This window comes from Chitinophaga polysaccharea (assembly GCF_902150045.1).
GTDB lineage: Bacteria > Bacteroidota > Bacteroidia > Chitinophagales > Chitinophagaceae > Chitinophaga > Chitinophaga polysaccharea_A.
The window spans coordinates 2,076,177-2,133,847 of sequence record NZ_CABFVU010000001.1 but is presented as its reverse complement, the minus strand read 5'-3'; the positions used below and the strand labels follow the sequence as shown (position 1 = coordinate 2,133,847).

The window sequence follows — 57,671 nt, the reverse complement described above, 5'->3', positions numbered from 1 at the left end:
GCTGGGGTTGAGCTATGATGCCAATACCTCCAATATGCGCAGACTGGTGAACGGCAGCCAGAGCTTTGAAATATCACTTTCTTTTATAAGCCGGAAAAGAAGGGTGCTTAATGAAGAATACTTTATTTGTCCCAGGTTATAATTTATCAAAAACCAAATCAGAATGGAGGCAAAAATTTATACAGAAAAAAGAAATGAAACCCTCATGAAAAAAATTACACTCTGTTGGCTGGTGGTTTTTACAGGAATAATGAGCACCCTTCAAGCGCAGTATGTTTACGATTTTAAACATACTGCAGACGTTTTTTATAATTCAAGGGATTATTATTCTGCAGCACAGTACTATAATAAAGCACTGGGAACTTTTAAGATCAAGCCGGAACAGGTATTGCCGTATACTGCTTCAGGCGCTGCCGCCCCAACTGGTAAATTGAAAGATTATCAGCAGGTGGTAGCCCGGTTGGCCGAGTCTTACAGGCTCTTTTATGATTATGGAAATGCGGAAACATGGTATGCACAACTGGTCGGCTTTAATAACCCCGCCTTTCCCCAGGCACGTTATTGGTACGCTGTCTGCCTTCGGTACAATGGAAAATACCAACAGGCGCTGGAGGAGTTTAAAAAATTTAAACAAAGCTATACTGTCGCCGATGAACTGTCTGTAAGAACCCCGCTTGAAATCGCCTGTTGTGAATTTGCTCTCTCCGAAGCCAATAAAGAACCGAGATTTACAATAGAAAAAACTGCCGGCAATGTAAATGAGGGCGGAGCAAATTATGCACCTGTGATCCTGGATCAAGGTACCCTATTGTTTACTTCTTCCCGTGCCGAAAATCCACCGTTGCCTACTACCACTAAGCAGCCCACTACCAAAAAACAAACAAAAAAAGGAACCCCCTATGTAAATGACCTCTACACTGCTACCGGAAGTGGTAATACCTTCGATAACAGCCAGAAACTAAAGATCCCTGCCGCTAAAGGATATGACCAGGGGGTATCTGCAATTACCCCGGATGGTAACTCACTTTATATCACCCGCTGGTCTATGAAAGACGGGGTGAAACAATCTGCTATCTATTTCAGTAGCCGCCAGAACGGAGCCTGGTCCGAGCCCAAAATACTCGGTGAAAATGTGAACGTGTCCGGGTACAATTCTATGCAGCCTTATATTACCGCCGACGGGAAATATCTGCTGTTTGCCTCCAACAGACCAGGGGGTATGGGTAAAAATGATCTTTGGTACTGCATTATGACCAATGGAACTCCCGGTGGCGCTCGTAACATGGGTACAACCATTAATACAAAAGATGAAGAACAGGCGCCGTTTTATGATGCGGAGAAAAACCTGCTCGTGTTCAGCACTGATGGCCGGGTAGGTCTGGGTGGTCTTGATTTTTTCCAGAGTGAAGGCGATTTCGGTACGTGGTCTGCCCCTGTTAACATGGGCAAACCATTGAATTCACCAAAGGATGATATCTATTACACTGCTTTGGATAATACACATCCCTTTGCAGCAGGATTCATTAGCTCCGACAGGGAATCCATCTGCTGCCTGGAGGTATTCAGCGTTCAACGTATCCGCAAGTTAGCAAGCGGTCTTATCATCGACTGTGATACACACCTTCCGCTGCAAGGCGCCACTGTTAGCCTGTTGGATACTGTGAGGAGAAAAACCATTCGTAAAGTTACACTGGATGCCACCGGAAGATATACCTTCGAAGTGGATCCACAGCGCTACTATAAGATAATCGCTGAAAAAGAGAACTACTTCACCAAAGCACTCTATTTTAATACTGATTCACTGGTAAGGATCGATTCTATGGATAATCCTACCCTTTGTCTCAAGCACTACGAAATAGAAAAACCAATTGTACTCAATAATATCTACTACGATTTTGGTAAAGCCACCTTGCGTGAAGAATCTAAAATTGTATTGGATACAGTGGTGGAAATGCTGAATGACAATCCTAAATTAACCATTGAAATGAGTGCGCACACAGATAGCGTGGGCTCTGTCAAGTTCAATGATAAGTTGTCGCAAGCACGTGCACAATCCTGCGTCGATTACCTGATCAGCAAAGGCATTTCTCCGGAAAGGCTGATTGCTAAAGGATATGGTAAATCAAGACCAATTGCACCGAACTCATTGCCTAATCATAAAGACAATCCTGAAGGACGTCAGCTTAACAGAAGGACTGAATTCAAAGTATTGAAAAGACAGGTTCAGGTGAAAGCGGAAGATGACAGCAATAGTAGTCAGTAAGTTTTTCCCTTAACCGGCTTATCAGCCGGAATACTTCCATATCCTGTAATAACCATTTAGAGCCGGCCGTTTGGCCGGCTTTTTTATTGAATGTCCGGGCAGATATATAATTAGTAGTCCTATCTAAATAAAGAACACGAAAAAGAGGCTGTATCATAACTAACTTAATGGGTGTGAGAATCGCAAATACGAAAATTTTCTCCACCCGGTACCCGAGTAAAATCGGGTAAAAGTTATTTATGATACAGCCTCTCCTGTTAGTTCTAATGTAAATTTCCGGTTGTTGATTAGTTGCTTTTGCCAAAGCTGCCTATAGCAATAGTGTCGGCTGCTTTCATTACTTTCAGGTAAGAACTCAGTTCCAAGGCATTGTTATACTTGAAGGCAGTGTCTCTCTGAACGCCACCTGGCTTGGAAACCTTAATGGTTTTTACTTTAGTCAAAAGATCTATTTTCAATGCAGCGCCAGTGCCTTTAAATGTTCCCTTGATCAATGTGTCTGTTTTGGGAGCTGCAGCAGTACCAGCGATCAGGTAAACGCCATGATCCGCATCCTTAATGTTTTTGGTGAGATTCAGTACAACGTTTACGCTGCTGTCTGTATTCTCAGAAATAGTAATGTCACCTACTTTTTTATCTTTATCAGCGCCGGTTCCCTTCAGTTCAAACGACTTGGAACGTGGTGTTGAAGGAGGTGGTGTTGGATTGTCGTCATCTTTACAGGAGCTTACAGTAATACCCAATACAGTAGCGATCACTACTCCGCTCAGGAGTGTGTTTTTGTTGAACATAAGCATGATTTCAGTTTTATAAAGGTTTTACGATTGTGGTTTTTTGATTGTAAATTTTTGTGATTATGATCTTTGTTTTAATATAGGTTTTTCAGCGCTTACTAGAGATGTTAAACGACAGTGGAAATAAAAAGTTACAGATACAGGTAAAGTTTTTTTTAAATATTTTTTTCCATTGCCTGTAACCTTTACCTATATTGAATCGTAGCAGGCTTGTTTTCTTGTCATGCAGAAATACCTATTGTAACTAACATTAACGCACATCTTCGAAAAGATGATTTTTTGTTGATTGAAAAAATAAATTAAATTTGTTCAGCATCATTTGATGCATGAACTGATAGCATATGAAAATTTTTTAAGACCACGGTACTTCCGCTTGTCGCTCTCCCACTTCTCCTGTTTTAGTTTGCGGTACATATAATGTACTGTTCCTCGTTTATTGTTTTCAAAATAAGTTTATGCCTGTTTTAACGAAAACGTCCAGACGTGTAAGTCGTTTTTTGCAATTATTTAAGATAGCCGTTACCGGTAGTGAAAAAGAGTTTACCAAAGGGAGCATCAACCGGGCTATATTCCTGCTCTCTATCCCTATGATTCTTGAAATGGCGATGGAATCCCTGTTTGCGGTAGTTGATATTTATTTTGTAAGTCACTTAGGTGTTAATGCTATTACCACGGTAGGGCTTACAGAATCAGTACTTACCCTGGTGTATACCGGGGCTATGGGATTGAGTATGGCTGCAACAGCCATGATTGCCCGCAGAACGGGAGAAAAAGATCCGGATGCTGCCGCCCATGCTGCAATGCAGTCTATCTACCCCGGTTTGTTTATTTCCGTGCTGATAAGTGTAGCAGGAATATTTTTTGCGAAAGATATATTACTACTGATGGGAGCGGCCAGTGAAGTGGCAAATTACGGTTATGTATATACACAGATACTACTCGGCGGAAATATAGTGATCGTTTTATTATTCCTGATCAACGGTATTTTCCGGGGTGCCGGCGATGCCGCACTTGCGATGCGTTCATTATGGATTGCCAATGGGCTTAACATTGTACTATGCCCGCTGTTGATTTCGGGCTGGGGGCCAATTCCGGCATTGGGGTTGAAAGGCGCTGCCATTGCCACTTTTATAGGAAGGGGCACCGGGGTTGTATACCAGTTATATCACCTGGCAAAAGGAAAGGACCTGATCCGCATTACGAAGAAGCACCTGGCGCCGGTATTTTCGCTGATCGGGGCCATTCTTAAAATTGCGGCGGGCGCTACAGCGCAAATGCTGATAGCTTCTGCCAGCTGGATCTTCCTGGTACGTATCATTTCTCATTTTGGGAAAGATGCAGTGGCGGGGTATACGGTTGCCATCAGGGTGGTGATCTTTACTATATTGCCTGCCTGGGGAATGGCGAATGCCGCTGCTGCACTGGTCGGACAAAATCTGGGTGCTCAACAACCAGAACGTGCCGAGCAATCGGCCTGGAGGGCGGCTTTCTTTAATATGATCTTCCTGGCCATTGTAGCGGTGATATTTATGATATGGGCGCCGGCCATCATTGGTTTCTTTACAGAAGATACGGTGGTGATCAATTATGGTGTGCAGTGTATACGGTTAATGAGCGCCGGGTATGTCTTTTTTGCCTATGGTATGGTGCTTACCCAGTCTTTCAATGGTGCCGGCGATACGCGGACACCTATGCTGATCAACATGTTTATTATGTGGCTGTTCCAGATGCCCCTGGCCTATGTATTGGCTATTACATTCAAAATGGGGCCGGTAGGGGTTTTCTGGGCAATGGCTATATCTGAATCTACTTCGGCCCTGGTGGCTATATGGCTGTTCCGGAGGGGTACCTGGAAGCAGGTAAAGATTTAGCTTTCTGCTTTCTGTTTAAGTAATTACCTTTGCGAGGTTTGCATTAAATTTTTACATAATAAAATAACTTAATAAGCATGTCACTCACTGTCGTAGGTACTATGGCGTTCGATGAAATCGAAACCCCCTTTGGAAAGTCAGGCAAAATCATTGGTGGTTCCGCCACCTACATCGCATGGGCAGCGTCTAACTTTGTTAAGCCTATTAACCAGGTATCTGTAATTGGTGAGGACTTCCCTGATTCAGAACTGAAAGCCCTGACTGCTAAAGGAGTGGCGCTGGATGGCGTGCAGATGAAGAAAGGAGAAAAATCTTTCTACTGGTCCGGCAGATACCATATGGATATGAATACCCGCGATTCACTGGCAACAGAACTGAATGTGCTGGCCGATTTCCAGCCGGTTATCCCGGAAAGTTACCAGGGAAGTGAGTTCCTCATCCTGGGTAACCTCACTCCACAGGTTCAGATGAGTGTGATAGACCAGATGAAAGTGCGTCCCAAACTGATCGTGATGGATACCATGAACTTCTGGATGGAAGTAGCACTGGATGATCTGCTGAAAGTGTTGAAAAAAGTAGACGTATTGATGGTGAATGATGGGGAAGCCCGCCAGTTAAGCGGTGAATACTCCCTGGTGAAGGCAGCCCGTAAAATTATGTCGATGGGCCCCCGTTACCTGATCATCAAGAAAGGAGAGCATGGTGCATTGCTGTTCTTTGAAAATCATGTGTTCTTCGCTCCTGCTATGCCGCTGGATGATGTATATGACCCAACCGGCGCAGGCGATACCTTCGCTGGAGGCTTCATTGGTCACCTGGCTAAAACAAAGGATATTTCTTTCGAGAATATGAAAACCGCCATCATTGTAGGCTCTGCTATGGCCTCTTTCTGTGTGGAGAAATTCGGAACAGAACGTATCCGCGAAATTACTCACGAAGATATTGCCGCCCGCCTGGAACAATTTGTTCAGCTGGTAAATTTTGATATCGACCTGGTGTAGAGCAGATTTTGTCTGACTCAGGATTAAACTGATTAAACTGATTAGGCTGATTATGCTGATTTGATTTTGTAATGATTTTATAAAAGGCTAGGGGAGAAATAAGCGAAAGTATGCGCTTAAATCTCCCCTAATCATTTTAAATCCAAAGTAATCCAATCAGCCTAATCAGTTTAATCCTGAGTCAGACAAAATCCGCTGCAGTCGCCGGAGGCGACCCCATTATTTATATATCGCATTAAGGATGGCTGCCAGCCTCAACCCACCCCTCAACAGCTGTTGATTCAGGTTATCCACAAAAACATAATTATAACGGTAACTGAGCTTGGAATCAGGCTGGGTATAGGCATAGATCTGATCGGAAAGCTGGTGGGAATCAAACATCCAGTCGGCGATAGAGCCCTGTTGTATGGCTTTAACTTCCGCCGCAGAGGCGATATCCAGCGCCTTGGTGTATTCGGTATAGCTCAGCTGCTGGAAATCGATCAGTTGCTCATCCCATACTTTATGCAGGTTGGAAGGTTTATCAAACCAGGTCACGGCAATTTTATTGCCACCCATATCTTCATCGCGCCCTACATGCAGTGGCTGATGCATGTCGCCTATCATGTGAACCAGGAAAGTGAGGGCGAACCGTTGTTTATCTTTTGGAAGTTTACGGTTTTTCAGCTCTTTTATCATGGCCTGCGTTTGGGTATACAGGTTTTCGCCGGTAGCAGCCTTCAGCAGCTGGTCAAATTGCGCACGGTCGATATGGCCGGGGAAATCGAGGTAATGCCACTTACTTGTATGATCATATTGATGTGTGGTGTCTGATTTGATAAAATCAGGCCAGTTGGCGATCATTGCCAGGCTTTGTTTACCCAGAATGTTGGTAATAGCTTTACGCGCCTGCGGGGTGAGGTGAAGCCAGGCTATTTCGGCGGTAATACGGTGGCCGTTCGGGCCCCAGGCAAAAGAGGCAAGGGGTAACAGGAAGGCCAGTATCAGCCCCGTTAAAATTTTTTTTCTCATAAGTCCGTTCTTGATTGTGGCAGCAAAATTAAAGCATCTTTTTTAACACTTTCACTTCCATATTCTTTAGTATTTTTACAGATACTGCTCAAATACAATTTCAATATGTCTTTTAATATACATGCGCCATACGCTCCCGCTGGTGACCAGCCGGAAGCGATCAAACAATTAACGAAAGGAATAAATGAAGGAGAACCCTTCCAGACATTGCTGGGAGTAACCGGTTCAGGTAAAACATTTACAGTTGCCAATGTTATCCAGCAGGTACAGCGCCCCACCCTGGTGCTTACCCATAACAAAACGCTGGTAGCCCAGCTTTATGGCGAACTGAGACAGTTTTTCCCGGATAATGCGGTGGAATATTATGTTTCCTATTATGATTATTACCAGCCGGAAGCTTATATGCCGGTAAGTGATACCTATATAGAAAAAGATTTGGCCATTAATGAAGAACTGGATAAACTCCGGCTAAAAGCTACCTCCAACCTGCTTTCCGGTAGAAGGGACATTATAGTGGTGGCCAGTGTATCCTGCATTTATGGTATTGGTAACCCTACCGACTATGAAAACGGTATCATCCGCATACAGAAAGGACAAACGGTGAGTCGCAACACGTTGCTCCACAGCCTGGTAAATTCCCTGTACAGCCGCACTACCGGCGATTTTAACCGGGGAAACTTCCGGGTAAAGGGAGATACCCTTGATATTAACCTGCCTTATGTGGATTATGGTTACCGGATTACTTTTTTTGGAGATGAGATAGAAGAGATAGAAACCATTGATGTGCAGAACAGTAAGCGGATCACAGTAGTGGATAACGCTGCTATCTTTCCTGCAAACATGTACCTGGCGCCTAAAGATATGATGCAGCAGATCATATATGAAATACAGGATGAGCTGAAGGCACAGGTAGAATATTTTAAAGCCAACGGTAAGCTGATAGAAGCACAGCGTTTATCCGACAGGGTGAACTATGATGTGGAAATGATCCGTGAGCTGGGATATTGCAGTGGTATTGAAAACTACTCCAGGTTCCTGGACCGTCGTAAGCCGGGCGCGCGGCCATTCTGCCTGCTGGATTATTTCCCGAAAGATTTCCTGCTGGTGGTAGATGAAAGCCACGTAACCATTCCGCAGATTGGCGCCATGTACGGAGGCGACAGGTCCCGCAAACTGAACCTGGTGGAATTTGGATTCCGACTGCCTTCTGCACTGGACAACCGGCCGCTGAACTTTTATGAATTTGAGAATATGTTGAACCAGGTCATATTTGTAAGCGCCACTCCGGGCGACTATGAGCTGAAGAAAACAGAAGGTGTGGTAGTGGAGCAGGTAGTTCGGCCTACAGGCTTGCTGGAGCCACCTATAGAAGTAAGGCCCAGCGTGAACCAGGTAGACGACCTGCTGGATGAAATAGACAAGCGCGTGCAGAAGGGGGACCGTGTGCTGGTGACCACGCTTACAAAGCGCATGGCCGAAGAAATGGACAAATATCTGGGACGTATTAATATTAAGTCGCGCTACATCCACTCCGAAGTGGATACCCTGGAACGTATTGAGATTTTGCGTGATCTGCGGTTAGGTAATATAGATGTATTGGTAGGGGTAAACCTGCTGAGGGAGGGGCTGGATTTGCCGGAGGTATCGCTGGTGGCCATCCTGGACGCTGATAAGGAAGGATTTTTGAGAGATGAGCGCTCGCTGACGCAAACCGCCGGGCGTGCGGCTCGTAATGTGGATGGGTTGGTGATCTTTTATGCAGACAAGATCACGGAAAGTATGCAGCGTACTATTGATGAAACAGACCGCCGCCGGGAAAAACAGATCGCATTTAACCTTGAGCATAATATTACACCGCGTACTGTCCGTAAAAGTAAGGAGCAGATCCTTGGGCAAACTTCTGTATTAGAGATCAAGCACTTTGATGAAAATTCACCAATGGCTATTCACGATGAAGTACAGCTGGTGGCGGAAGACGCAATGGCATATGCAAAATCATCCGCGGCCGGTGTGAAAACTATCCCGCAGATGGAGAAATCGATCGCTAAAGTAAAGAAGGATATGGAAAAGGCAGCCCGCGATCTTGATTTCATGGAAGCGGCCCGTTTGAGGGATCAGATGTTTGCCATGGAGCGTGAATTACTTGAAATGAAGCAATAATTGACTTCGTAATTTCAGAACATTATATGTAATTATTTATAATATAAATTAGTTGTTCCAGCAATTAAAGTAGTAAAAATATAATTTATATACTATTATTTACCAGGTGCTTATGAGCTTATCTTCCTTGTTACAGTAGCAAGTGCACCTGGTAAATTTGAAAAATGTTAACCTTTCCTTAATATTCTTCTAACTGCATTGATAACCAGCATTTTAAAGCATAAAATTGACCCGTTAATAGCCCTTATATCTTAAAAAAATATAATTAATATTATTATTAATTGTAATATCATTGATTTAATCCTAATTATCGTATCCCTTATTCAAATATTTCTATTTTTAGTCCCTTCTATTTGATGTTTTAAATTTCAGATCTACTTTTATTTAAGAAATTTAAAAATCAAACGCTATGAAGAAAGTATCTTTTCAGGACTATCTCCCCTTCATTTTCCTTGCGCTTATCGCAATAGTTGGGATTTTTATGCCCTCCCTCCCAAGTTTTGCTGACGCCAGCAAATATAATTCCGCTGATATCGCCTGGATTCTTGTAGCATCATCCCTGGTATTTTTGATGACTCCCGGTTTATCCTTCTTTTACGGAGGCATGGTAAATAAGAAGAATGTTATTTCTACCATGATGCAAAGTTTTATTGCTACGGGTTTAATCAGCATTGTTTGGTTGGTAGTTGGGTTCAGCCTGGCGTTTGGTAAATCTCATAATGGTCTTATTGGAGATCCCGGTACATTTTTTATGTTTCAAAATGTAGGGTCAGGAGCCCCCTGGAGCCTGGCCCCCACTATTCCGCTGTTACTGTTTGCACTCTTCCAGATGAAGTTTGCGATCATTACCCCTGCACTGGTGGTAGGAGCAGTGGCCGGAAGGATCCGTTTCACTTCATATGTATTGTTCATGGTGTTGTTCAGCATACTGGTGTATGCACCTATTGCACACTGGACCTGGCATCCCGATGGCATCCTGTTTAAATTAGGCGTACTTGATTTTGCCGGTGGTACTGTGGTACATATTTCTGCGGGTTGCGCTGCACTGGCCGGAGCCCTGGTACTGAAAAGAAGAAAAGATCATATCGAGAAGAAAGAATTACAGCCTGCAAACATTCCATTTGTATTACTGGGCACCGGTTTACTGTGGTTTGGCTGGTTCGGTTTCAACGCAGGTTCTGCTTTGAGCGCCAACGCTCTTGCTGCTTCAGCCTTTGCTACTACTAACACAGCTACTGCTGCTGCCGGTTTATCATGGGTGTTTTTTGATGTGATCCGCGGAAGGAAACCATCTGCACTCGGTTTCTGCATCGGTGCGGTAGTTGGCCTGGTAGCCATTACACCTGCAGCTGGTTTTGTTGCTATCCCACAAAGTATATTCATTGGTTTCATTGCCGCTATCATTTCCAATATCGCTGTACACTGGAAATCCAAAACCAGCATTGATGATACACTCGATGTATTCCCTTGCCACGGTTTAGGTGGTATGGTAGGTATGCTGCTCACAGGTATCTTTGCTACCAAAGCAGTAAATTCAGCAGGTACAGATGGTTGGTTCTATGGCAACTTCGACCTGTTCAAGAACCAGGTACTGGGCCTGTTACTGGTAGTAGGTTACAGCTTCATCGTATCTTTTGGCATCTTCAAGCTCATCAACCTGATCCACCCGCTGCGTGTATCTGAAGAAGAAGAAGAGCTGGGTCTGGATGTTACACAACACAACGAAAACTATCATCCTTCTATGATCAGCATATCCGATAACGGTTCACTGAAAGAAGAAGACGAACTGGTTCACTCCTGAAACATTACACCCTTTGCTGGTGTAGAACAAGAGTTACAGTTCTTTGAGTACGATATTTATCAACTTTATTAAACGCATATACTTTACGTTGTAAGAACCTGGAATGGATAATTGGTAGTTAGAACTTGCTGTAAATAAGTGAAACTCGCACCAATCATTAATTACTGATTATCCATTCCTTCTATTTCTGTAGTAGCATCAGAAACAGTAGCACGCACCCCCCGAAAGAATCCGTGAGAAAAGGCCGCATTACTTACCATTTTATCAACCAAATTTATAAGTATGAAAAGAATGTTAACGACCTTGCTTGCCATGGGCAGCACTCTGGTTGCCATGTCACAAACCACGACAGATAGTACATCTGCACCCGCTTTTAAATTATCAGGATCTGCAGATGTGTATTATAAATACAATCTCAACGGAAATTATACTGATAATAAAACCAGCTTTACCAATTCTCATAATTCATTTGAACTGGGAATGGTATCACTGAAAGTAGAACACGGATTTAAGAATGGTAGCATCGTAGCCGACCTGGGTTTTGGAAAGAGGGCCGGTGAATTTTCCTACAACGATGTACCCGGTTCCGCCAACGGCCTTTCTATGGCGATCAAACAATTGTATGTTTCTTACCAGGTAGTTGAAAAAGTAAAGGTGAGTCTTGGTAGCTTTGCCACACATGTGGGCTATGAACTGGTAGACGCTTATGCCAATAAAAACTATAGCATGAGCTATATGTTTAGTTATGGTCCTTTCTTCAATACCGGTGTAAAGGCAGATATTGCGCTCACTTCCTCTTTAAGCGCTATGGTAGGCGTTTTTAACCCAACTGATCTGAAGTCAGTAACCCTTAACAGCCACAAATATATTGGCGCTCAGCTGGGTTTCGCACCGGCAGAAACGCCCATTAAATTATACCTGAACTATCTCGAGGGAAAAGATACATTCGGCATCCAGAACCACCAGGTAGACCTGGTAGCTACTTACCAGTTCAATACTGTATTCGGCCTGGGCTATAATGCTACCTACAGCACCTATTCTGATACGCGTGCTCCCAAAAGTACCCGCGAAAATATGAAATGGTGGGGTAATGCCCTGTATGTGAACCTTGATTTCACAGAGAAGCTGGGCTTAACCCTTCGTGGTGAATATTTCAGTGATAAAGACGGACTTAAAGTTTTTGGAGCCGTTCCCGATGGCGGTAATGTAGTAGCTGGTACACTTACCTTTAATTATAAGGTAGGAAACCTAACTATAATGCCGGAGTTCAGGGTAGATAAGGCTTCTGCAGATATTTTCAGCAAGTCGGATGGAAAACCTGCTGATATAACATCCAATGTTTTATTAGCCGCCACCTACCACTTCTAAAAGTTGCATTCACTCAGGTGCAGGAATTTGCTATGGAAAGAAACCCTCTTCCGGCAAGTATCCTGCACCTGTTTTTTATGACCAGGGAAAATGACCCTTCAAAATTCCCCAAACCATAAATGATTTGTATTATCTTGCTGGCAAAAAGAAGTAATGCTGCAGCCGTCCACGTTAAAATTCCTAAAGTCGCTCAGGCTGAATAATGACAAAGTCTGGTTCGACGAACACAAAACCGAATACCTGTCCGCCAAGGCCGATTTTGAAAGCATAGTACAACAGCTTATAGATGGGTTGGCAAGACAGGATGCCACCATGCAGGGGCTACAGGTAAAAGACTGCGTTTTTCGCATTTATAAGGATATCAGATTCTCAAAAGATAAAACGCCTTATAAAACCAATCTCGGCGCTTCCTTTCAGGCAGGTGGCAAGAAATCCACACTCGCAGGGTATTATTTTCACCTGGAACCCGGAGGTAACAGTTTTGCGGGCGGCGGCATCTGGATGCCGGCAGCGCCCGAACTGAAAAAACTCCGCCAGGAAATCGACTATAATTTCCGTGAATTTGAACAAATTATTTCCAATAAAGAATTTATTAAACATTTCGGGAAGGTAGAGGGCGATGCATTGAAAACAGCGCCACAGGGATATTTGCCAGATAACCCGGCTATTGCGTATCTGAAGCTGAAAAGCGTGATCGTGTCGCATCCCCTAACGGATGAAGCATGTACACAGCCTGCCATGGTAAAGGAAATACTGAAAACATTTGCGCTGATGCAACCACTGTTGCAATTCATTAACCGCGCCATGGATTGATACCACCGGTAGTTTATTAGTTTATCAGATAATTAACCTGCTTTAATAGTCGCCTGTTACTAACATATAGATAGCGCTTGCAAACAATAGTAAGAAAAAGATACCGCAGATAATACCCAGTATCCAAACCAATATATAGGCAAATGGTTCTTTATTTTCTCCCGGGAACTTCATTTCGCTTAACTATCTGATAAACTAATAAATACTTATCCGGTTTACCCGGGTCAATTCTTGTGAATCAGGAATTCAAACGGCCGTGCTTTGCGGTTCTTTAATAGATTTTCCTTGTCAGTGCGCGCCTGAGCAAAACGTTGATTGTAAACATTGGCCACCTCAATAATAGGTATAATTCCGTCAAGCGTATCCTGCTGATCAACGATGTTCATGATCCTGGATACCTGTGAAGAGAAATTAGTGCTCCACTCTTCGGTGAACTTGTGCATTAACAAAAGCTCTCGATTGGTGTTGGTTTTCATAGGACTTAAGGGTGTTTTCTGATTAGAAAATAACGAAAAATACCGGCATCTCTAAAATTGGACTCCTCTTCTCTTTCAAAGAGATTAGTTGGCATAGGATTATTATTACCAAAATTGAATTTTATCCCGCACAAATCAATACTACTTCCGTGTAATTTTTAGGCTTTGCGTGTTATGATTTTGTAAAACACGTAAAAAAGAGCAAGCGGTAAATTGCTTGCTCTTAACGAGTTATAGATATGTCTTCGTATAGTCATATACGGGAGGCGCCATTAAATGTGATATAGCACCTTAATTACATAGCACAACAGTATGATTACAGCCAGTTTTTGCCGCTGAGGTATTCTGCTATCTGTACTGCATTAGTAGCTGCTCCTTTGCGAAGATTATCTGCCACTATCCACATATTCACTGTTTTAGGCTGTGTTTCATCCCTGCGGATACGGCCTACAAACACTTCGTCTTTATCATGCGCATCCTTCGGCATAGGGTATAAAGCTTTCGATGGGTCGTCTACAACTATTACCCCCGGCGTTCTTTCAAGTAAAGCCCTCAGTTCCGCCACATCGTATTCATTTTCAAACTCTATATTCACCGATTCACTATGCCCTCCCATTACCGGAATACGTACAGTCGTAGCCGTTACCAGGATGCTGTCGTCTCTCATGATCTTTTTTGTTTCATTCACCATCTTCATTTCTTCTTTCGTATAGCCGTTATCGAGAAACACGTCTATCTGCGGAATAACATTCAGATCTATCGGATAAGCATATGCCATTTCGCCGGTTACTCCCTTTCTTTCATTCATCAGTTGAGTTACCGCCTTTACACCGGTACCGGTTACCGATTGATAGGTAGACACCACTACCCTTTTGATTTTATATTTTTCATGCAGAGGCTTCAGGACCAGTACCATCTGGATGGTAGAACAGTTAGGATTGGCAATAATTTTATCTTCCTGTGTAATAGCATCGCCATTTACTTCAGGAACTACCAGTTTCTTGGTAGGATCCATTCTCCATGCACTGGAGTTATCAATAACTGTAATACCCGCTGCTGCAAACTTGGGGGCCCACTCCAGGGAAGTGCCGCCGCCGGCAGAAAAGATAGCTACATTTGGTTGCATGGAAATTGCTGTATCGGCACTCACCACCTTCCAGGTCTTACCCTTAAATGTTACTTCCTTACCAACAGACTTCTCAGAAGCCACGGGAATCAATTCTGTAACGGGAAAGTTTCTTTCCGTTAACACCTGTAACATTTTTGAGCCTACCAGTCCGGTCGCTCCAACTACGGCAACTTTCATTTTGTTTTACATTTTTAATTTTGGAAGCCCAAAATTAACATATAGCCCCCGCTTTTCATAACATTAAGAATTTTTTTTGCCGTTTACATGGCATTAACATCCGGTAACCGGTTGGGCGTTAAGTTTGAAAACGATAAATTATTGTTTATGCGGTTAACCCTTGTTTGTTCCTTCCTGTTGCTGCTGTTTACCGCCGGTTTTGCACAAAAACCGGCTATTTATGATGTAGTGATTCACGAAATAATGCCCAAACCTTCTCCCGTACTGGGATTGCCGCCATATGAATACATAGAGCTGCGGAATATCAGCAGTGAGCCGGTACAGTTGAGCAGCTGGCGGCTTGCCGTGAATAAGAGGGAAGTATTGCTGCCCGCAGTTTTGCTGCAGCCGGACAGTTTGCTGCTGCTCTGCGCCACTGCAGCAGTGAACAGCTATAACATTTCCAATATCATGGGAATAGACCGTTTCCCCGCAGTGGCAGACGACAGCGCGCTGATTGTTTTATATGATGCCTCCCGGAGAGTTATACATACCGTAGATTATCACCAGGGATGGTATGCAGGTGGAAAGGCCGGCAAAGGCGGAACCAGCCTGGAAATGATCAACACGGCTTTCCCATGCAGCGGTAAGGCGAACTGGATGGCCAGCACAGCCCCTGCAGGCGGTACGCCTGGTATTGCCAACGCCGCTGCGGCCAATACCATTGATCCCGGTAAGCCAGATCTCCTGTTTGCCGCGCTGGCAGACAGTATACATATATTGCTGCAATTCAGCCGTACGCTGGATAGCATAGCTGCGGCAGATCCTGCGCATTACCAGCTGAATGGCGGCATACAGGTTATTACATGCCGGGTGCTGCCTCCGCTGTTTAACAGCGTGGAACTAAAGCTGGGAGCCGCTATACAGCCGCAGGAAATATATACTGTCAGTGCCACGGGGTTGCCAGACTGTAATGGCGCCATCAGTAATATGTATAACAGCGTTACGCTTGGCGTACCTCAACTCCCTGTGGTAAACGATGTGTTGATTAATGAGGTACTGTTTTACCCACCAACAGGCATTCCTGAATTTATTGAACTGTACAATGCCAGCCACAAAGCGGTGAACCTGGATGAGCTGCGGCTTTGCGCCCGTAATGCTGTTGGCAGATTGGGTGTTTTTAAAAAGATGGGCACCGGTGGCCGTCTGCTGATGCCAGGACAGCTGCTGGCACTTACCACAGATAAGGAACTGCTTTGCGGATACTACAATTGCCGGTCACCGGAAAATATCCAGGAAATAAGCAGTCTGCCTTCTATGTCGCTGGGAGGAGGAGACGTGGTGCTGCTACGTGCAGATAGCATGGTGATTGATGAACTGCCATATAGCAGCGGTCAACATTTCCCACTGGCCAGTGAACTGCAGGGTATTTCGCTGGAGCGGTTGCAGTACGGGCTGCCCGCATCTGATGGCGCCAACTGGCACTCCGCTGCCGCTACTGCCGGATATGCCACTCCCGGATCGCTGAACTCACAGCGCGGGGAGGATGCCGGCGATTCGCTGAATATTGCAGTATTACCAGAGGTCTTCTCCCCTGATCATGATGGAACAGACGATATAACGAAACTCTCCTGGCGCCTGCCCGGCCCGGGTTTCATTGGGAACGTCACTGTATACGACCTGCAGGGGAAACAGGTGAAGTACCTTGCGCGTAATATGTTGATGGGAAATACCGGATCTTTGTCCTGGGACGGAATTGGAGAAAATGCAGTAGTTTTACCGCCAGGGATTTATATATTTTTTATAGAGATATTTAATCTTCAGGGATTCGTGAAACGCCTGAAACGCACGGTGGTCATGGCACGAAAGTTGAACTGACGCATGCCCCCGTTGCCGGCTTTTTACAAGCTAAAAATAGCCGTGGGCAATCTATTATAATTACTTTATATTTGCGCTTCCTAAAAATTTGAACATGCAGTACAGAGAAATTGTTGCAGTAACCGGATTGGGCGGTTTGTTTCAGTTAGTAGCCAGTAAACAAGATGGCGCCATCGTAAGGTCACTGGAAGATAAAAGTACAAGGTTTGTATCTTCCCGCGTGCATAATTTTACTCCACTGGAAAGTATTGAAGTATTCACTACCGGCGAAAACGTAAACCTGGCTGAAGTATTTAAGGCCATGGACGAAAAAGCAGCGGCACACCCGCCTGTAGCAGGTAAAGCAGACAACAATGCTATCAAAGCTTATTTCAAAAGCGTATTCCCTGAATTTGATGAAGACAGAGTGTATGTGAGTGATATGAAGAAGATGGTAAAATGGTTTGGTATCCTCAAAGCAAACGATCTGTTGAAATTTGACGAGATCCTCGCCGAAGGTGAAGGTGAAGTGGAAGAAGTGGCAGTAGAAGAAACCGCTGCTCCGGAGAAAAAGAAGAAAGCAGCGCCTGCAGCTACTGAAGAAGCAGCTACAGAAGAAAAGCCTAAGAAGCCCCGCGCTAAAAAGGCTGCTGAAAAAGAAGAAGGCGAAACAGGCGCTGAAGAAAAAGCACCCAAAAAAGCCAAAGCAAAGAAAGATGACGCACCGGCCGCAGAAGGTGAAGAACCTAAAAAAGCTGCCAAGCCACGCAAGAAGAAAACAGAAGAATAGTAAGGACCAGGAGTGCCTGGTGATGAAAGCAATCACCACCAGCCGGCAAGATATTTCAGGCTTCTATTTACAGCGCACATTGCCTGTAAATAGAAGCCTGAATCGTTTACTAACAAGACAAACGCTATGCCCACAGGGCGTAAACCGGTTAAGGGAAAAGAGCCGGCCGAAACTTGATATTCCCTATATTTAACGATTCTTTTAGCCGGAAACACCGGGCATTCCCTCAAAAATGCCTAAATTTCTACATCCGAAAATTTAAAAAATAACAGATAGCATGGATAAATTAAGTGCAGATATAAAGAAACTACCGCGTACATTTCTCCCGGAAGATTTTAAAGTAACTACCTGGGATACCCTGCAGCCCTACTTTGAAGCCCTGAAGGAAAGAAAGATCAATAACGTACAGGAGCTGGAAAAATGGCTCAAAGATATGAGCGAACTGGAAGCAGTTATCAGCGAAGATGCCTGCTGGCGGCAGATCCGTATGACCTGTGATATTACCGATAAATCACTTGAAGAAGCCTTCGCTTACTTCTGTATGGAAATTCAGCCCAAACTGCAACCCTATGCAGATGCGCTCAACAAAAAGCTGCTGGATAGCCCGTTTGTAAAAGAACTGGATCAGGATCTGTATAAAACCTATCTCCGCAATGTTCAGAAACAAGTGAAACTGTTCCGGGAGGAAAACATCCCAATCCAGGCGGAGCTGAGCGTGATGGCGCAGCAGTACGGCGTTATTGCAGGTAAAATGACCATCAGGGTAAATGACCAGGAATATACCCTGCAACAGGCTGCCAAATTCCTGGAGAACAGCGACCGTTCCCTGCGGGAAGAAGTGTTTACCAAAACCGCAGCCCGCCGTCTGGAAGACCGGAAAGCACTGGACGACCTGTATACCGGGCTGATCTTGAAGCGCGACCAGGTAGCAAAGAATGCCGGCTTCGCCAATTACCGCGATTATAAGTTTGAAGAACTGGGCCGCTTCGATTACACGAAGGAAGATGCCTTCCAGTTTCATGAAGCTATCAAAGCACATATTGTTCCACTGGTACAACAGATCCTGGAAAAACAAAAAGCCAAACTGCAGCTGGATACATTGCGCCCATGGGATACGGAAGCAGAACCGGTTGGTGTAAAGCCACTGGAGCCATTCCACACAGGAGAAGAGCTGGTAAATAAAGCCATCGCTACTTTTGATGAACTAGGCCCCTTCTTCGGAGATTGCCTGCGGGTGATGAAGAAAATGGGCCGCTTTGATCTGGAAAGCCGTAACGGTAAAGCACCGGGCGGTTACAACTGCCCGCTGGCGGAAACGGGCGTGCCTTTCATTTTTATGAATGCAGCCGGACAAATGAAAGACCTTACCACTATGGTACATGAAGGCGGTCATGCTGTACACTCATTCCTCAGTCACCACCTGGCGCTCAGCGCCTTCAAGGAATATCCTATGGAGATAGCCGAGGTGGCCAGCATGAGCATGGAATTGTTTACGATGGACTCCTGGAACATTTTCTTTGACGACGAAACGCAGCTGCGCCGTGCACGTTTGCAACAGCTGGAAAGAGCCATCACTATATTCCCCTGGATTGCCACTATCGATAAATTCCAGCACTGGATTTATGAGCACCCGCAACACAGCACAGAAGAGCGTACCGCCAAATGGCTGGAAATACTGGGAGAGTTCTCCCCTGCTGTGGTAAACTGGAGCGGTCATGAAGAGTACCGCGCCATCACCTGGCAGAAACAGCTGCACCTGTTTGAAGTTCCTTTCTATTATATAGAGTATGGAATCGCGCAACTGGGCGCTATTGCCATGTGGAAGCAGTTTAAGGAAAACAAAACACAGGCGCTCAATAACTACGTACAGGCATTAAGTTTAGGTAACACTAAAACATTGCCCGAGTTATATAAAGCTGCAGGAATAAAATTTGATTTTTCTCCGGCCTATGTAAAGGAACTGGCCGATTTCGTGAAAGCGGAAATAGAGAAGTTATAGTAAGGATGCCTTTGTTGATGCTACGCTCCGGCAGCATTAACAAAGGCATTTTTTTATTTGCAGGATTTACATACCCCACTTACCACCACTTCCACATTATGGGCAGCATAACCTTTGGGAAGCTGTATCTGCGGCACATCTGTTTCATCTAAACAAATGGTATTGCCACATTCCTCACACTTGAAATGAATATGATGATCGTGGTGATGATGCTCCGAACATTCTGATTTACATAAAGCATAACGTACGGATGTATCTGTAGTTGGTATTTTATGAATGATCCCTTTATCAAGGAACGTTTGTAACGTGCGGTATACGGTTACACGGTCGAACGACTGGCCAGCCAGTTTCTCAAAATCGCTGTGTTCCAGCGCACCGTTGCTTTTCATAAACAGTTCCAGGATCTTCGTCCGGGTTTCTGTTACACTCAGCTTGCTTTCACGCAGTATGCCGGCTATTCGTTCTGTTATTTGTTGTTTGGTGCCCATGATGAAAAAACTTTATTCTTCCATTAAACGGTCTATGTCTTCAATCAATTTATTAACATCCTGGTTTTTGGTGCCTTCATACAAACCGCGGATCTGTCCTGTTTTATCTACCAGGGCAAACCATTGTGTATGTACAAAATCTTCTTCCCCGGTATATACGCCGTCATCTACCAGGTAAGCCTGCCTGGCCATGCGGTAAAGTTGTTTTTTATCGCCGGTAAGGAACCACCAGTTTTTTGAATCGGCTTCATGTTTGGCGGCATATGCTTTTAATACGGGTACGCTGTCGTGGTCCGGGTCTACCGTATGGGAAAGGATCAGGAAGTTGGGATTGTTTTTATACTTCGCATATACTTTGTCCATATTGGCATTCATCTTCGGACAAATACCGGTGCAGGTGGTAAAAAAGAACTCCGCTACATAAATTTTGCCATCAACATCCGCTTTCGCTTTGGTGTGGCCGTCCTGGTCAGTAAAGGAAAATCCTGGAACAGTGTGTCCCGGCGCCCCAAGAACAGGCAGTTTATCTTTTCCAAAGAAGGTGCCCGTTTCACCTTTAATAACATAACCGGCATAGCCCAGAAAACCCGCGCTCAGCACCACAAAAAACGAAATCAGTATAATTGCTTTCTTCGACATAGGTATAATCCCCTGTTTTATTCAATACACAAAGGTAGCACATAGTTAACAGATGCCCATCAGTGCTACCCATCTGTTACTTTTTTAACACGAATGCAACATTTTACAGTTGAAAAAATAAATTATCTAAAGAAATCAGTTATTTTATTTTGCAACATTGTTGCAAATTTACGTAGTTTTGTCCGGATAGAAAAACGGGAACATGGAAGGGAATATTTTAAAGAAGATGAGTTTGGACACCATTGGAATCGGTGCCTCTTTATTATGTGCAGTGCATTGCGCCTTACTTCCCCTGATGCTCACGGTATTACCATTGGTGGGATCGCATGTACTGGAAAATGAAAAACTGGAGTACGGCCTGTTGTCGTTTTCCTTTGGAATAGGCTGCTGGTCGCTGGGCCGGGGATATTTCCGGCAGCACCGCCGGATAACGCCGCTGCTGATCTTTGCTGCGGGGTTTGCCCTGTTGCTGGGCGGACACTTTGGTTTTGCCGGTGGTTTCTGGGAGCCGGTTATCATTTTTGCCGGTGCGGCAGGGGTAACGGGAGCGCATATATTAAACCTGCAGCGTTGCCGGCAATGTAATGTGGGGAAAAAGAATAAAGCCGCTGATCAAAGGTTTGTAAACAGCAAAACATACCTATAGCAATATAACTTATCACATATGGAAAAATTACCTGTTACGGTGCTGAGTGGATTTCTCGGCGCGGGGAAGACCACTTTGCTTAATCACGTACTGCATAACCGCGAAAATCTTCGTGTAGCCGTTATTGTTAACGATATGAGTGAGGTGAATATCGATGCGCAACTGGTGAAGAATGAAAATACCTTACATAAAACGGAAGAGCGACTGGTGGAAATGAGCAATGGCTGTATTTGCTGCACCTTGCGGGAAGATCTCCTGAAGGAAGTAGCAGCACTGGCTGCAGAGAAAAGGTTTGATTACCTGTTGATAGAATCCACCGGCATTTCAGAGCCCATACCGGTAGCCCAAACCTTCTGCTACCAGGATGAAATTAACAATGTGGACCTCACTAAGGTAAGCCAGCTTGATACCATGGTAACAGTTGTGGATGCCTATAATTTTATCCGGGATTTCAACAGTACGTCGCTGCTGCAAGACAAAGGCTTAACTGACGACGCAGCCGACCGGCGCACTATTGTAAACCTGTTGACAGACCAGGTGGAATTTGCCAACGTAATCGTACTGAATAAATGCGATCTTGTAACGGAAGACCAGCTGGGTAACCTGAAAGCAGTGTTGCGTAAATTAAATGCCACGGCCAGGATCGTGGAAAGCATTAAAGGCCGGGTGCCACTGAAAGAAATATTGCATACGGGTCTTTTTGATTTTGACACTACCTCGCAAAGCGCCGGCTGGCAGGCCGAACTGGAGCATGAGCACACCCCTGAAACAGAGGAATATGGTATGTCCTCCTTTGTATACCGGAGCCGTAAACCTTTTCACCCCGAGCGCTTCTGGCAATATATCAATGGGCGCTGGCCAGGCAATATAATCCGCAGTAAAGGACTGTTCTGGCTGGCCTCCCGGCCTGATATAGCAGTGAACTGGAGCCAGGCGGGCGGATCGCTGCGTGCAGAAAAGGCTGGTTACTGGTGGTGCGCTATCCCCCGTAAGCAATGGCAGATGGATCCTGAAACTTATGAGCTTATCATCGGCCGCTGGGACACCCGGTTTGCCGACCGGTATAATGAGCTGGTAATCATCGGGCAAGAGCTCGATTCTCATGATATCATCATCGACCTCGACAGCTGCCTGTGTACCGAATCTGAAATCAAAAGTTTCCAGAATGGTCATCTTTTTAAAGATCCTTTTCCTGAAATTTAGATTAACCTAAAAAATAATTAAGACGGGTATAAAAATAGAAGATAGTTTTGTAAAAAAATTGGAAGTGTAATCCATTGTTACTATCCGTGAAAACGCTGTGCTAAGATTAAAACCTACATTACTTATACGCATGAAACAACTATCTACTTTACTATTCTTATTACTATTATCTGTAGCTAACGCATATGCCCAGCAAGGCATGGTGAAAGGTGCTGTTGTCAACAAAGACGGAAAACCTGTACAGTTTGCCAATATTGCCATCCCCGCACTGCATACCGGCGCTGCTGCCGATCAGCAGGGGCTTTTCAGCATTAAAAATATCGCCCCGGGCACTTACGATATTAAAATATCAATGGTAGGATACCAAACGGTTAAGCTGAAAAAACAAATTACAGCAGGGCAAACAACTGCATTGAATATCACGCTGGAAGAAGACCTGTCTAAACTGGAAGAAGTGGTAGTGACCGGTGTTTCCCGCGCTACCGCCGTCCGGAAAAATCCTATACCCATTGCCGTTATCGGTAAGCGGGAAATGAATATGAATGTAAACAATAACATCATCGACGCTATCATTAAAGGAGTACCGGGTGTGAGTGCAGTAACCACCGGTCCCAATATTTCCAAACCATTTATCCGCGGGCTTGGCTACAATCGCGTGCTTACCTTGTTTGACGGCGTAAGGCAGGAAGGACAGCAATGGGGCGATGAGCATGGCATTGAAATAGACCAATACGGAATTTCCAGGGCAGAGGTGGTGAAGGGGCCTGCCAGTCTTACCTACGGCTCAGACGCCCTGGCCGGGGTCATTAATATGATCCCCGATATCCCTGATCTAACACCAGGTAAATTACAGGGTAGTTTCCTGACAGATTACCACAGCAATAATGGAATGATAGGCTCCTCGCTGGGGCTGGCTTACAGGCAAAATGACTGGAAGTATGTATTTCGTGGCACAGCAAAAGCTGCGCACAACTACCGCAACAGCGTGGATGGATTTGTATATGGCACTGCTTTCAGGGAGTATAACCTGACTGCCCTGGCAAGGGTGGATAAATCATGGGGATATTCCCAGTTTGGTGCTACACTCTATGATAATACCCAGGAAATTCCGGATGGGAGCCGGGATTCCCTGACCCGGAAATTTACGAAGCAGGTGAAGGAAGAGGATGATATAAAAGATCGTCCACTGGTGCCGGACAATGAGCTGCGTACTTATACCATTAACCCGTTGCATCAGCATATACAGCATTACAGGGTGTATAACCGTTCAAAATGGAACCTGGGAGCCGGCGATATTAATACAATGATAGGCCTGCAACAAAGCATCCGCCGGGAGTATAATCACCCGGAAATGCCCGCGCAGCCGGGACTATACGTGGTGCTGAACACCCTGAACTATGATGTGCGTTATAACCTGCCTGTTTTAAATGGCCTGGAAACAACTGTTGGGACAAATGGAATGTACCAGCAGAACAGGAGTAAGAATGGGACCGATTTTCCTATCCCGGATTATAACCTGTTTGATATAGGCGGGTTTATTTTTGCCAGGAAATCTTTTGGTAAGGTAGATGTATCCGGTGGTATCCGTTACGACAACCGCTCTATTCGCTGGAACGATTTCTATGTAGGACCCAATAAGGAAAATGGATTTGAGCGGCATGTCCAGTTACCGGATACGGCGGGAGCACATCTGCAATTCCCTTCTTTCAGCAACCGGTATACCGGTATTTCCGGTAGCCTGGGAGCTACCTGGAACATCAGCGAGCGGGTGTTGGTGAAAGCCAACATTGCAAGAGGCTACCGTGCGCCGAATATCACAGAGATCGGCTCCAATGGTCTTGATCCGGGAGCGCATATCGTATACCTTGGTAACCGCGGATTTAAACCGGAGTTCAGTTTACAGGAAGACATAGGCCTGCAGGCCTGGCTACCGGATGCAGATATCAGCCTCGAATTGTTTAATAATAATATTGAGAATTATATCTACCAGGCAAGACTATACGATGATGCCGGCAACCCGGTGGTAATAGTACCGGGGAACGCTACTTATAAGTACCAGCAATCGGCCGCGAGGCTGTTTGGAGCAGAAGTGAGTGTGAACCTTCACCCGAGAGCTATTGCCTGGCTTACCATGAATAACAGTATGGCCTATACACAGGGCCGTAACCGCAATATGGAACTGATCAGTAAGTATGGGGACGAGGCGCGTTATCTGCCGTTTATACCGCCTACGCATATACGCAGTGAGCTGAAAGCTGCCACACAACGTAATTATGGCATATTTACAAAGGCATATGCCCGCGTGGAGGCGGATATTTTTGCCGGTCAGCCTCACTTTTACGGAGTAGACGATACTGAAACATTTACACCTGGCTATACCCTTTTCAATATTGGCGCCGGTACCGGGATTCTTAACAAGAAAGGAAGAACGGTTTGTGAAATATTCCTGCAACTCGACAATGTGGCTAATGTAGCCTACCAGGCCAATATGAACCGGTTGAAATATTTTGAATACTACAGCTCCTCTCCTAACGGACGGCTGGGCATTTATAATATGGGAAGAAATTTCAGTGCAAAAGTGATTGTTCCTTTTTAGGGCAGGATTACCAGAGTTTGAGCCCCATTTTAATACCTATCTGGAGACTGGGCAATACGCTTACCATTTTCCCATCGTTAAGGGATACTTTGTCTTCGTCAAAATGATAGGTATTATATTTATAGATCTTACTCCGGATGCCTACACCGATAAACGGATCAAGAATGAAGCGGTCTTTTTTGAATTGCCGGCCTACCAGCAGCTGTAAACCTATTACAGTTTTATCTCCGGAGTTGGTATATGTAACGTTCCCGACAGTATTATCTTCGTTAGGATAGAAAACTTTTTTAACGAATACTACAGGTTCAAAATAGGTACCGGCCGCACGGGAGGGCGACATTTCCTGTGAAATAAGGTACAGGCGGGCGCCAACCCGGAAGCCGAGGCCCCGGCCATCTACAAACTGCTCTGTACTGATGTCCGGTTTCTTTTGACCGATGTCAATTTTTTTTGCCAGCACATAATCCGGGTAATCGGTATAAATACCACTGATACCAAACTCAAGACTGAATTTGTCAGTTATTTCCTGTTCCAGGTAAATATCGAGTTCATTGATTAAGGTGGTGGGATTTACTTTGAGAAAGGTGTTTTTACCCAGTTGTTTCTTACCGTCCTGAGCGAAGGACGATAAAATAAACGAACAGGATAACCATATTAACAGTAGTGTCTTTTTCATACAGTTGTAAGGGTTAGACTGGCTTAAGAACCTCCATCCAGGCTTATATCAGCCTTCAGAACCGGTCAATAATCGTTCCACAATTACCGGAAACCACTGATGTTCCAGTGCCTGAACTTTGCGTGCTACGGACTCGGGGGTATCTTCCGGTGTAACGATAATACGTTCCTGCAGGATCGTTTCGCCATCATCATATTTTTCATTTACGAAGTGGATGGTGATGCCGCTTTCTTTTTCCCCTGCTGCTATTACGGCTTCATGCACAAAATGGCCGTACATACCTTTCCCGCCGAATTTTGGCAACAGGGCCGGGTGTATATTGATAATGCGGTTAGGAAAGGCCTGTACCAGGTTGGCAGGGATTTTCCATAAAAAGCCTGCCAGCACTACCAGGTCGATCTGCCGTTCCTTTAATAACAGGATGTATTTATCTGAATGGAAAAAGGCTTCCTTTTCGATTAGTATGGTAGCAATGCCTTCGCGTTCGGCTATCTGTAAAACACCTGCCCCGGGTTTGTTGCACACAATAACAGTAACCCTGGCCTTATCTGAATGTCTGAAATGATCTATAATTTTCTGCGCGTTGCTTCCTGCACCCGATGCGAATATGGCAATATTTTTCAAAATCTCCTGCTATTTAAGTAGGATACAAAAATAGATAATTTAACAGGTATTTGGGAGAATGAATATCAACATACCCGGAGCCCGCCCCGGACAGGGATCGGGGTGGGATAGGACATACTGTAGCCATACATAAAGGGTGGACTTGATGCGCTTATGAGGAGGATTTGAACAGGAGACGACCTGGTATTGAGGTGGACTTGATCCGTCTTGTGCTTGTTGCTGATTTGTTCCGGGGGAAACCCGTTCTGATCTGGCCTGTATGCAGGATCTGATCCACCCTGTCCTTATTTAAGATATTCGCCGCAGCCCTGGTATGTTTTGTCTTTTACCTGTACCTGTACGCTGTTGGGTTTCATCAGGCCGCTCATATCATCGGCGCAAATAGTGTTCCGGATACTTATCGTGATACCGGGAGTGGTATATACCTTTAAGGTGTCTGTATTGGGATTGGGCCGGGGCAATGACGCCTCAAGGCTATCGCCGTTAATGTTGTTGAAACGTATTTTTTTATTATCCAGGTCAAGAGACCAGCCGGGTTCGTTACCATTGGCGGTGAACCGGATACCGGCTTTTGATTTATCTGCCAGGAGTTGCCTGCGGTCGCCGCCTTCCACTGGTTTGAGGATATAGCTACCGGCCAGTACGCCTTCAATGCGTTTGCCTTTAGTGTCGAGCAGGAGGAGTTTCCCTTCAGATGCCAGGAAGGAGCTGCTGTCTGTTTTTTTCAGGATCATTACCGTAGAGTCGGAGGTTTGCTTCCAGGTGCCAGTTTCCACGGAAGCTATGCCCTGGCCTCTTCCCTGGTAGGCCACCAGTTCGCTGAAGGTATGATCGTTAAACAGGCTGATCTGGTAGTCCATACCGGGGCAGTCTGCACAGGGAAGGGTACCCTGGTAGGTGCCGGTGACAACCGTGGGGGTACCTATGGCTGTTGCCGTAGTTTGCGCCGTGCTGTCGTTCCGGGAGGAGGAGGTATTATTATTACAGGCCAGAAAGGCGGTGAGCAGAACGGGTATGAGCATTTTTTTCATGGGATCGTTTTTTTAGTGGCAGATTGAACATTCTGGTCTGCCGGTAGGTTATTAAGGTAAAAATACAACTCTCACAGGAAATTAACTGTGCTGACAGATAATATATTATATTGTGTGTGAAGGGATATAGGGGACCACTATTTGATTTTCATCTGCATATATTATAATTATATCCCTGCAAACCTTGCCCCACGTTATGATGTAGACGTGCGCCCACAAAGGAATTAAACTTTCAATCAAAATAATAAGTTCTGAAAGGAAATATCAGGTGAAGTGTTCAAATAGGCCATCAGTGAGACTTTTGGCTTAATTGTCGCTAAAAAAACGGAATAAAAACAGCACGCTATAAGACAATAATTTTTTTTAATTGTTGGTAAATTGTCAACATTCTGTCTTATTTTTGCTGGCACTTTTAAGAAACTTTAGGTCAAATCTAAACTATATAGGCTGTGTATCGTCGTGTTTCCATTCTTTTGCGCAAGCATTTTGTGAGTGTGCTTATTCTATGCGCTAGTATAGTAATTCCGTTTTCTTCCGTTAAGGCAGCGGATCCTGCGAAGGGTAAAGCATTATTCCAAACAAATTGCGCTTCCTGCCATAATGTCCACAAAAAGCTGACAGGTCCTGCATTAGCGGGAGTAGAAGATCGCTGGCCCGATAAGAAATTATTGCACCAGTGGATCCACAACTCTGCTTCTGTATTGGCCACAGGGGACAAATATGCCAACGCTCTGTATCTGGAGTACAACAAGACAGCGATGACACCGTTCCCTCAGTTATCCAATGAGGAAATTGACGACATCCTGGCGTATGTAAAAGATGAGCAAGCCAAAACTCCCGGAGGCTCTAAAACTCCCGCAGGTGATACAGATGCTGCTGGTGCCACAGACAAGGGTAATGACAACAGCCTCCTGTTTGGTATCATCACGCTGATCCTTGCAGTAGTAGCGCTGATCCTCATGCAGATCAACAGCAACCTGAATAAGCTGGCTGGTGATAAAGAGGGTGTTCCAACTCCAGACCCGGTTCCTTTCTACAAAAATAAAGCTTACCTGGCACTGATCATCCTGGTGCTCTTCATGGTAGGTGGTTACCTCACCATTCAGGGTGCTATTGGCCTGGGTCGCCAGAAAGATTATATGCCGGAGCAACCTATCTTCTACAGCCATAAGGTACATGCCGGTATTAACCAGATCAACTGCCTGTACTGCCACGCCGGTGCTGAGAAGAGTAAGTATGCCATGATCCCTTCTGAAAATATCTGTATGAACTGTCACAAGGCCATTAAGGAATATACCGGCCCTGAGTTGACAACTGCAGAAGGCCGGAAGGTAGACGGTACTGCTGAAATCGCAAAATTATACGATTACGTAGGCTGGGATCCTGAAGCTGGTAAATATACCAAGCCAGGCAGACCAATCGAATGGACCAAGATCCACAATCTGCCAGACCATGTTTACTTCAACCACTCCCAACACGTGGTTGCCGGTCAGCAGCAATGTCAGACCTGCCACGGTGCTATCACCGAAATGGATGAAGTACATCAGTTTTCCGACCTGTCTATGGGATGGTGTATTAACTGTCACCGTACTACCAAAGTGCAGTTTGCAGACAACAACTATTACAGCATCTTCGAAAAGCTTCATCAGGATATTAAAGATAAGAAGATCGACAGCGTAACAGTTGAAATGGTAGGTGGTACTGAATGTCAAAAATGTCACTACTAGGAAGGATTTAGAGAGATTTTCTCTTGATCAGAAGATATCAAATTTATAAACGTAACTCGTTAATATAACATGGAGCAAAAAAAGTATTGGAAAGGCTTGGAGGAGTTGCACAATACCGATGCGCATCAGGAAATTGTGAAGAACGAATTCAGTGAAGAGCTGCCGTTCGAGAGTGAAGGCCTGTTGAATGCTACTACCCCCCGCAGGGATTTTCTGAAATATCTGGGGTTCACCACCGCTGCTGCTGCTATCGCTGCCAGCTGTGAAACACCGGTTAAGAAAGCGATTCCGTATGTAAACAAGCCGGAAGAAATTACCCCGGGTGTAGCCAATTATTATGCTTCTTCTTATGCCATTGATGGTGAATATGTACCGGTTGTGGTGAAAACCCGCGAAGGTCGTCCTATCAAATTGGAAGGGAATACTTTATCAACCATCACCCAGGGGGCAACATCGGCTAAAGTACAGGGTGCTGTACTGAGCCTGTATGATACTGCCCGTCTCCGTTTCCCGACTATCGGCGGTACAGAAACAACCTGGGCGGAACTGGATAAACAAGTAGGTGCAGCACTGGCCGGTTTAGGCGGTGCTCCTGTTGTTTTATTAAGCGCCACCCTGCTTAGCCCGACCACTAAGAAAGTGATCGGTGAGTTCCTGGCAAAATATCCGAACTCCCGCCATGTAGTATATGATGCAGTTTCTTACTCCGGTATGCTGCAGGCAAACGAAGCCTCTTATGGTAAACGGGTGATCCCTTCCTACCACTTTGAAAATGCCAAAGCGATAGTGAGTTTGGGTGCAGACTTTATCGGAACCTGGCTCAATCCTGTTGAATATGCCCGCCAGTTTGCCCAAACCCGTAAAATCAATGCGCAGAAACCCGAAATGTCCAAACTTTTCGCGTTCGAAAGCCATATGAGCCTTACAGGTGCAAACGCGGACGAAAGATATACACACAAACCATCTGAATCAGGTGCAATAGCACTGGCTCTGCTGGCAGCAGTAGGCGGCAGTGTAACAGCCCCGGCTATAGCAGACAAGCGTGTAGCAGATGGTATCAAAAAAGCAGCGGAATCACTGAAGGCTAACTCCGGTAAAGCACTGGTAGTAAGCGGTTCTAACGATGTAAACGTACAAACCATTGTAAACGCCATCAACAACATTATCGGCGCCAATGGTACTACCATCGATTTCGCATCTCCTTCCAATTACCGTCAGGGTATCGACAGCGATATGACCAAACTGGTAAGCGATATGAATGCAGGCAGCATCGGTGCTGTACTGATTTATGGTGCCAACCCCGCTTACGACTACTTCGAATCACAGAAATTTGCTGAAGGTCTGAAGAAAGTAAAAGTGGCTGTATCGTTCAACGACAGAAATGACGAAACAACTGTACTGTGTAAATATGCGGCTCCTGATCATCACTTCCTGGAGTCATGGAATGATGCTGAGGGAAGAACCGGCTACTACAGCTTTGCACAGCCTACTATCCTCCCGCTGTTTAAAACACGTGCGGTACAGGATACACTCCTCTCCTGGTCTGGTAACACTACCACTACCTGGGCTGACTACCTGAAAAATGAATGGATAACCAAACTGGGCGGACAGGAAGCATGGGATAAAGCTTTGCAGGATGGTGTGGTTGAACCAGCTGCTGCTCCTGCTTTGGGAGGTGCAACATTTGCCGGCGACATTGCCGGTGCTGCATCTAAAATAAGCAGTGCGAAGAAAGGTGGTAAACTGGAACTGGTGCTTTATGAGAAAGTAGCTATCGGTAGCGGCAGATCTGCCAACAACCCATGGTTACAGGAAATGCCTGATCCGATTACCCGTTCTACCTGGGGTAACTACGCCTGTATCTCCAACAAACTGGCGAAAACATTCTCTACTCAATTAGGAGACGATTACGAAATCAATGCAGAGAAGAAAGTACTGAAGATAAAAGCCAACGGTAAAGAACTTGAGCTGCCATTGGTGATTGTTCCAGGTATGCACCCAGATGTGATCGCTATTGCTGTGGGTTATGGCCGTAACGACAACGCAGGTAGAGCTGCCGGCGGTGTTGGTAAGAACGCTTATCCTTTTGTTAGCTTCAATGGTCAGAACTTTGATTACTTCACTGTTGATGCCACAGCAGAAGCTACCGGTCAGAAAGAAATTGTTGCTTCAACGCAAACACATAATAGCTACGAAGGTCGTCCTATCGTTAAGGAAACTACCCTGGAAGAGTTCATCAAGAACCCTAAAGAGGTAAACGAAGACAGGCTGGAGCTGAAAAAATTTGGCGCTGATTTCCGCAAGGATGCAACGCTGTATCCTAACTACAGCTATCCTGGTATCAAATGGGGTATGTCTATCGACCTGAACACCTGTTTTGGTTGCGGTGCATGCACTATTGCCTGCCAGGCAGAGAACAACGTTTCTGTTGTAGGACGGGAAGAAGTGGCGAAAGGGCATGAAATGCACTGGATCCGTATTGACCGTTACTTCAGCGGTGATGAGGAAAATCCGGAAGTAGTGTTCCAGCCGATGCTGTGCCAGCATTGCGATAATGCTCCGTGCGAAAACGTTTGCCCGGTAGGCGCTACCAACCACAGCTCTGAAGGTATCAACCAGATGGCTTACAACCGTTGCATCGGTACCCGTTACTGCGCTAACAACTGCCCTTACAAAGTACGTCGCCTTAACTGGAGAGACTGGAATGGTGCAGACAGCTTTGAAAACAACCTGTATGATGTGGCCGATATGAACGATAGCCTTACACGTATGGTACTGAACCCCGATGTAGTGGTTCGTAGCCGTGGTGTAATGGAAAAATGTTCTTTCTGCGTACAACGTTTACAGGAAGCTAAGCTGGACGCGAAGAAAGCTGGTCACCCGCTGAAAGACGGTGCTGCCAAAACTGCCTGCCAGCAAGCTTGTGGTGCTGATGCGATCGTATTTGGTAACATCAACGATAAGAACAGCGAAATCTATAAGATCCGTAATGAGCAGCAGGTAGACAGGATGTACTATGTGTTGGAAGAAACACACGTACTGCCATCTATCAGCTACCTGGCGAAGATCAGAAACAAGGATGCGGCTCCTAAAGCAGAGAAAGAATCTGCACATAAGGAAGAAGCGCACCACGCATAATGATCTTAACCGGTAACCGTTAAGAAAAAGACAGAAAGAACAGAATCTGAGATCATAACAAAAGACAAGGGCTAGTAGCTAGAAGCTAGCAGCTAAAAGCTTATAGAATATGCATTTAAAATACGAATCCACACTGAGAGAACCTTTGGTAGACGGGGTTAAGGATTATCACCAGGTAACGGAAGATATCATTAGTCCCATTGAAGGGAAGCCTGGAAAACTGTGGTATGTAGGCTTTTTCATCTCCCTGACATTGTTGGGCTTTGGCGCCTTTTCAGTGTTCTGGCAGATCTATTTCGGTGTCGGAGTATGGAATCTGAATAAAACCATCGGTTGGGGTTGGGATATTACCAACTTCGTATGGTGGGTAGGTATCGGTCACGCCGGTACCCTGATTTCCGCGATCCTCCTCCTGTTCCGCCAGGGTTGGCGTACAGGGGTGAACCGTGCGGCGGAAGCGATGACGATCTTCGCGGTAATGTGCGCCGGTCAGTTCCCGATCATTCACATGGGTCGTGTATGGATGGCGTTCTTCATTCTGCCTTATCCAAATACCCGTGGCCCGGTATGGGTTAACTTTAACTCCCCGCTCCTCTGGGACGTATTTGCGATCTCTACTTACTTCACCGTATCCCTGTTGTTCTGGTACTCTGGTCTTCTTCCGGATTTCGCCAGCGTTCGTGACAGGGCTAAAACCAAATTGCGCAAATTATTATATGGTATAGCAGCTTTTGGCTGGACCGGTTCTACCAAGCACTGGCAACGTCACGAAGCACTGTCACTGGTACTGGCAGGTTTGGCTACACCACTGGTACTTTCTGTACACACGATCGTATCTTTTGACTTTGCGACTTCTGTAATTCCTGGTTGGCATACTACCATCTTCCCGCCTTACTTTGTGGCTGGTGCGATCTTCTCCGGATTTGCGATGGTACAAACGCTGCTGATCATTACACGTAAAATATTACACCTGGAAGAGTATATTACCCTGGGCCACATGGAAGCCATGAACAAGGTAATTGTATTAACAGGTTCTGTAGTAGGTTGTGCTTACCTGACTGAGTTGTTCATGGCATGGTATGGCGCTAACCCTTATGAGTTTGCCACTTTCTTCAAATACCGTGCTGCTGGTCCGCTGGGTTGGTCTTACTGGATCATGATGACCTGTAACGTAATTACCCCGCAGGTATTCTGGTTCCGTAAAATGAGAAGAAGTGTTGCAGTGACTTTCGTAATGTCTATCATTGTTAACATCGGTATGTGGTTTGAGCGTTTTGTGATCATCTGTACTTCATTGTACCGCGATTACCTGCCATCCAGCTGGTCATACTATCGCCCATCCTGGCCTGAAGTAGGCTTCTATATGGGAACTTTCGGTTTGTTCTTTACCTGCTATTTCCTGTTTGCTAAATATTTCCCTGTAATTGCACTGGCCGAGATCAAGTCTATCCTGAAAACTTCCGGTGAGAATTACAAAGAGAAAATGGTGGTGTACGAAGAAATGCCTGCAGAGAAATTTGCTCATGATGTAGCTCACGCACACTAAAAGACGAACTGAGAGAATTTATTACTTGGAATTTGAATCTTTAAAAATATGGCTGTTAAAAATTTTGTTGTAGGCTTGTTTGACGATGAGGCAGTATTGTTCCCGGCAGTAAAGAAAGTGCGTACTGCGGGTTACAAATTGCACGATGTATACACTCCTTTTCCTGTTCACGGCCTCGATCATGCAATGGGTTTAAGAGAAACCAGTCTGCACACAGCCGGTTTCATATATGGTATCACAGGTACAACTACAGCATTATCCTTCATGAGCTGGGTATTTAATGTAGACTGGCCTTTGAATATCGGTGGTAAACCGCACTTCCCCTTACCAGCATTCATTCCAATTACTTTTGAGCTGACAGTATTATTTGCTGCGGTCGGAATGGTGTACACTTTCTGTTATCTCTGCCAGCTGATGCCGGGAGTGAAGAAGCACATTTTTCATCCAAGACAAACAGATGATAAGTTTGTAATGGTGATAGAGCTGACAGAAAAAACTAATGCAGAGGAAGTGAAGAACTTTCTTGCATCAGCCGGTGCGCATGAAATTAATGAGCAAAGAGCTGAAGCCGGATGGTGGTTCGGACGGTATGATAAGGATGATGAGCCTTATCTCCGTAAAATACAGACCACAAACGCTTAAAATATATAAACAGCTAAAACATACCGTTGCAACATTAGGATTTGAGCAAGCAAGACTAATGAAAGCTAGATAAATAATTTCTGATGAAAAGGACTTCCAACATATTGATTGTAGCCGCATTGGCAACTGGAGCTTTCCTGGCAGCCTGTAACAGGGGAGAGCATAACAGAAAGCCCGGCAGGATTTATATGCCAGACATGTATGAATCCCGTGCGTATGAATTTTACAGTGCTCGTTTGTCAGGCCTGAAGCCAGTGGAAGGAACAGTAAAAAGAGGAGAACTTTTGCCATACCATCTGAAAGAATCAGATACGGCACTGGCTAATCTGTTAAAGAATCCATTAACTATTACGCCAACTGATCTTAAAGAAGGCGAGCGTTTATTTAATATCTATTGTGGTATCTGCCATGGTACTGCATTAGATGGTAATGGTCCGCTGTACAAAGGTGGAGATGGACCTTACCCTGCAGCGCCAGCTAACCTGGTGGCCGGTGCAAAATCCGGTTATACAGAAGGCCGCCTGTTTCATGTAATGACCTATGGTTATAATATGATGGGTAGTTACGCCAGCCAGCTGGACAGGGATCAGCGCTGGAAGATCGCTGCCTATATCAAGAGTAAACAGCCAGGTGCTGCCGCCCCGTCTGCCGCTCCTGCTGGTGATAGCACTGCAGCTAAATAAATGAGTTAAACTGAATTTCAAACAAGTATTTTAATATACAGTAATGAAAGACCAATTTGTAGTACCGGCAAGATTAAAAAAGACCAGCTTCGTGTTAATGGGCGTGGGCTTGCTGACGTTATTGATCGGATTAATTGCGTTTCATGGTGAGAACGCGACACGGTTTTGGGCCGGTCTGTTGCAAAACAGCAGCTTCTTTTTGCTGATTACATTGGCGAGCACGTTCTTTATAGCTGCTACTACCCTGGCACATGGTGGCTGGCAGATTGCTTTCCGCCGTGTACCTGAAGCTATTTCAATGGCCGTTCCCATTCTGGCTGCCATCTTATTTGTGGTGGTGATGATCATCGTTTTCGGTGGTAAAGATGATATCTATCACTGGGTAAATGCACACCACGTAGCAGAAGATAAGATCCTGAGCTGGAAATCCGCTTTCCTGAACAAAGGATTCTTTACCATCGCTACTATCCTGACACTTGGCCTCTGGATATTTTTTACCATGAAGCTCCGTAGAATGTCTATCGAAGAAGATGGATGGGATCTGCGCCCTGAAACAGGCCGTAAGCTGCTCTGGAGAAATACCGTTGTATGCGGTGGATTCCTGGTAGTGTTTACCCTGAGCGTTGGATCAACGACTCCATGGATCTGGTTAATGAGTATTGATGCACACTGGTTCTCTACTATGTACAGCTGGTATACCTTCGCCAGCACCTGGGTATCCGGACTGGCACTGATAGCACTCTTCGTTGTATATCTGAAAAAACACGGTTATCTGACCTATGTAACTGAAGAACACCTGCACGATCTGGGTAAATTCATGTTTGCTTTCAGTATCTTCTGGACTTACCTCTGGTTCTCCCAGTACATGCTGATCTGGTACGCCAACATGCCGGAAGAAACTGAATACTTCCAGCCACGTGTTTGGGGCCAGTGGAGACCTATCTTCTTCCTGAACCTCCTGATCAACTTTGTTACTCCGCTGTTGTTCCTGATGAAAAGGGACACCAAGCGTAACTATACTGCCATTGTTTTCATTGCTATCGTGATCATCTTCGGTCACTGGCTGGATTTCTGGCAGATGATATCTCCAGGTACTGTTAAAAACCTGGTATTCCCCTGGTTTGAACTCGGGCTCGGACTTGGTTTCGTAGGACTGATCATCTTCCTGGTATCCAACCAGCTTACCAAAGCTGCACTGGTTCCAAAGAATCATCCTTACCTGAAAGAAAGTATCATTCATCACACCTAACAGGTGATCAAGGAGATTAGGCAAAAGAAAAGCATTAGATAACTTAATTATTTCATATAGCAATGTCAGGATTTTTAGCAGTCTTAGTTGTTGTTCTCATATTCATAGTCATCTTCCAGATTGCGAAGGCGAGCGAATATGTGTCCATATTGAAGGGAGAAAAGAAAGCGCGTGAGCAAAGCAACCGTATAAATGGTTTCCTGCTGATTGCATTCCTGGTGCTGGGGCTTATAGGAGTGTACTGGTGTAACGATTTGCTGAAAGGCAAAATCCTGGGCGAATCTGCATCGGAACAGGGAGAAGGCGTTGACACCCTTATTTATGTAACACTCGCCATCACTGGTGTGGTGTTCGTGATTACCCAGATTGCCCTATTCTGGTTTGCATTTAAATACCAGGAAAAAGAAGGCCGTAAAGCATTTTATTTTCCGCATAATAATAAACTGGAAGTTATCTGGACCGTTATCCCGGCTATCGCGTTAACCATACTGGTGGCCTTTGGTCTGAAACACTGGTTCCAGCTCACTTCAGAAGCACCAAAAGATGCTGCTGTGGTTGAAGTAACCGGTAAGCAGTTTAACTGGATCTTCCGTTATCCGGGTAAAGATGGTGCATTGGGTCGTCGTGATATTAAGAACATCGATCCTTCCGCCGGTAATGAGCTGGGTCTGGACTGGAACGATCCTTTGAACAAAGATGACTTTATGCCTACCGAACTGCACCTGGTGGTTGGAAAGCCCGTAAAGCTCATCATCGGTTCCCGCGACGTTATCCATGACGTTGGTTTACCTCACTTCCGCATGAAAATGGATGCGGTTCCCGGTATCCCTACTACCATGTGGTTTACTCCAAAGTACACCACCAAGCAGATGAAGGAAAAAACCGGCAACCCGGATTTCACCTATGAAATTTCCTGCGACCAGATGTGTGGTAGCGGTCACTACTCCATGAGGGGGGTGATTATTGTGGAAACTCAGGAAGAATTTGATAAATGGGTAGCTGCCCAGAAATCTACTTATAGCCTGACACATGCTGACACTGCAGCTCCTGCTGCTCCTGCCGGTGAAGCCAAAGCAGATAGCACGCAAAAAACAGTAGCTGCCAATATCCGGTAAGCTGTAATTTTGTGTAGAAGAATTTTTGACGGAGTACAATTAAAAACAATAAGAACAAACTGACAAACGACGATACTTCCCGGGCGTTAGTTTATAATAAACCGAACCGATTATGAGTAACGAAGCAACATTGCACAGTCAACAGGAGGTAATGCACGGAGCGCATGATCATCATGATCATGAGCACCACCATGAAGACAGTTTCATTTCGAAATATGTGTTCAGCATGGACCACAAAATGATCGCCAAACAATTCCTGATCACTGGTATCGTTTGGGCTATCATTGGTGCTTTCTTCTCTGTACTGTTCCGTTTGCAACTTGGTTTTCCCGATGCCACTTTCCCATGGCTGGAAAGTATCCTGGGCCATTGGGCTAAAGGTGGCCGCATTACAGCGGAAGCATACTATGCATTGGTAACAATGCACGGTACTATCCTGGTATTCTTTGTATTAACGGCCGGTTTGAGCGGTACCTTTTCTAACCTGCTGATTCCTTTGCAGGTAGGTGCCCGCGACATGGCCTCTCCTTTCATGAACTGCCTGAGCTACTGGTTCTTCTTCCTGGCCAGTCTGGTAATGATGGCTTCCCTGTTTGTTCAAACAGGCCCTGCTTCCGGAGGTTGGACAATGTATCCGCCGCTGAGTGCATTGGGAGACGCTTCTATCGGTTCTAAAATAGGTGTGGATCTTTGGTTGACCAGTATGGCGCTGTTTGTTGTTTCTCAGCTGCTGGGTGGTTTGAACTATATTTCCACGCTGCTGAATATGCGTACCAAAGGTATGGCGATGACCAAAATGCCTTTAACTATTTGGTCATTCTTCTTCACCGCTGTGTTAGGTGTATTGTCTTTCCCTGTACTGCTGTCAGGTTTCATCCTGCTGCTCATGGATCGTCACGCCGGCACCAGCTTCTATCTGTCCGATATCTTTATCGCCGGTAAAGCACTGGCCAACGAAGGTGGTAGCGCAATCCTCTATCAACATTTATTCTGGTTCTTAGGTCACCCAGAGGTATATATCATCATCCTCCCTGCCATGGGTATGGTATCTGAAGTACTGGCGGTAAGTTCCCGCAAGCCTATTTTCGGTTACCTGGCTATGATCGGTTCCCTGTTCGCTATCTGTATCCTGGCCTTCCTGGTTTGGGCGCACCATATGTTCGTAACAGGTCTGAACCCGTTCCTGGGAGCATTCTTCGTACTCTTAACCTTATTGATTGCGGTACCATCTGCGATCAAGGTATTTAACTGGATCACTACCATCTGGAAGGGTAATATCAACTTTACACCAGCTTCCCTGTTCTCTATCGGCTTCGTGAGCACATTCATCTCCGGTGGTTTAACAGGTATCTGGTTAGGTAACTCTTCTATCGATATTCACCTGCATGATACCATGTTTGTGATTGCCCACTTCCATATTGTAATGGGTGTATCTGCATTCTTCGGTATGTTTGCCGGTATCTACCACTGGTTCCCTAAAATGTATGGCCGTTTTATGAATAACACAATTGGCTATATCCACTTCTGGGTAACCCTGGTAGGCGCTTACCTGATCTTCTGGCCTATGCACTACGAAGGTATGGCGGGTATGCCAAGAAGGTACTATGATGTATCCGGCTGGGCTTCCTTCAAACAGTTTGGCGGACTGAACGAGTTCATTACCATTGTGGTAATCCTGGTGTTTGCAGTACAGCTCCTGTTTGTATTCAACTTCTTCTACAGCATTTTCAAAGGTAGAAAGCTGACTACACAGAACCCATGGAAAGCAACTACCCTGGAATGGACCACGCCGATCCACGCCGGTCATGGTAACTGGCCTGGTGAAATCCCTGAAGTATACCGCTGGGCTTATGATTATAGCAAGGATGGAAGGGATTTCATTCCGCAAACAGAGCCTATTGGACCTAATGAATCAGCGCACTAAAATATAATCCGGAGTTCCGGCAGGAAGATGCCTTTCAGGCGAAAAAACTTGCTGCCGGGATTTTGTTCACTGTGATGTTTGTAAATTTGTTCCGGACTTAAACCCGGGATGTGGCTAGAAAAAAAATGTTGCAAGAAAACTCCATAAAATTGTCGTCATCGTATGCGGTAGCCAGTAAGGCGAAAGATTACTCTCAGCTGATGAAGTTTAATCTCACCTTTATGGTGGTATTTTCGTCGGTAGTGGGTTACCTGCTGGTGCCAGGTGTGGAGTTTAACTTAGTAAAAGTTCTTTTATTATTTGCCGGTGGTTTGCTGGTTTCCGGATCAGCCAATACCATTAACCAGATTTGGGAGAAAAATACGGATAAACTGATGGCACGCACCGCTGTCCGTCCATTGCCTTCAGGGCGTATGCACGACAACGAGGCGATTGTACTGGCGGTGATCACAGGTATAGCAGGGCTCCTGGTAATGGGGTATTGCTTTAACTGGTTGAGCGCTGCTTTGAGCGGGTTGTCTTTGGTGTTATACGGTTTTGTATATACACCCTGGAAAAAATGGAATTCCCTTGCCGTACTGGTAGGTGCAATTCCAGGCGCCATGCCTCCGTTGATCGGGTGGGCAGCCGGTGCTAACAATCTCAGCGAAGGTGGCTGGTCTTTATTTGCTATACAGTTTCTCTGGCAATTCCCGCATTTCTGGGCCATCGCCTGGATCGCCTATAAAGATTATGCCAGGGCTGGCTTTAAAATGCTGCCAGGCAGTGGAGAGCCCAATAAGTACACAGCTATTCAGGCTGCCATGTACACGTTGTTGCTGATTCCTGCCGGAGTAGCGCCTTACCTCCTGAAGATCACTGGAAGCATTTCTGCGATAGTGGCCATTCTGGCGGGTATTTTCTTCCTTTACAGGGCTGTTAACCTGTACCGGAAAAATGATGTTCCTGCAGCGAGAAAGCTCATGTTCGGATCTTATATTTATCTGACCATTGTTCAGCTGGTACAATTGCTGGACAAAGCTTAAATTGAAAAGAGGAGTGATGGATACTATGACACTAGAACAACGTAAGAAAATACATCCGCATAAATATTCCCTATGGATCGCCATGGGTAGTATTACTATGATGTTTATCGGGTTTACCAGTGCTTACATTGTTAAAAGATCCCAGGCAAACTGGCTGGCATTTGAACTGCCGCATATTTTCTGGGTATCCACTGCCGTAATTCTGACAAGCAGCTTAACGATACACCTGGCTTTAAAGCAGTTTAGAGAAAGGAATATGCAGCGTTATAAACAACTGATCACCCTTACAGCATTTTTAGGGGTGGTGTTTGCAGCCTGCCAGTGGATAGGATTTTCACAATTGAAATCAGTGGGACTGCCCCTCAACGGGCCTGTTTCCGCTTCTTTTATTTATGTTATTGTAGGGGTGCATATGCTGCACGTATTGGGTGGTGTGATTGCATTGCTCATTATGTTTGGCAGGGCTTACAGAACCCGTGTACGGACCTATAGCGCAGTTCCCATTGAAGTAGCCGCAACCTACTGGCATTTCGTGGACATACTGTGGATTTACCTGTTAGTTTTTTTAAGTATCGCCAGATAAACTTTGTAAAATTTTATAAAACAAACAATGGATACAGCAGTTACAGCGAAGAAAAAATGGTGGGCCGGAGGATATTCTCCCTTTAATGTGAGCTATGGTAAGTTGATGATGTGGTACTTCCTGATGTCAGATGCGTTCACATTCGGCGCATTGTTGATCTCATATGGTACCATCCGGTTTTCCAGCCCATCCTGGCCTGATCCGAATGAAGTGTTCAAATCATTTCCCGGCATGGGCCATGCCGAGTTGCCGTTGATGTTTGTGAGCTTGATGACCTTCATCCTCATTATGAGTTCTGTAACCATGGTATTGGCGGTACATGCCGGTCACATGAGAGATAAAAAAGCCGTTGCCAAGTGGATGATCTGGACCATCATTGGAGGAGCCGCGTTCCTGAGCTGTCAGGCATGGGAATGGACACACCTGTATCATGAAGGTGCATGGTGGGGCCGCAATCCTTTCCATAATGTGGATGGTACACTGGCTTCTACCAACTTTACCAACTTCTTCTTTACCATCACCGGCTTCCACGGATTACACGTAACTTCCGGCGTTGTATTGAACATCGTGATCCTCGCTAATGTACTGAAAGGTACCTACGATCAGAGAGGACATTATGAAATGGTGGAAAAAGTAGGTTTGTACTGGCACTTTGTAGATCTGGTTTGGGTATTCGTATTCACCTGCTTCTACCTGCTTTGATCATAAAACAGGAAGAGAACAACAAGGTTAGGAACTGATTTTAGAATTTATTTAATTGAAATAATAATGGAGCATACACATAATGCAGGGCATGAAGCCGCACATGCTGACTCATCTACCAAAACAATCTGGAAAACGTTCTGGATACTGTTGTGTATCACAGTGTTTGAAGTAGGTCTGGCTTTCTTACACCTGGAATTCGGGTTTCTGCCAAGAGTAATGCTGAACGCGATCTTTATCGGTCTTACCCTGGTGAAAGCATTCTACATCGTTGCAGAATTCATGCACCTGGGCCATGAGATCAAAAATCTCATTATGACCATCCTGATTCCATTACTGCTGTTTGTATGGTTTATTATCGCCTTCCTCTACGAAGGTGATTCCTGGAAAAATATGCGTACCGATCTGAAACCCGGTACACCTGTGGAAGCGGTGAAAGTAGCACCTGCTGAGAAACATCATTAATTCATCAATAAACTATCAGGATCATTTCTCGCAGGGCTTTATTAGGAGTTTCATTGGCAATACTGGTGCCGCTTTTGGGTTATCTCATTGTAGATCACTACGGAAAAAATGTGGTGCCGGTACCCGGATACTTCATCCCCGAGGGAATAGATACGATCTCTGAAAATGGTAAAGTTTCCTACGATACCGTTTTTCATAAGATCAGGGACTTTAAACTTACCAACCAACTGGGAGAACAGGTGAGTTTAAAGAACATGGAAGGAAAAGTGTTATTGGTTGATTTCTTTTTTACTTCCTGCCCGAGTATCTGTCCTACACTAACAAAGAACCTGAAAAAGGTACAGAGTGCTTATGTAAAGAACGATTCTTTACTGCAGATCCTCTCCTTTTCAGTAGACCCGGAAAGGGATACGGTAGATAAACTGCGTAAGTACGCATACGATCACCAGATAAATCCCGACAACTGGTGGTTGCTAACCGGTAGTAAAAAAGAGATCTATGACCTCGCCAGAAACGACTTCTTTGTTTCTGTAACACAGGGAGATGGCGGTCCGGACGATTTTATACATACCGAGAAGCTGGTATTGATCGATAAAAACAGGAACATCCGGGGATATTATAATGGTCTTGATTCCAACGATGTAAAAAGATGCGCCGGCGATATCGCCATATTGCATCTGGCAAAAGACAGACACCGGCCGGGTTTTGCAGCCTTCCTTAAAAAACTGTTCTCCGGAGAGAAGTAATAAAATAATTGTAAAGGAAAGGTGAATAAGGAAAGGTTGTTCACCTTTCTTTATTCACCTTTCACATTTTAGTGGATATGGAACTTAAGAACAGAAATCTCAATACGCCTATTACCATCGTGTCAATAGCCATACCTGTACTGGTTGCGTTATTGTTTGTTTTACCCAAACCGGAAATGCACCCTGGTTTTGACATCAGGATACTGCCATTGTTCCATGCTATTCTGAATACCAGTACCGCGGTTTTATTGCTGGCCAGCCTGTATTTTATAAAGAACGGGCATGTGAAGGCACATAAAACCACCAACTTGATTGCGGTGGGCTTGTCGGCTATATTCCTGCTTTCCTATGTTACCTATCATTCACTGGCCCCCGAAACCCGTTTCGGCGACATGGATCATAATGGTGCGCTTGATGCGGCAGAAAAGGCAATGCTGGGAAGCATCCGTTACATTTACTATTTCCTGTTGCTTACACATATTGTACTGGCTGCTATCATAGTACCGCTGGTGCTGTTCACCCTGCTGCGCGGTTTTCAGAATGATATTCCGCGTCACAGGAAAATTGCCCGGATCACCTGGCCCATCTGGTTTTATGTAGCTGTTACCGGCGTGATTGTATATATTATGATCTCCCCTTATTACCATTGATAGAATTAAGGAAGATTTTTTAAGACAGATAGCCTAATTTTGATGGATCAAATAACAAATACTATGAAGAAGGCAGGTTTGTTTTTACTGACAGTGTTTTTGGTTTTGATGAGCGGATCAGTAATGGCGCAATGTTCCCTGTGTACTAAAACGGCTCAACAGCTGGGTGAAGGCCCCGCAAAAGGCCTGAATAATGGTATTCTGATGCTGGCTTTAACGCCCCTGGCTATCATCGGCTTCCTGGCATTCAGATGGTGGAGAAGCAATAAAGAAGCCTGACAAATTTCGCATAACCCAAAAAAGCTATGATTACCTACAGAAAAGCGGATATAACGGATATCCCGCAGTTAATACATTTGCGGCTGCAGTTTCTGAAAGAAATTTACCCTAATTCTGATAACTCCAAGGATGCCGTGTTGAAGGATCAGCTCAGGGCCTACTTAACAGAACATCTTACCAAAAATAACTTTGTAAACTGGTTTGCCGATGTGGAAGGCGAGATCGTGGCCAGTGCAGGCATTGTTTTTTACAACCAGCCACCATTGTACCACAACCTCGAAGGCAAAGTAGCCTATATCCTGAACGTGTTTACACTTCCTGCTTTTCGCCGCAGAGGTATTGCAAAAACGTTACTGCAGAAGATCCTCGATGAAGCAAAAGAACGGAATACCGGTAAAGTAAGCTTACATACCAGTAAAGAAGGCCGTTTATTATACGAACAATTCGGGTTTGTAGCCGGTGATAATGAAATGACCTGTCAGTTACCCCGTATCCAGTAAATAATGGCTACTCTTCCCGGAGCTTAAAAACAGGACACTCCATCCTTAAACCGCCATTGTTTAAAGAGATCTTCAACTTACTGCAGTGATACCCTTTCTTTTCATTGAGATGCTCACAGTTAAAGCACATGGGCTGAGTGGAAATAATTTCCTCCTGATTGAGCTGGTATATTACCTGCATCAATTGTTCCAGTAACCCTGCTTGTTCCTTTAAAGGCATTTGCGCTACCGTTTTTTGTAATGGATCCGCAAATTGCTCTACTTTTTTGGCAACTGCCCTGCCTTCTTTTACAAGATGTAAGGTGTGGCTGCGCGTATCTGTAGGGCTGGCCTTACGAGTCAGGTAATTCTTCTGTTCCAGTGATTTCACTGCATCGCTGATGGTGGCTTTGGTCATGTTGAAGTACGATGCCAGTGTGGTTACAGTACGTTTTTCCTCCGGGTAGTGCAGTAAAAAGGTAAGTACCTGAATTTGGATGGGACTTAGTCCATACTGTGTTGCTTCCTGCCATAATAATACGCGGAAGGCTTCTGATAATCGCTCCAGGGAGGCCACTATTTTACTAGGTGTGTCTTCTGCCTGCTGTGCAGGGCTGAATGTGGAAACTTTCCCCATATTTTCTTGCTGTCCTTATAGTTAGTTCGGCAAGGTACAATATAAATATATGGCATGAAATAGCATATTAGTGACATTCCTGCATGAAAGCGTTTTTTTACTGGCATCCTTCCAATTCATGGATATAATACCCGTTTTGCCGGATCTGGGTTTCCCAGCGCGGTATAATTTCAGTGATATGGCAAAAACGGCAATCTTTCCGGGAAATATTTAATCCCTCCCCCTTTTTGGATTGGAGGTATATATTTCCAAAGGTCAGAACTTCATCAAACGGGGTATCTTTTGTAACGATGATATCAAAATGCAGATATCCTCCATCTTTTTTCTTAACGTAAGTGTCGAAAACAGCAACTTCCATTGAAATACTTTTGATGCTAACGTAAATGGTTATTTAAAAAGGGAGTTGTCGGGGCTGAGGGTATACCCATAACAATACACTGAAACTAACTGCTTTGAACCAGGCCTGCTGCATACGTTCCACCTCTGTTGCCGAGTGGCCATGTTTGCCCAGGAAAGGTCTTCCGGCCTCAGAAACAGGATATATAAAAGAAGACAAATAACGTAAGTATACCAGCGGCAAAGGATCTATGTCATGCTCCTCCGCTTTTTTATTTTGCAGCTGTGCCGCAATCCGCTCTTCAAATTGCCACCATGAATTCCCTTCCTGGCGTGTGCACAGGTCTGTTATCCATTTCCGGAAATGCGGCCGGAGCGATTGCAGGTAAGCAACATCAGGCTCACCATCTTTGGTGAAATAACCAGCGAGATAATTGTTTTTTAAGATGCAGTTGTACCAATTATCAAGGATATCTTCTGTATGCGCTGCAAGGATATTTCCCGCCATTATCAGGTATTGCTCATCCTCATTGGTGAACAACAGCATTCTTTTTAATCTGACCAGTGTTTGTGCATCCAGTGAGGAGGGGTTATCAGCGCCAGCTGTGCCATGATGCCTAGCGTCATTCATACATGTTAGTTTTGGTTTCCTTCACGGATTGGTTATTACAAATATAATAAGGTTGCCTAACTAAAACAACACCCGGCAGGATCCTGCGGATTTTGCACAGGAACAGTGATTCGCTGATTATTGATTTTTGAGAGATTTTATATGGAGGAGGAGAGATATTGGCAAGCGTATACTCCTGTACGTTAGCTGCTGAATATATTAACTAAAAATTATTTGTGATTCTACAGTGAACTATATAGATTTGATAATCTGGCTGATAATACCCACTTCATGACAACTAAGCTTTACGCTATAACAAAGAACGGACTCCCCCTGATGGCGGTTGAACCACTGCAAATACCGGCTAACGCATCCATACCTGGCGCCTCCCGTACCTGGTATCTTTCCGTTGCTGCAATACTGGTGGCTGCCGCCGGAGCTGTTGTTGCATGGGGCATTACCACTATCATTCACTGGATAGCATCGCTGGCCTACTACGGTGAAATAATAACCGCTTACACCGGTATTGAAAATACAGAACGTGATCTGTGGATCATTATTATCCCCGTAGCGGGCGCCATATTGCTCACTGCTTTAGGTCGTTATACTTCTCCCCTGCTCCGCGCATCAGGATTAACTGTTGCTATTGGAGCAGGCAATCCGCTGGGTATTGAAAATGCGGCTATGTTATTTAACGGAGGCATAGGTGCCTGGACCGGAAAGCTGTTCCGTTGTACGGAGGAGGAATGCCGGATACTTTTTATTGCCGGCGCATGCAGTACTTTAGGTAGCCTTTTTGGTGCGCCGGTGGCAGCTGTATTTCTTGCGCTGGAGCTATATTTACCCAACCGGACACTTAAAAACATATTGCCGGTAGTGGTGGCTGCGGCAACGGCTGCTGCAGGCAATTACCTGTACAGGGGCACTACTCCGGTGTTAAGTTTTTCTTCCCTGCCGGCAATGAACGGAAAAGCGGTGGCGGCTTACAGCGTTATTGCTATACTGGTGGGGCTGTGGGCCCGGTTAAGCACGGTATTGTATAAGCTTATCGGTAAATGGTTTGGAAAGCTAACTAAATATAATAAGTGGTATTTACTAACCGCTGCTTTGCTTACCGGTATCGCCGGGTACATTTTTCCGCGGATACTGGGCACAGGCGAAGGTTATGTTACCGACCTGCTGCAGGCGCATGTTACCCTGGCTATTCTTTTTGCACTGGCCTTTATTAAATGGATTGCCTGGCTTTTTTTCTCAGGCGCTAATAAAACAGGCAGTGGTATCATTCCCTTACTGGTTATAGGTGGGGCTATCGGCCTTTTGATCGGCGCTCCCATGCAGATGCTTTTTCCTGCTGTTATGATCAATGCCGGCATTGTTGTACTGGTAGGTATGGGAGCTATGCTGGCAGGCACATCACGCCTGGTGCTCACTGCTATTGTATTACTGCTGGAAATGACCCATGATATCAATGTTGCGCTTCCTGCCATGCTTGCCTGTGTATTGGCTTATGGCATTGCCATCTTCAAAAGCAAAACAGCGCAAAGTGATATATAACCCTGCGCTGTTGATGCCTGTTTATTCTTGTCCTGAAACAAACTTTAAACCTACAATTGAGCCTATTAACAGCATCAGGAAAAAAATGCGCAACATGGCAGCCGGCTCCTTAAAGAATATCATACCGGCAATAGCGGTACCGGCGGCGCCAATACCCGTCCACACGGCATAAGACGTGCCTATAGGTAGACCGCCATTAATCGCTTTATTCAAGAAGAAGAAGCTTAAACAGATACATACAGCAAAGCTCACTGATGGCCACAGCCTGGAAAAATTCTCAGAATATTTTAATGAAATAGTAAAGCCTATTTCAAACAGCCCGCCAATGACAAGGAATAACCAAGGCATAATTACTGAATTTAAAAAGTAAAAAAATATATGGAAATGTATGGGTATGAAAATGACCGCTCCCCGGGATCAGAGACCGTAATTAAACACCGCGTAAGCGATAGATATGCCGAATGAAGTAAAACGCATGCGGCAAAGGTAGCAAAAAGTTATCTAATCGATCCTGCGGAGCGCTTCCCGCTTACTGAGCGGCGCCAGTGGATAATTGTTCACAAACTTACGTACACTGCCCGGGTTGGTTTTGGCATATTCCCGTAAAGCCCAGCCAATGGCCTTTTGAATAAAAAATTCTTTTGAGTGGGCGCATTGTTTGATATAGCTGTATAACAGCAGTTCATTGGTATATTGCTTGTAAGCATTCTGATGTATAATAGCCGCCCTTTGCAACCACATATTTTCGCTGGCAATCCACTGATCGGTAACGGCAGGCCATACCTCAGGAAATTTTCTCAGCCAGGGCCCTGCAAGGAATGACACTGTGGAGTCTACACTGTCCCACCACGATTTATGAACTATCATGTACTCAAACAGGTGGATATCATTTATGGTCCAGTCTTTACGCAATAGCTGCATAAAATCAATAGCAGCATATTGATATTCACGTTCCGGTTTTTTCCACAGCGCTTTTACCAGTACGGGCATATCGTTGATGGCCGGCAATCCGTATTCCGCTTTCAGCCCTTTATTAATGAGGCGGCGTTCCGGTGTTTTAATGCCCAGATGCTCAAACTGATCACGCAAATACGCTTTCATGGTGATGGCGTAAGCCGGGTTGGCGGCCACTGTATATGCTTCTGTGATTAGTTTAAGGTAATTCATGCGCCCCTTAGCTTTTAGTGCCGATATAACGGTAAAGATTAAACGTTTTTTGCTGAAGCAGTTCCTGTATCTCCTGTTGAAGGATTTGTTTGGAAATATTTTTCATGCGCCGGTGTTGTATCAGCTGCCAGGCTTTTTCTGCCAGCAACAAAATATGCTTTTGTTGTTGATGGGAAACCAGGGAATGATGGTTTTCGATGGCCTGTATTATTTCGTGTATCCCTGACTGTTTGGTAGCTATCGACTTGATCACGGGGATCTCCCAATCGCCCTGATGCTTGCTGTGTGCCAGCAGCCGCAGGTTTTTCACAAAGGCGTCTGCATTATCCCTGTCGGCTTTGTTCACAATAAAGATATCCGCGATCTCCATCAGGCCTGCTTTCATGGTCTGGATCTCATCGCCGGCCTCCGGAACCACTACCACAACAGTGGTATCTGCCACACCGGCTATTTCCACTTCACTTTGCCCCACGCCCACGGTTTCAATAAAAAGATAGTCGAATGCTGCGGCCTTAATAAGGTCACTTACTTCAATGATTTTAGGGCTTAATCCTCCCAGGGCGCCCCTGCTGGCCATAGAGCGGATAAAAACGCGGGGGTGATTGAAGTGCTGGCCCATCCTGATCCGGTCGCCCAGCAGGGCGCCGAAATTGAAGGGCGACGAGGGGTCTACTGCTATGATAGCCACGCTTTTATCCTGTTCCAGCAATTGGGTAATGAGTGCATTTACCAGCGTGCTCTTTCCCGCACCGGGAGGGCCGGTAATACCTACCACTTTGGTATGATCACTCACGGGTATCTGTTCCAGCAGCTGTTCATATCCTGTTGCTTCATTTTCAACGAGGGAAATGCAACGGGCCAGTGATTTGATATTTCCGTTTAAGAGTCCGGGTATATACTGCTGGTACATTTTACTGTTTACAGAATTTGAAGAACAAAAATAAGGTATCCCGGTTTACGCGGTCAGTGAACGGTAAATATCCAGGTACTTGGCTCCTATTTCCTCCCATCTGAAGCTATCGGCGTGCTTTTTAAGCGCAGCCATAGGCTGGGTGGCATTATAATGGGCCATCCCTTTATTAAAAATGTCCTGCATGTAGGCAGGATCAAAATTTTTAAAATAGTAGGCCAGATCGCCGCCAATTTCGGGTAAGCTGGTTTTATCCGAGAGGAATACCGGTTTTCCGTAGTGCATAGCTTCTATTACAGGTATGCCAAAACCTTCAGCGATAGACGGAAATACAAAAGCGGAGCAGTTGCTGAAATACCAGTATTTGCTTTTTTCATCTATCGGACCAATAATTTTAACCCGGTCCTGAACGCCATAGAGCGCAGCTTCCTGCAGGATCTGTTTTTGATAGGTGGTATTGGCATTGCCGGCTATAATCAGTTCATAATCATTGTCTTTCAGCAACCGGGGAATAACATGGAAGTTTTTCTTGGGTAGAATAGTGCCGATGGTGAAAAGAAATGGCTGCGAGGGGCGGTAAAGCGGGGTATTGAATAACGGGAATGATTTTACATCACAACCATTATAAATTACGCTCAGCGGGGTATCTCCAATTTCGAGGTGCTGTAAAACATCTTCTTTTACATAATTCGATATTGTAATAATATGATCGGCTTTATTGATCATCCGCTGCACTTTTGCCAGCTGGCCCGATATTTTATATTTATAATTGGGTTTGTACAGGAAATTGAGGTCATGAATAGTCAATACACGTTTTATCTCCGGTGAAGCCGGGGTATAGTCGGATAACTGGTAAGTGGTATGCCAGAGCTGAATATCTTTTGAATAGGGCATCCACAGCTTATGCCATGCTTTTTGTTTGTAGTGTGCCTGGTTGGAGAAAAGCGTTTCCTTATAGGAAGGCAAATAGAAGTACAGCTCCTCGGGAGGAGCGATCAACTTCATTAAGGTTTGGCCAAGTTCGCTGCAATAAGTATATAGACCGTTGTTCGGATATTTCATTCTCTCACAGTCTATCACAAATCTTGGCATATTAATCGGTTTGAATAATTGTCAGGTATATATTTATATATAACTAAATGCTTAAGCGAAGATATTACAACTTTTTACGAAAAAGAGATAATTATCTTCCGGCGGTTTCCGGATAAATTTATCTTCCTGGCGTATATTGGTCGTCAGTCCGATGGTGAATAAAAAATACAGATGACGAATTTTATCTCCATATTTCCGCTTGGAATTGTAGTGTACCCGGGGGAGCAGTTGAATCTGCATGTTTTTGAGCCCCGGTACAAGCAATTAATTGCAGCCTGTTTGGCTGAGCAAAAGCCGTTTGGTATTCCAGTTGTAATAAATAAAAAAATTATGGAATATGGAACACTCGTGCAAATAAAAAAGGTAGAAAAAATATATGAAAGCGGGGAAATGGACATAATTACCGTTGGAGACAGTGTTTTTCGCATTTTGGAGCATGTTTCCACTATTCCTGAGAAATTATATGCCGGCGCTATTGTAAACTACCCCGAGAACAATGAGTCTGGCAATAGCCGGTTGCTGCAGGAAGTACTACATGGTATAAGGGAGCTGCATGCCATTCTCCAGATCCATAAATCATTCAAGAAAGACGATAGCGAGCTCAGCTCATACGATCTGGCGCATCATGCCGGGTTATCGATCGATGAAGAGTACGAGATGCTTCACCTTTTTTATGAAGCCCAGCGGCTGGAATACCTGAAGCGTCATTTGCACAAGGTTATCCCCATGATGGCGGAAATGGAAAGGCTGAAAGAGCGGGTGCTGTTGAACGGGCACTTCAGGAACTTATCTGCTGATAATTTATAGTTTGGGGTAAGACGCCCGCCTGGTCTGCTTTTCCTGCCAGGAGCACCGGAACTTTAACGTGCATTTAACAGGTGGTTTTTTGGTTTTTTTTGCTTCCCGCCTTAAAAAGTTGATATTTGCAGACCCATAATTTCAATGGAATAAGGGCTCAAACTCAATTCTGATACTAAATGCATTGGACAAAAGTCAGTATTCTTTGCCTGTTAGGAAGTTTTTTTCTGTTGGCAAATAAGGCTATCGCACAGGACAACTCACCATATTCCCGCTACGGATTAGGAGATCTGCATAATAACCAGAACACGGTAAACCGTGGAATGGGAGGGGTTTCCCAGGCGTATAGCGACCCTCAGTCAGTTAACTTTATCAATCCGGCCAGCTACTCCAGCCTGTTGCTCACTACTTTTGATGTGGGAGTGGAAGGCGGCGCCCGTTCTATTACAGACAAGGGAGCAAAGTTCAGTTCCGGGTTCGGTACCCTGTCCTACCTGCAGCTGGGTATTCCGCTGATCACCAACAAATGGGGATTAAACCTGGGGCTTCGCCCGGTAACAAGGGTATCCTATAATATCCAGGAATCACATAACGGTACTTTCTTTGATACGCTGAGGGTTCCGCTGACCAGCAAGTACGAGGGCAGCGGTGGTCTTTACCAGTTATATGCCGGTACAGGCGTACGTTTCGGTCATTTCAGCGTGGGGGTGAACCTCGGTTATCTTTTTGGTAATATAGAAAACAATACCCGCCTCGCTTTCCCCGATCCAAATGTATATGCTTCACACAGGATGTTCCGTACCACCTACAACAGCTTTTTTTACAAATTAGGGGTACAATACAGGGCTAAAGTGGCAAAAGATATGGACCTGACCTTTGGGGCCTCCGGAAGTTTGAAGCAAAATATGAATGCCCGCCAGGAAACACTCAACGAAACTGTACAGTTCGACGCATCTTCCAATAACTATATTACGCAGGATACTGTCAGTTACTCCAAAGGCGACCGGGGAACAGTAGTGTTCCCGGAAGAGTATGGAGCCGGTATCATGCTGCGTAAATTTGATAAATGGATGATCGGGGTTGACTTCAATTCAAGCCAGTGGGAGAATTATAAGAACTTCGGTAATAAAGATTCCCTGCAGAACTCCTGGAAGCTCGCCATCGGCGGACAGTTTGTGCCCAATGCCACGGCCCTGAGCGGTTATTGGAACCGGGTGGCATACCGCCTTGGAGGATATTACGGTAAAGATTACCTGCAGCTGGAAGGTGTAAATATGCCCACAATGGGCTTCACGGTAGGCGCCGGTTTACCTGTACGCCGCATGCCCTACTCCAATCAGTACAGCATGATCAACGTGGCATTTGAAATAGCTCACCGCGGCAACAACGAAACCGTGTTAAAAGAGAACATCTACCGTATATCACTCGGCTTTACCCTGAGCGATAAATGGTTTATCAAACGTAAATACGAATAACTTTTGCAGATATACATGCAGCGGAGATATAAGCTAAGTAAACACAGACTACGCTTATATCTCCGCTTCGTTTTTCAGGAAGCTGAAAGCTTATACTGAATTCCTATCTTTGAAGCATTATCCATTCAAATGATTAAAAGAACCATCTTATTTTTTATAATGGCCCTTGCCGTTAGCAGCTGTGAGAATGACATCGATGCTGTAATGGAGCTGGACTCAAAAAAGGCAGCCACGGAAAACGGACAGGATATTGTGATCATATTCAGCCAGGGGGGAAAGGTGAATGCAAAATTAACAGGACCTACAATGGAACGCGGCCTGGATAAGCCCACTTACGTGGCTTTTAATAACGGGCTGAAAGTGTTTATGTATAATGATTCCCTTGGACTGGAAAGCACCTTATCGGCCAAGAAAGGGAAATTTATGGAAGATGATGGAGATGTGTTTCTTTCAGACAGCGTGATTGTGATCAACAAGAAAGGAGAACGCCTGGATACAAAAGAATTGAACTGGGATCCGAAAAGAAAGATCTTTTATTCTACAAAAGAAGTGTTTATTAAAACGCCTACTGATTCGCTGCACGGATGGGGTCTGGAAGCCAACCAGGATTTCAGCGAGAAGAAGATATTAAAGGTAAGCGGGCCTATTACTGTGCAGGATAGTACCGCCACGCTCAACTGATATTACATAAATAACTATACGAAAGAACCCCACCTCTGCAGGTGGGGTTCTTTCGCTTTAACCTATTTTTTAACCTAAAATTTGGCCTTAAAAGTCAATAATTATGCCAGTTTGCCGTATTCCGGCCATTGTTTGTTACCGCTTATAACATTTAAGGAGAGGCCGGGAAAGCTTGTTCACTATAACGGGGATGGCTATATTAGGCAAAAAATTAGCACATGGAAACTATCAGCTGGCCCGATTTTGAAAAAGTAGAAATGAGAGTGGGCACTATCCTGGAAGCAAACGACTTTCCCAAAGCCCGTAATCCTTCTTACCAGTTAATTATTGATTTCGGTCCGGAAACCGGTATCAGGAAATCATCTGCCCAGATCACCCATCTTTACCGGAAAGAGGATCTTATTGGAAAGCAGGTTGTGGCGGTTGTGAACTTCCCCCCAAAGCAAATAGCCAACTTTATATCAGAATGCCTGGTGCTGGGTGCTGTGGGCGATAAAAAGGAAGTTGTGCTACTTGAGCCGGGCATGAAAGTGGCAAACGGGCAGCGCATAGCGTAATAAAATAGCCTGTAAAACTAGTATTTACATTGAATATCAGTTGTTAATAGATATTTAATATATATAATTATGATTGCTAATAATGTTATTATTAAAATAATATAATAAGTTATTATCCATTATCATCAGTTTACGAACAATAATACATCGTTCACGGAAATGAAATCTATACTAAAAACCGGCAGTATATCTTTGTTCCAGGTTTTTCATAGGATATGGTTAAAATTATTACAAGGGCGGTATTCTTACCAGCCCTTTTTTTATGTTTTCTCCCGGAAAAACCTCAAAATGGACAAAATAACTGTTTAAACACCTATTAAGGTTGACAATCAATTATTTGCGGGCTAAACCTCACATTGGAGCTTATCATGAAGTGTTTTTTGCCTTTATACGTTCACCTTCACTTTTCATACGTTTACCGGAAAAATTATATCATTCACTAGAATGCGCATCGCAGTGTGATAAAAATCGACCACCTTTGGTATAGGTTTTTCAATAAAGATATGGTTAAAATTTTTCGGGGCTGTAGTCTTGCAGCCCTGTTTCTTTTTCTGAAGTTCTATTTTTCCCTCTGCCTCCTTTCAACCCCGGTACTTCCCATAACACATAAAAATATTACGGCCTGACAAACAGATGCAGGTGTATTTATCTGTATGCCAGGCCGTAGCTTATTGATTTAGAATTAGTTATTTATTGAACTGCTCAGGAAAAGGTTTATCCAGCAGGTTATTATAGATAAAGCGGTAAGATTCACCGGAAGAATGCACACTTTTTAAGCCTCCCCATCCGTGGCGTTCGCCGGGATACAGCATAAATTCGAAATGCTTATTCAGATTCTCAAGTTTGTCGATCAGCTGGATACAGTTCTGCATATGCACATTATCGTCCATAGTGCCGTGCACAATACGGATCAGCCCTTTGTATCGGTCAGCGTAAGTTAACACAGAGGTGGCTTTATAGCCTTCAGGGTTCTCTGCCGGGGTGTCCATATAGCGTTCGGTGTAGTGGCTGTCGTATAGTTGCCAGTCGGTTACCGCGTAATTGGCCATACCATAGTTAAACACATCCGCGCCATAGGTGAGGGCCATACAGGTCATATAGCCGCCAAAGCTGCCACCCGTTATACATATTTTATTGCTATCAGCCCATGGTTGTGAACGGAGCCATTTTGCAGCGTCCATATAATCTTCGATTTCATACTTACCCAGCTGGCGGTGAATATAGTTCATACCCATTTTGCCCAGCTGGCCGCTGCTGCGGTTGTCTATGGCTACCTGGATCACTCCTTCCTGAGCCCACCACTGTTGTACATTGCCGTATTTCCAGGTATCGTATACCGTACCTGCGTTGGGGCCGCCATAAATGCTGATCAGGACAGGGTATTTTTTACCAGGTTCCATATGCAGGGGCATAGTAATGGTAAGTGGCAGTACCAGCCCATCGCGGGTTTTATAGGTTTGCAATGATGTTTTCGCAAGATTGAAATCATCAAACCTGGCCCCTTTGCTGTTGCCCAGCTCCCTTATCAGTTTACCGTTATTATCCAGCAGAGCCATTTTTGAGGGTGTTTGCAGGTTGGAATAGGTGGTAATAAAGTATTTGCCTCCGGGCGCCAGTTTGATCACATTATTATAGTTGCCATTGGTCAGGCGGGTTAATGCGCCTGTTTTCATGCTCACTTTATACAGGTCGAAGCGAGTAGAGGCCTCTTTGCGGGCAGTGAAATATACCAGTTGATTTTTTTCGTCTATCTGTAATACTTCTTTCACTGTCCAGTTACCGGAGGTAAGTTGCTTCTTAAGGGAGCCATCCATGTTATGGAGATAAAGATGCGACCAGCCGGTTTTATCGCTTTGCAACAAAAAGCCCTGGTTATTTTTCAGGAAGGGAACGGCGTCAAACCAATCGATCCATGTTTTCTGTTTTTCGTCATAGATCTCCTTTTTGGCGCCGCTTTGCGGGTTGATGCTATATATTTTCAGGTTATCCTGTCCGCGGTTCATCCATTGCATCCACAGTTGGCGGCTATCTTCTGTCCAGAAAGGCATACCGAAGTACTGATCGTCATTTTCGTTGAAGTCGGCCCAAATGGTAGGGCCGCCGGTAACCGGTACCACGCCTACTTTCACGGTGGGGTTGGGATCCCCGGCTTTAGGGTAACGGGTGTTTTCCAGATAGCCGTGCTGTCCTTTCTCGCTGTAAATAGGGAATACGGGTACTTTGGAATCGTTAAAGTGCATATAAGCGATCTGCCGGCTGTCGGGGCTCCACCAGAAAGCCCGGTAATGTGTGGGCCTGCCGAGGATCTCTTCGTAATATACCCACGATGCCCATCCGTTATAAACTACATCAGAGCCATCGGTCGTATAGCGGGTTTCTTTTTTGGTGGCTACTTCCACGCTGTAAAGGTCATTGTTCCGGGTAAAAGCCACATATTTTCCGTCGGGTGAAAGCGTCGGATTTTTTTCTTCTGCGGCATCGTTTGTTAAACGGGTAGTATTGCCATCTGCTGCTTTATAAAAAACATCTTTCTCACGTATCTCCACACTGGGGCCATCTACAGGTGCTGTATAAACCGTTGCTTTGCCGGTACGGGCATCTACTGACCATGCCTGCATGCGGCTGGTTGCCGCATCAGGGCGCATTTCGAGGTAGTGTTCCCCGTCTGCCCAATCACGGATAGCCGGTAATGGCTGGGTAATATTGGTAGCCTGGCCTTTAAAAGCCTGTTCAAAAGTAAGATCCTGCTTTTGCTGGGCTTTTATACAGGGAGCAGTGAGCAGCAATAAGCCTGCACTGCAGATAGTGGTTGGTTTTAACCATTGTTCGCTTCTCATCATTTGTAGATATCAGGTGGTTGTTTTGTTGTAGTTAGCGGACGAAAATAAGCATAACTAAAAAATAGCGGTTACAATTTACACAAACGGGTAACGCCCGCAAACCGGCAACAGGTCAAATACTGCCAGATATGAAAGATTTCCGGGCAACGGTTAGTTTGGGGCTGTAAATAGCAGTGGAAGCGGTTATCTTTAATATGGTTTTCATAGGATATGGTCAAAAAATAAGAGGGCTGTAGTCTTACAGCCCTTTTTACTATTTTTGCACTCCATTAGTGCAATTAAATTACTACATGACACAATTATCTGAGCAAGAGATTATACGCCGGGAAAAATTACAGGAACTGCATAACTTAGGTATAGACCCCTACCCTGCAGCTGAATACCCGGTTAATGATACTTCCGTGAACATAAAAGCCAATTATTCGGAAGAAACAAAAGAGAAATTCCAGGAAGTATGCCTGGCAGGCCGTATCATGAGCGTTCGCGACATGGGTAAGGCGGCATTTGCCGCTATCCAGGACAGCGTGGGCCGCATCCAGGTATATATTCGCAGGGACGATATCTGCCCGGGAGAAGATAAATCGATGTACGACACCGTATTCAAGAAACTGCTGGATATCAGCGACTTTATAGGGGTTAAAGGCTATGCTTTTATCACCAAAACGGGTG

53 protein-coding genes (2 of these 53 cut by a window edge) are annotated in these 57,671 nt (G+C 45.0%); 36 read left to right on the top strand and 17 right to left on the bottom strand.

Translation table 11 applies throughout. From position 1 onward, the window contains the following. Positions 1 to 142, top strand: partial view of a PorP/SprF family type IX secretion system membrane protein gene (locus FN124_RS08660; protein WP_142684346.1) — the final stretch only. Its footprint begins 866 nt before the window's first position; only the last 142 of its 1,008 coding nucleotides appear in the window; its start codon lies off the left edge, out of view; it ends in the stop codon at positions 140 to 142. A gap of 63 nt (positions 143 to 205) precedes the next feature. Further along, entirely contained in the window at positions 206 to 2,263 is a 2,058-nt protein-coding gene (locus FN124_RS08655; protein ID WP_185937134.1) for an OmpA family protein, read from the top strand. A gap of 287 nt (positions 2,264 to 2,550) precedes the next feature. Here FN124_RS08655 and FN124_RS08650 read toward each other — a convergent pair whose 3' ends face one another. Continuing rightward, a complete protein-coding gene (locus tag FN124_RS08650) occupies positions 2,551 to 3,060 on the bottom strand; it encodes a hypothetical protein (protein WP_142684344.1) in 510 nt (169 codons plus the stop codon). Positions 3,061 to 3,512: 452 nt separating this feature from the next. Between FN124_RS08650 and FN124_RS08645 the strand changes: the two genes are divergently transcribed. Together FN124_RS08645 and FN124_RS08640 are read left to right on the top strand one after the other, a co-directional pair. Beyond that, complete coding sequence (locus tag FN124_RS08645; RefSeq protein WP_142684343.1) at positions 3,513 to 4,928, top strand: MATE family efflux transporter; 1,416 nt, start codon at positions 3,513 to 3,515, stop codon at positions 4,926 to 4,928. 77 nt (positions 4,929 to 5,005) lie between these two features. Beyond that, positions 5,006 to 5,929, top strand: coding sequence for a PfkB family carbohydrate kinase (locus tag FN124_RS08640; RefSeq protein WP_142684341.1), 924 nt, complete (start codon positions 5,006 to 5,008; stop codon positions 5,927 to 5,929). 219 nt (positions 5,930 to 6,148) lie between these two features. Here FN124_RS08640 and FN124_RS08635 read toward each other — a convergent pair whose 3' ends face one another. Next, positions 6,149 to 6,940 (bottom strand): S1/P1 nuclease, encoded by a 792-nt coding sequence (locus tag FN124_RS08635; RefSeq protein ID WP_142684340.1) that lies wholly within the window; start codon positions 6,938 to 6,940, stop codon positions 6,149 to 6,151. A 105-nt stretch (positions 6,941 to 7,045) separates the two neighbouring features. On the opposite strand from FN124_RS08635, the gene uvrB reads away from it, so the two are divergent. The 4 genes from uvrB (at position 7,046) to FN124_RS08615 (ending at position 13,082) form a co-directional block, all read left to right on the top strand. Next, positions 7,046 to 9,100, top strand: a complete 2,055-nt coding sequence (uvrB, locus tag FN124_RS08630) for an excinuclease ABC subunit UvrB (protein WP_142684338.1) — start codon at positions 7,046 to 7,048, stop codon at positions 9,098 to 9,100. A 409-nt stretch (positions 9,101 to 9,509) separates the two neighbouring features. Then, positions 9,510 to 10,901, top strand: a complete 1,392-nt coding sequence (locus FN124_RS08625) for an ammonium transporter (protein WP_142684336.1) — start codon at positions 9,510 to 9,512, stop codon at positions 10,899 to 10,901. 282 nt (positions 10,902 to 11,183) lie between these two features. After that, a complete protein-coding gene (locus FN124_RS08620; protein ID WP_142684334.1) occupies positions 11,184 to 12,269 on the top strand; it encodes a porin in 1,086 nt (361 codons plus the stop codon). Between the two features lie 153 nt (positions 12,270 to 12,422). Continuing rightward, positions 12,423 to 13,082, top strand: a complete 660-nt coding sequence (locus FN124_RS08615; RefSeq protein WP_142684333.1) for a DUF2461 domain-containing protein — start codon at positions 12,423 to 12,425, stop codon at positions 13,080 to 13,082. A gap of 224 nt (positions 13,083 to 13,306) precedes the next feature. Here FN124_RS08615 and FN124_RS08610 read toward each other — a convergent pair whose 3' ends face one another. Both FN124_RS08610 and FN124_RS08605 read right to left on the bottom strand, forming a co-directional pair. Next, complete coding sequence (locus FN124_RS08610; protein ID WP_142684331.1) at positions 13,307 to 13,558, bottom strand: hypothetical protein; 252 nt, start codon at positions 13,556 to 13,558, stop codon at positions 13,307 to 13,309. Between the two features lie 316 nt (positions 13,559 to 13,874). Next, positions 13,875 to 14,864: an aspartate-semialdehyde dehydrogenase gene (locus FN124_RS08605; protein ID WP_142684329.1), complete on the bottom strand. Its 990-nt coding sequence runs from the start codon at positions 14,862 to 14,864 to the stop codon at positions 13,875 to 13,877. Between the two features lie 87 nt (positions 14,865 to 14,951). Here FN124_RS08605 and FN124_RS08600 point away from each other — a divergent pair, with 87 nt between their 5' ends. The 3 genes from FN124_RS08600 (at position 14,952) to FN124_RS08590 (ending at position 19,489) form a co-directional block, all read left to right on the top strand. Continuing rightward, positions 14,952 to 16,721, top strand: coding sequence for a lamin tail domain-containing protein (locus FN124_RS08600; protein WP_142684327.1), 1,770 nt, complete (start codon positions 14,952 to 14,954; stop codon positions 16,719 to 16,721). A 94-nt stretch (positions 16,722 to 16,815) separates the two neighbouring features. Next, positions 16,816 to 17,490, top strand: coding sequence for a DUF5606 family protein (locus FN124_RS08595; protein ID WP_142684326.1), 675 nt, complete (start codon positions 16,816 to 16,818; stop codon positions 17,488 to 17,490). Between the two features lie 277 nt (positions 17,491 to 17,767). After that, positions 17,768 to 19,489 (top strand): M3 family oligoendopeptidase, encoded by a 1,722-nt coding sequence (locus FN124_RS08590; RefSeq protein WP_142684324.1) that lies wholly within the window; start codon positions 17,768 to 17,770, stop codon positions 19,487 to 19,489. A 53-nt stretch (positions 19,490 to 19,542) separates the two neighbouring features. Here FN124_RS08590 and FN124_RS08585 read toward each other — a convergent pair whose 3' ends face one another. Together FN124_RS08585 and FN124_RS08580 are read right to left on the bottom strand one after the other, a co-directional pair. Further along, on the bottom strand, positions 19,543 to 19,977 hold the full coding sequence (locus FN124_RS08585) for a Fur family transcriptional regulator (protein ID WP_142684322.1): 435 nt from the start codon (positions 19,975 to 19,977) through the stop codon (positions 19,543 to 19,545). 12 nt (positions 19,978 to 19,989) lie between these two features. Then, a complete protein-coding gene (locus tag FN124_RS08580; RefSeq protein ID WP_142684320.1) occupies positions 19,990 to 20,616 on the bottom strand; it encodes an SCO family protein in 627 nt (208 codons plus the stop codon). 202 nt (positions 20,617 to 20,818) lie between these two features. On the opposite strand from FN124_RS08580, the gene FN124_RS08575 reads away from it, so the two are divergent. From FN124_RS08575 to FN124_RS08565, 3 genes are all read left to right on the top strand, one after another. Beyond that, the gene (locus FN124_RS08575; RefSeq protein WP_142684319.1) at positions 20,819 to 21,262 is read left to right on the top strand and encodes a MerC domain-containing protein; all 444 of its coding nucleotides are present in this window, start codon (positions 20,819 to 20,821) and stop codon (positions 21,260 to 21,262) included. Between the two features lie 18 nt (positions 21,263 to 21,280). Next, positions 21,281 to 22,465 carry a GTP-binding protein gene (locus FN124_RS08570; RefSeq protein ID WP_142684318.1) on the top strand — a complete coding sequence of 395 codons (1,185 nt, stop codon included), beginning with the start codon at positions 21,281 to 21,283 and terminating at the stop codon, positions 22,463 to 22,465. 130 nt (positions 22,466 to 22,595) lie between these two features. Next, positions 22,596 to 25,061, top strand: coding sequence for a TonB-dependent receptor (locus FN124_RS08565; protein ID WP_142684317.1), 2,466 nt, complete (start codon positions 22,596 to 22,598; stop codon positions 25,059 to 25,061). Between the two features lie 7 nt (positions 25,062 to 25,068). On the opposite strand, the gene FN124_RS08560 is transcribed toward FN124_RS08565, so the two are convergent. From FN124_RS08560 to FN124_RS08550, 3 genes are all read right to left on the bottom strand, one after another. Next, positions 25,069 to 25,737 (bottom strand): hypothetical protein, encoded by a 669-nt coding sequence (locus FN124_RS08560; protein WP_142684316.1) that lies wholly within the window; start codon positions 25,735 to 25,737, stop codon positions 25,069 to 25,071. 48 nt (positions 25,738 to 25,785) lie between these two features. Further along, the gene (purN, locus tag FN124_RS08555) at positions 25,786 to 26,361 is read right to left on the bottom strand and encodes a phosphoribosylglycinamide formyltransferase (RefSeq protein WP_142684315.1); all 576 of its coding nucleotides are present in this window, start codon (positions 26,359 to 26,361) and stop codon (positions 25,786 to 25,788) included. A gap of 284 nt (positions 26,362 to 26,645) precedes the next feature. Then, positions 26,646 to 27,392, bottom strand: coding sequence for a copper resistance protein NlpE N-terminal domain-containing protein (locus FN124_RS08550; RefSeq protein WP_142684314.1), 747 nt, complete (start codon positions 27,390 to 27,392; stop codon positions 26,646 to 26,648). Between the two features lie 449 nt (positions 27,393 to 27,841). On the opposite strand from FN124_RS08550, the gene FN124_RS08545 reads away from it, so the two are divergent. The 16 genes from FN124_RS08545 to FN124_RS08470 all read left to right on the top strand — a co-directional run bounded on the left by FN124_RS08545 (position 27,842) and on the right by FN124_RS08470 (position 44,366). Next, entirely contained in the window at positions 27,842 to 29,119 is a 1,278-nt protein-coding gene (locus FN124_RS08545; protein WP_260607368.1) for a c-type cytochrome, read from the top strand. A 69-nt stretch (positions 29,120 to 29,188) separates the two neighbouring features. Further along, a complete protein-coding gene (locus tag FN124_RS08540) occupies positions 29,189 to 32,257 on the top strand; it encodes a TAT-variant-translocated molybdopterin oxidoreductase (RefSeq protein ID WP_142684313.1) in 3,069 nt (1,022 codons plus the stop codon). A 109-nt stretch (positions 32,258 to 32,366) separates the two neighbouring features. Further along, positions 32,367 to 33,803, top strand: a complete 1,437-nt coding sequence (nrfD, locus tag FN124_RS08535; protein ID WP_142684312.1) for an NrfD/PsrC family molybdoenzyme membrane anchor subunit — start codon at positions 32,367 to 32,369, stop codon at positions 33,801 to 33,803. A gap of 48 nt (positions 33,804 to 33,851) precedes the next feature. Next, positions 33,852 to 34,445, top strand: coding sequence for a DUF3341 domain-containing protein (locus FN124_RS08530; RefSeq protein ID WP_142684311.1), 594 nt, complete (start codon positions 33,852 to 33,854; stop codon positions 34,443 to 34,445). Positions 34,446 to 34,528: 83 nt separating this feature from the next. Beyond that, complete coding sequence (locus FN124_RS08525) at positions 34,529 to 35,128, top strand: c-type cytochrome (RefSeq protein ID WP_142684310.1); 600 nt, start codon at positions 34,529 to 34,531, stop codon at positions 35,126 to 35,128. A 43-nt stretch (positions 35,129 to 35,171) separates the two neighbouring features. Next, complete coding sequence (locus FN124_RS08520; protein ID WP_142684309.1) at positions 35,172 to 36,377, top strand: quinol:cytochrome C oxidoreductase; 1,206 nt, start codon at positions 35,172 to 35,174, stop codon at positions 36,375 to 36,377. Between the two features lie 140 nt (positions 36,378 to 36,517). Further along, positions 36,518 to 37,492: a cytochrome c oxidase subunit II gene (locus FN124_RS08515; protein WP_260607367.1), complete on the top strand. Its 975-nt coding sequence runs from the start codon at positions 36,518 to 36,520 to the stop codon at positions 37,490 to 37,492. Positions 37,493 to 37,604: 112 nt separating this feature from the next. Next, positions 37,605 to 39,416, top strand: coding sequence for a cytochrome c oxidase subunit I (locus FN124_RS08510; RefSeq protein WP_142684307.1), 1,812 nt, complete (start codon positions 37,605 to 37,607; stop codon positions 39,414 to 39,416). 125 nt (positions 39,417 to 39,541) lie between these two features. Continuing rightward, a complete protein-coding gene (cyoE, locus tag FN124_RS08505) occupies positions 39,542 to 40,441 on the top strand; it encodes a heme o synthase (RefSeq protein WP_142684306.1) in 900 nt (299 codons plus the stop codon). A 25-nt stretch (positions 40,442 to 40,466) separates the two neighbouring features. After that, a complete protein-coding gene (locus tag FN124_RS08500) occupies positions 40,467 to 41,024 on the top strand; it encodes a cytochrome c oxidase subunit 3 (RefSeq protein ID WP_260607366.1) in 558 nt (185 codons plus the stop codon). A 27-nt stretch (positions 41,025 to 41,051) separates the two neighbouring features. Next, complete coding sequence (locus FN124_RS08495; RefSeq protein WP_142684303.1) at positions 41,052 to 41,726, top strand: cytochrome c oxidase subunit 3; 675 nt, start codon at positions 41,052 to 41,054, stop codon at positions 41,724 to 41,726. Between the two features lie 66 nt (positions 41,727 to 41,792). Then, on the top strand, positions 41,793 to 42,191 hold the full coding sequence (locus FN124_RS08490) for a cytochrome C oxidase subunit IV family protein (protein WP_142684302.1): 399 nt from the start codon (positions 41,793 to 41,795) through the stop codon (positions 42,189 to 42,191). Positions 42,192 to 42,244: 53 nt separating this feature from the next. Further along, positions 42,245 to 42,937 (top strand): SCO family protein, encoded by a 693-nt coding sequence (locus tag FN124_RS08485; RefSeq protein ID WP_185937133.1) that lies wholly within the window; start codon positions 42,245 to 42,247, stop codon positions 42,935 to 42,937. A gap of 77 nt (positions 42,938 to 43,014) precedes the next feature. After that, positions 43,015 to 43,587, top strand: coding sequence for a DUF420 domain-containing protein (locus FN124_RS08480; protein ID WP_142684300.1), 573 nt, complete (start codon positions 43,015 to 43,017; stop codon positions 43,585 to 43,587). Positions 43,588 to 43,650: 63 nt separating this feature from the next. Next, complete coding sequence (locus FN124_RS08475; RefSeq protein ID WP_142684298.1) at positions 43,651 to 43,866, top strand: CAMCR motif-containing small membrane protein; 216 nt, start codon at positions 43,651 to 43,653, stop codon at positions 43,864 to 43,866. A 26-nt stretch (positions 43,867 to 43,892) separates the two neighbouring features. Then, complete coding sequence (locus FN124_RS08470; RefSeq protein ID WP_142684296.1) at positions 43,893 to 44,366, top strand: GNAT family N-acetyltransferase; 474 nt, start codon at positions 43,893 to 43,895, stop codon at positions 44,364 to 44,366. A 7-nt stretch (positions 44,367 to 44,373) separates the two neighbouring features. On the opposite strand, the gene FN124_RS08465 is transcribed toward FN124_RS08470, so the two are convergent. From FN124_RS08465 to FN124_RS08455, 3 genes are all read right to left on the bottom strand, one after another. Then, positions 44,374 to 44,982: a MarR family winged helix-turn-helix transcriptional regulator gene (locus FN124_RS08465; protein ID WP_142684295.1), complete on the bottom strand. Its 609-nt coding sequence runs from the start codon at positions 44,980 to 44,982 to the stop codon at positions 44,374 to 44,376. A 97-nt stretch (positions 44,983 to 45,079) separates the two neighbouring features. After that, positions 45,080 to 45,340 carry a DUF2024 family protein gene (locus FN124_RS08460; RefSeq protein ID WP_142684294.1) on the bottom strand — a complete coding sequence of 87 codons (261 nt, stop codon included), beginning with the start codon at positions 45,338 to 45,340 and terminating at the stop codon, positions 45,080 to 45,082. A 33-nt stretch (positions 45,341 to 45,373) separates the two neighbouring features. Further along, complete coding sequence (locus FN124_RS08455; RefSeq protein ID WP_142684293.1) at positions 45,374 to 45,949, bottom strand: protoglobin domain-containing protein; 576 nt, start codon at positions 45,947 to 45,949, stop codon at positions 45,374 to 45,376. 270 nt (positions 45,950 to 46,219) lie between these two features. Here FN124_RS08455 and FN124_RS08450 point away from each other — a divergent pair, with 270 nt between their 5' ends. Continuing rightward, positions 46,220 to 47,482 (top strand): chloride channel protein, encoded by a 1,263-nt coding sequence (locus tag FN124_RS08450; protein ID WP_142684292.1) that lies wholly within the window; start codon positions 46,220 to 46,222, stop codon positions 47,480 to 47,482. 21 nt (positions 47,483 to 47,503) lie between these two features. Here the strand turns inward: FN124_RS08450 and FN124_RS08445 are convergent, their stop codons facing one another. The 4 genes from FN124_RS08445 to FN124_RS08430 form a co-directional block, all read right to left on the bottom strand. After that, complete coding sequence (locus tag FN124_RS08445) at positions 47,504 to 47,830, bottom strand: DMT family transporter (protein WP_142684291.1); 327 nt, start codon at positions 47,828 to 47,830, stop codon at positions 47,504 to 47,506. A gap of 153 nt (positions 47,831 to 47,983) precedes the next feature. After that, the gene (locus FN124_RS08440; RefSeq protein WP_142684290.1) at positions 47,984 to 48,649 is read right to left on the bottom strand and encodes a DNA alkylation repair protein; all 666 of its coding nucleotides are present in this window, start codon (positions 48,647 to 48,649) and stop codon (positions 47,984 to 47,986) included. A gap of 7 nt (positions 48,650 to 48,656) precedes the next feature. Then, a complete protein-coding gene (gene meaB, locus FN124_RS08435; protein ID WP_142684289.1) occupies positions 48,657 to 49,559 on the bottom strand; it encodes a methylmalonyl Co-A mutase-associated GTPase MeaB in 903 nt (300 codons plus the stop codon). Positions 49,560 to 49,604: 45 nt separating this feature from the next. Continuing rightward, entirely contained in the window at positions 49,605 to 50,651 is a 1,047-nt protein-coding gene (locus FN124_RS08430; RefSeq protein ID WP_142684288.1) for a glycosyltransferase family 4 protein, read from the bottom strand. Positions 50,652 to 50,822: 171 nt separating this feature from the next. Here FN124_RS08430 and FN124_RS08425 point away from each other — a divergent pair, with 171 nt between their 5' ends. The 4 genes from FN124_RS08425 to FN124_RS08410 all read left to right on the top strand — a co-directional run bounded on the left by FN124_RS08425 (position 50,823) and on the right by FN124_RS08410 (position 54,162). Continuing rightward, entirely contained in the window at positions 50,823 to 51,458 is a 636-nt protein-coding gene (locus FN124_RS08425) for an LON peptidase substrate-binding domain-containing protein (protein WP_142684287.1), read from the top strand. Between the two features lie 170 nt (positions 51,459 to 51,628). Next, a complete protein-coding gene (gene bamG, locus FN124_RS08420) occupies positions 51,629 to 52,924 on the top strand; it encodes a BamG family beta-barrel-assembly machinery protein (protein ID WP_142684286.1) in 1,296 nt (431 codons plus the stop codon). 129 nt (positions 52,925 to 53,053) lie between these two features. Then, complete coding sequence (gene lptC / locus FN124_RS08415; RefSeq protein ID WP_142684285.1) at positions 53,054 to 53,605, top strand: LPS export ABC transporter periplasmic protein LptC; 552 nt, start codon at positions 53,054 to 53,056, stop codon at positions 53,603 to 53,605. A gap of 218 nt (positions 53,606 to 53,823) precedes the next feature. Further along, positions 53,824 to 54,162: a tRNA-binding protein gene (locus FN124_RS08410; protein WP_142684284.1), complete on the top strand. Its 339-nt coding sequence runs from the start codon at positions 53,824 to 53,826 to the stop codon at positions 54,160 to 54,162. Between the two features lie 686 nt (positions 54,163 to 54,848). Here the strand turns inward: FN124_RS08410 and FN124_RS08405 are convergent. Then, entirely contained in the window at positions 54,849 to 56,999 is a 2,151-nt protein-coding gene (locus FN124_RS08405; RefSeq protein ID WP_142684283.1) for a S9 family peptidase, read from the bottom strand. 293 nt (positions 57,000 to 57,292) lie between these two features. Here FN124_RS08405 and lysS point away from each other — a divergent pair, with 293 nt between their 5' ends. Continuing rightward, positions 57,293 to 57,671, top strand: partial view of a lysine--tRNA ligase gene (lysS, locus tag FN124_RS08400; RefSeq protein ID WP_142684282.1) — the 5' end (the start) only. Its footprint extends 1,136 nt past the window's final position; 379 of the gene's 1,515 nt are visible here — the first part of the coding sequence; the start codon lies at positions 57,293 to 57,295; the stop codon falls past the right edge of the window.

What these genes read in the sequence shown, in the direction of transcription:
- FN124_RS08490 (WP_142684302.1), top strand. Translation starts at nt 41,793, where the DNA reads ATGGAGCATACACATAATGCAGGGCATGAAGCCGCACATGCTGACTCA.
- FN124_RS08650 (WP_142684344.1), bottom strand. Translation starts at nt 3,060, where the DNA reads ATGCTTATGTTCAACAAAAACACACTCCTGAGCGGAGTAGTGATCGCT.
- uvrB (WP_142684338.1), top strand. Translation starts at nt 7,046, where the DNA reads ATGTCTTTTAATATACATGCGCCATACGCTCCCGCTGGTGACCAGCCG.
- FN124_RS08445 (WP_142684291.1), bottom strand. Translation starts at nt 47,830, where the DNA reads ATGCCTTGGTTATTCCTTGTCATTGGCGGGCTGTTTGAAATAGGCTTT.
- FN124_RS08455 (WP_142684293.1), bottom strand. Translation starts at nt 45,949, where the DNA reads ATGAATGACGCTAGGCATCATGGCACAGCTGGCGCTGATAACCCCTCC.
- FN124_RS08585 (WP_142684322.1), bottom strand. Translation starts at nt 19,977, where the DNA reads ATGGGCACCAAACAACAAATAACAGAACGAATAGCCGGCATACTGCGT.
- FN124_RS08495 (WP_142684303.1), top strand. Translation starts at nt 41,052, where the DNA reads ATGGATACAGCAGTTACAGCGAAGAAAAAATGGTGGGCCGGAGGATAT.
- FN124_RS08425 (WP_142684287.1), top strand. Translation starts at nt 50,823, where the DNA reads ATGACGAATTTTATCTCCATATTTCCGCTTGGAATTGTAGTGTACCCG.
- FN124_RS08635 (WP_142684340.1), bottom strand. Translation starts at nt 6,940, where the DNA reads ATGAGAAAAAAAATTTTAACGGGGCTGATACTGGCCTTCCTGTTACCC.
- bamG (WP_142684286.1), top strand. Translation starts at nt 51,629, where the DNA reads ATGCATTGGACAAAAGTCAGTATTCTTTGCCTGTTAGGAAGTTTTTTT.
- FN124_RS08655 (WP_185937134.1), top strand. Translation starts at nt 206, where the DNA reads ATGAAAAAAATTACACTCTGTTGGCTGGTGGTTTTTACAGGAATAATG.
- FN124_RS08525 (WP_142684310.1), top strand. Translation starts at nt 34,529, where the DNA reads ATGAAAAGGACTTCCAACATATTGATTGTAGCCGCATTGGCAACTGGA.
- FN124_RS08625 (WP_142684336.1), top strand. Translation starts at nt 9,510, where the DNA reads ATGAAGAAAGTATCTTTTCAGGACTATCTCCCCTTCATTTTCCTTGCG.
- FN124_RS08470 (WP_142684296.1), top strand. Translation starts at nt 43,893, where the DNA reads ATGATTACCTACAGAAAAGCGGATATAACGGATATCCCGCAGTTAATA.
- FN124_RS08465 (WP_142684295.1), bottom strand. Translation starts at nt 44,982, where the DNA reads ATGGGGAAAGTTTCCACATTCAGCCCTGCACAGCAGGCAGAAGACACA.
- FN124_RS08540 (WP_142684313.1), top strand. Translation starts at nt 29,189, where the DNA reads ATGGAGCAAAAAAAGTATTGGAAAGGCTTGGAGGAGTTGCACAATACC.
- FN124_RS08450 (WP_142684292.1), top strand. Translation starts at nt 46,220, where the DNA reads ATGACAACTAAGCTTTACGCTATAACAAAGAACGGACTCCCCCTGATG.
- FN124_RS08560 (WP_142684316.1), bottom strand. Translation starts at nt 25,737, where the DNA reads ATGAAAAAGACACTACTGTTAATATGGTTATCCTGTTCGTTTATTTTA.
- FN124_RS08600 (WP_142684327.1), top strand. Translation starts at nt 14,952, where the DNA reads ATGGCATTAACATCCGGTAACCGGTTGGGCGTTAAGTTTGAAAACGAT.
- FN124_RS08500 (WP_260607366.1), top strand. Translation starts at nt 40,467, where the DNA reads ATGACACTAGAACAACGTAAGAAAATACATCCGCATAAATATTCCCTA.
- FN124_RS08605 (WP_142684329.1), bottom strand. Translation starts at nt 14,864, where the DNA reads ATGAAAGTTGCCGTAGTTGGAGCGACCGGACTGGTAGGCTCAAAAATG.
- FN124_RS08615 (WP_142684333.1), top strand. Translation starts at nt 12,423, where the DNA reads ATGCTGCAGCCGTCCACGTTAAAATTCCTAAAGTCGCTCAGGCTGAAT.
- FN124_RS08530 (WP_142684311.1), top strand. Translation starts at nt 33,852, where the DNA reads ATGGCTGTTAAAAATTTTGTTGTAGGCTTGTTTGACGATGAGGCAGTA.
- FN124_RS08520 (WP_142684309.1), top strand. Translation starts at nt 35,172, where the DNA reads ATGAAAGACCAATTTGTAGTACCGGCAAGATTAAAAAAGACCAGCTTC.
- FN124_RS08620 (WP_142684334.1), top strand. Translation starts at nt 11,184, where the DNA reads ATGAAAAGAATGTTAACGACCTTGCTTGCCATGGGCAGCACTCTGGTT.
- FN124_RS08570 (WP_142684318.1), top strand. Translation starts at nt 21,281, where the DNA reads ATGGAAAAATTACCTGTTACGGTGCTGAGTGGATTTCTCGGCGCGGGG.
- FN124_RS08640 (WP_142684341.1), top strand. Translation starts at nt 5,006, where the DNA reads ATGTCACTCACTGTCGTAGGTACTATGGCGTTCGATGAAATCGAAACC.
- FN124_RS08480 (WP_142684300.1), top strand. Translation starts at nt 43,015, where the DNA reads ATGGAACTTAAGAACAGAAATCTCAATACGCCTATTACCATCGTGTCA.
- FN124_RS08610 (WP_142684331.1), bottom strand. Translation starts at nt 13,558, where the DNA reads ATGAAAACCAACACCAATCGAGAGCTTTTGTTAATGCACAAGTTCACC.
- nrfD (WP_142684312.1), top strand. Translation starts at nt 32,367, where the DNA reads ATGCATTTAAAATACGAATCCACACTGAGAGAACCTTTGGTAGACGGG.
- FN124_RS08430 (WP_142684288.1), bottom strand. Translation starts at nt 50,651, where the DNA reads ATGCCAAGATTTGTGATAGACTGTGAGAGAATGAAATATCCGAACAAC.
- FN124_RS08410 (WP_142684284.1), top strand. Translation starts at nt 53,824, where the DNA reads ATGGAAACTATCAGCTGGCCCGATTTTGAAAAAGTAGAAATGAGAGTG.
- FN124_RS08475 (WP_142684298.1), top strand. Translation starts at nt 43,651, where the DNA reads ATGAAGAAGGCAGGTTTGTTTTTACTGACAGTGTTTTTGGTTTTGATG.
- FN124_RS08595 (WP_142684326.1), top strand. Translation starts at nt 16,816, where the DNA reads ATGCAGTACAGAGAAATTGTTGCAGTAACCGGATTGGGCGGTTTGTTT.
- lptC (WP_142684285.1), top strand. Translation starts at nt 53,054, where the DNA reads ATGATTAAAAGAACCATCTTATTTTTTATAATGGCCCTTGCCGTTAGC.
- meaB (WP_142684289.1), bottom strand. Translation starts at nt 49,559, where the DNA reads ATGTACCAGCAGTATATACCCGGACTCTTAAACGGAAATATCAAATCA.
- FN124_RS08550 (WP_142684314.1), bottom strand. Translation starts at nt 27,392, where the DNA reads ATGAAAAAAATGCTCATACCCGTTCTGCTCACCGCCTTTCTGGCCTGT.
- FN124_RS08575 (WP_142684319.1), top strand. Translation starts at nt 20,819, where the DNA reads ATGGAAGGGAATATTTTAAAGAAGATGAGTTTGGACACCATTGGAATC.
- FN124_RS08440 (WP_142684290.1), bottom strand. Translation starts at nt 48,649, where the DNA reads ATGAATTACCTTAAACTAATCACAGAAGCATATACAGTGGCCGCCAAC.
- cyoE (WP_142684306.1), top strand. Translation starts at nt 39,542, where the DNA reads ATGTTGCAAGAAAACTCCATAAAATTGTCGTCATCGTATGCGGTAGCC.
- FN124_RS08580 (WP_142684320.1), bottom strand. Translation starts at nt 20,616, where the DNA reads ATGTCGAAGAAAGCAATTATACTGATTTCGTTTTTTGTGGTGCTGAGC.
- FN124_RS08590 (WP_142684324.1), top strand. Translation starts at nt 17,768, where the DNA reads ATGGATAAATTAAGTGCAGATATAAAGAAACTACCGCGTACATTTCTC.
- FN124_RS08565 (WP_142684317.1), top strand. Translation starts at nt 22,596, where the DNA reads ATGAAACAACTATCTACTTTACTATTCTTATTACTATTATCTGTAGCT.
- FN124_RS08645 (WP_142684343.1), top strand. Translation starts at nt 3,513, where the DNA reads ATGCCTGTTTTAACGAAAACGTCCAGACGTGTAAGTCGTTTTTTGCAA.
- FN124_RS08460 (WP_142684294.1), bottom strand. Translation starts at nt 45,340, where the DNA reads ATGGAAGTTGCTGTTTTCGACACTTACGTTAAGAAAAAAGATGGAGGA.
- FN124_RS08405 (WP_142684283.1), bottom strand. Translation starts at nt 56,999, where the DNA reads ATGAGAAGCGAACAATGGTTAAAACCAACCACTATCTGCAGTGCAGGC.
- FN124_RS08510 (WP_142684307.1), top strand. Translation starts at nt 37,605, where the DNA reads ATGAGTAACGAAGCAACATTGCACAGTCAACAGGAGGTAATGCACGGA.